The sequence below is a fragment of the Eubacterium sp. 3_1_31 genome (assembly GCF_964249515.1).
In the GTDB taxonomy this organism is placed as follows: Bacteria; Bacillota_I; Bacilli_A; order Erysipelotrichales; family Erysipelotrichaceae; genus Longicatena; species Longicatena caecimuris.
Genome location: NZ_CAXUBY010000002.1, coordinates 133,217 through 190,887 on the forward strand (window position 1 = coordinate 133,217; position 57,671 = coordinate 190,887).

The 57,671-nt window shown below is 38.9% G+C and carries 50 protein-coding genes (1 of these 50 cut by a window edge); 7 read left to right on the forward strand and 43 right to left on the reverse strand.

The annotated features are described in order from the left end of the window. Window positions 1–2,609: leucine-rich repeat protein (locus ACESSZ_RS01480; protein WP_499842673.1), on the reverse strand; the 2,609-nt coding region annotated here is incomplete at its 3' end. 170 nt (window positions 2,610–2,779) lie between these two features. After that, window positions 2,780–3,679: a peptidase U32 family protein gene (locus ACESSZ_RS01485; protein WP_008689302.1), complete on the reverse strand. Its 900-nt coding sequence runs from the start codon at window positions 3,677–3,679 to the stop codon at window positions 2,780–2,782. Window positions 3,680–3,852: 173 nt separating this feature from the next. On the opposite strand from ACESSZ_RS01485, the gene ACESSZ_RS01490 reads away from it, so the two are divergent. After that, on the forward strand, window positions 3,853–5,757 hold the full coding sequence (locus tag ACESSZ_RS01490; RefSeq protein WP_008689305.1) for a sensor domain-containing diguanylate cyclase: 1,905 nt from the start codon (window positions 3,853–3,855) through the stop codon (window positions 5,755–5,757). A 299-nt stretch (window positions 5,758–6,056) separates the two neighbouring features. Here the strand turns inward: ACESSZ_RS01490 and ACESSZ_RS01495 are convergent, their stop codons facing one another. From ACESSZ_RS01495 to ACESSZ_RS01525, 7 genes are all read right to left on the reverse strand, one after another. Further along, window positions 6,057–6,788: an ABC transporter permease gene (locus ACESSZ_RS01495; protein WP_008689307.1), complete on the reverse strand. Its 732-nt coding sequence runs from the start codon at window positions 6,786–6,788 to the stop codon at window positions 6,057–6,059. Beyond that, the gene (locus tag ACESSZ_RS01500; protein ID WP_008689309.1) at window positions 6,788–7,627 is read right to left on the reverse strand and encodes an ABC transporter ATP-binding protein; all 840 of its coding nucleotides are present in this window, start codon (window positions 7,625–7,627) and stop codon (window positions 6,788–6,790) included. Before ACESSZ_RS01500 ends, ACESSZ_RS01495 begins: the two co-directional genes overlap by 1 nt. A 140-nt stretch (window positions 7,628–7,767) precedes the next feature. Continuing rightward, the gene (locus tag ACESSZ_RS01505; RefSeq protein ID WP_008689312.1) at window positions 7,768–8,637 is read right to left on the reverse strand and encodes a YitT family protein; all 870 of its coding nucleotides are present in this window, start codon (window positions 8,635–8,637) and stop codon (window positions 7,768–7,770) included. Between the two features lie 368 nt (window positions 8,638–9,005). Continuing rightward, window positions 9,006–9,635: a polymer-forming cytoskeletal protein gene (locus tag ACESSZ_RS01510; protein WP_008689314.1), complete on the reverse strand. Its 630-nt coding sequence runs from the start codon at window positions 9,633–9,635 to the stop codon at window positions 9,006–9,008. Beyond that, window positions 9,613–9,957 carry a LiaF transmembrane domain-containing protein gene (locus ACESSZ_RS01515; RefSeq protein ID WP_008689315.1) on the reverse strand — a complete coding sequence of 115 codons (345 nt, stop codon included), beginning with the start codon at window positions 9,955–9,957 and terminating at the stop codon, window positions 9,613–9,615. The genes ACESSZ_RS01510 and ACESSZ_RS01515 overlap by 23 nt, the downstream gene beginning before the upstream one ends. Next, window positions 9,954–10,625: a DUF4004 family protein gene (locus ACESSZ_RS01520; protein ID WP_008689317.1), complete on the reverse strand. Its 672-nt coding sequence runs from the start codon at window positions 10,623–10,625 to the stop codon at window positions 9,954–9,956. Before ACESSZ_RS01520 ends, ACESSZ_RS01515 begins: the two co-directional genes overlap by 4 nt. Next, window positions 10,598–10,747, reverse strand: coding sequence for a hypothetical protein (locus ACESSZ_RS01525; RefSeq protein WP_008689319.1), 150 nt, complete (start codon window positions 10,745–10,747; stop codon window positions 10,598–10,600). Before ACESSZ_RS01525 ends, ACESSZ_RS01520 begins: the two co-directional genes overlap by 28 nt. Window positions 10,748–10,973: 226 nt before the next feature. Between ACESSZ_RS01525 and ACESSZ_RS01530 the strand changes: the two genes are divergently transcribed. From ACESSZ_RS01530 to ACESSZ_RS01540, 3 genes are read left to right on the forward strand one after another with little or no spacing between them, the layout of a single operon-like run. Continuing rightward, on the forward strand, window positions 10,974–11,543 hold the full coding sequence (locus tag ACESSZ_RS01530; protein WP_008689320.1) for a TetR/AcrR family transcriptional regulator: 570 nt from the start codon (window positions 10,974–10,976) through the stop codon (window positions 11,541–11,543). 11 nt (window positions 11,544–11,554) lie between these two features. Beyond that, window positions 11,555–14,485 carry an acyl-CoA dehydratase activase-related protein gene (locus tag ACESSZ_RS01535; RefSeq protein WP_008689321.1) on the forward strand — a complete coding sequence of 977 codons (2,931 nt, stop codon included), beginning with the start codon at window positions 11,555–11,557 and terminating at the stop codon, window positions 14,483–14,485. Between the two features lie 4 nt (window positions 14,486–14,489). Beyond that, window positions 14,490–15,788 carry a 2-hydroxyacyl-CoA dehydratase gene (locus ACESSZ_RS01540; protein ID WP_117547206.1) on the forward strand — a complete coding sequence of 433 codons (1,299 nt, stop codon included), beginning with the start codon at window positions 14,490–14,492 and terminating at the stop codon, window positions 15,786–15,788. 103 nt (window positions 15,789–15,891) lie between these two features. Here ACESSZ_RS01540 and ACESSZ_RS01545 read toward each other — a convergent pair whose 3' ends face one another. Then, window positions 15,892–16,788 carry a hypothetical protein gene (locus ACESSZ_RS01545; protein ID WP_331866789.1) on the reverse strand — a complete coding sequence of 299 codons (897 nt, stop codon included), beginning with the start codon at window positions 16,786–16,788 and terminating at the stop codon, window positions 15,892–15,894. Window positions 16,789–16,949: 161 nt separating this feature from the next. Between ACESSZ_RS01545 and ACESSZ_RS01550 the strand changes: the two genes are divergently transcribed. Then, window positions 16,950–17,618: a uracil-DNA glycosylase gene (locus ACESSZ_RS01550; RefSeq protein ID WP_331866790.1), complete on the forward strand. Its 669-nt coding sequence runs from the start codon at window positions 16,950–16,952 to the stop codon at window positions 17,616–17,618. 141 nt (window positions 17,619–17,759) lie between these two features. Continuing rightward, window positions 17,760–18,179 carry a C-GCAxxG-C-C family (seleno)protein gene (locus ACESSZ_RS01555; protein ID WP_119957472.1) on the forward strand — a complete coding sequence of 140 codons (420 nt, stop codon included), beginning with the start codon at window positions 17,760–17,762 and terminating at the stop codon, window positions 18,177–18,179. Window positions 18,180–18,541: 362 nt separating this feature from the next. Here ACESSZ_RS01555 and ACESSZ_RS01560 read toward each other — a convergent pair whose 3' ends face one another. The 24 genes from ACESSZ_RS01560 to ACESSZ_RS01675 form a co-directional block, all read right to left on the reverse strand. After that, the gene (locus ACESSZ_RS01560; protein WP_321195591.1) at window positions 18,542–18,889 is read right to left on the reverse strand and encodes a WCX domain-containing protein; all 348 of its coding nucleotides are present in this window, start codon (window positions 18,887–18,889) and stop codon (window positions 18,542–18,544) included. Continuing rightward, window positions 18,882–19,436 (reverse strand): helix-turn-helix transcriptional regulator, encoded by a 555-nt coding sequence (locus ACESSZ_RS01565; protein WP_321195590.1) that lies wholly within the window; start codon window positions 19,434–19,436, stop codon window positions 18,882–18,884. Before ACESSZ_RS01565 ends, ACESSZ_RS01560 begins: the two co-directional genes overlap by 8 nt. After that, the gene (locus ACESSZ_RS01570) at window positions 19,433–21,196 is read right to left on the reverse strand and encodes an ABC-F family ATP-binding cassette domain-containing protein (RefSeq protein WP_119957471.1); all 1,764 of its coding nucleotides are present in this window, start codon (window positions 21,194–21,196) and stop codon (window positions 19,433–19,435) included. Before ACESSZ_RS01570 ends, ACESSZ_RS01565 begins: the two co-directional genes overlap by 4 nt. A 57-nt stretch (window positions 21,197–21,253) precedes the next feature. Further along, complete coding sequence (locus tag ACESSZ_RS01575) at window positions 21,254–21,727, reverse strand: hypothetical protein (RefSeq protein ID WP_119957470.1); 474 nt, start codon at window positions 21,725–21,727, stop codon at window positions 21,254–21,256. Window positions 21,728–21,816: 89 nt separating this feature from the next. Beyond that, on the reverse strand, window positions 21,817–22,140 hold the full coding sequence (locus ACESSZ_RS01580) for a hypothetical protein (protein ID WP_321195589.1): 324 nt from the start codon (window positions 22,138–22,140) through the stop codon (window positions 21,817–21,819). A gap of 75 nt (window positions 22,141–22,215) precedes the next feature. Continuing rightward, entirely contained in the window at window positions 22,216–22,353 is a 138-nt protein-coding gene (locus ACESSZ_RS01585) for a hypothetical protein (protein WP_321195588.1), read from the reverse strand. Next, window positions 22,337–23,167: a class C sortase gene (locus tag ACESSZ_RS01590; protein ID WP_119957469.1), complete on the reverse strand. Its 831-nt coding sequence runs from the start codon at window positions 23,165–23,167 to the stop codon at window positions 22,337–22,339. Before ACESSZ_RS01590 ends, ACESSZ_RS01585 begins: the two co-directional genes overlap by 17 nt. 885 nt (window positions 23,168–24,052) lie before the next feature. After that, the gene (locus ACESSZ_RS01595; protein ID WP_321195587.1) at window positions 24,053–29,101 is read right to left on the reverse strand and encodes a leucine-rich repeat domain-containing protein; all 5,049 of its coding nucleotides are present in this window, start codon (window positions 29,099–29,101) and stop codon (window positions 24,053–24,055) included. Window positions 29,102–29,775: 674 nt separating this feature from the next. Further along, window positions 29,776–31,104 carry an RsmF rRNA methyltransferase first C-terminal domain-containing protein gene (locus ACESSZ_RS01600; protein ID WP_119957468.1) on the reverse strand — a complete coding sequence of 443 codons (1,329 nt, stop codon included), beginning with the start codon at window positions 31,102–31,104 and terminating at the stop codon, window positions 29,776–29,778. Window positions 31,105–31,133: 29 nt separating this feature from the next. Beyond that, complete coding sequence (locus ACESSZ_RS01605; RefSeq protein WP_499842674.1) at window positions 31,134–33,500, reverse strand: hypothetical protein; 2,367 nt, start codon at window positions 33,498–33,500, stop codon at window positions 31,134–31,136. 75 nt (window positions 33,501–33,575) lie between these two features. Then, a complete protein-coding gene (locus ACESSZ_RS01610; RefSeq protein ID WP_008979111.1) occupies window positions 33,576–34,673 on the reverse strand; it encodes an immunity protein Imm33 domain-containing protein in 1,098 nt (365 codons plus the stop codon). A 114-nt stretch (window positions 34,674–34,787) separates the two neighbouring features. Continuing rightward, window positions 34,788–35,549: a TMEM164 family acyltransferase gene (locus ACESSZ_RS01615; RefSeq protein WP_020990983.1), complete on the reverse strand. Its 762-nt coding sequence runs from the start codon at window positions 35,547–35,549 to the stop codon at window positions 34,788–34,790. A 120-nt stretch (window positions 35,550–35,669) separates the two neighbouring features. Beyond that, entirely contained in the window at window positions 35,670–36,596 is a 927-nt protein-coding gene (locus ACESSZ_RS01620; RefSeq protein ID WP_117547195.1) for a transketolase family protein, read from the reverse strand. Continuing rightward, on the reverse strand, window positions 36,590–37,414 hold the full coding sequence (locus ACESSZ_RS01625) for a transketolase (RefSeq protein WP_499842675.1): 825 nt from the start codon (window positions 37,412–37,414) through the stop codon (window positions 36,590–36,592). Before ACESSZ_RS01625 ends, ACESSZ_RS01620 begins: the two co-directional genes overlap by 7 nt. A gap of 71 nt (window positions 37,415–37,485) precedes the next feature. Next, window positions 37,486–38,259, reverse strand: a complete 774-nt coding sequence (locus tag ACESSZ_RS01630; protein WP_117547193.1) for an HAD-IIB family hydrolase — start codon at window positions 38,257–38,259, stop codon at window positions 37,486–37,488. Window positions 38,260–38,346: 87 nt separating this feature from the next. Beyond that, a complete protein-coding gene (gene dhaL / locus ACESSZ_RS01635) occupies window positions 38,347–38,994 on the reverse strand; it encodes a dihydroxyacetone kinase subunit DhaL (RefSeq protein WP_008689361.1) in 648 nt (215 codons plus the stop codon). Between the two features lie 3 nt (window positions 38,995–38,997). Continuing rightward, window positions 38,998–40,008, reverse strand: a complete 1,011-nt coding sequence (locus ACESSZ_RS01640) for a dihydroxyacetone kinase subunit DhaK (RefSeq protein WP_119983192.1) — start codon at window positions 40,006–40,008, stop codon at window positions 38,998–39,000. Window positions 40,009–40,019: 11 nt separating this feature from the next. Then, complete coding sequence (gene rpiB / locus ACESSZ_RS01645) at window positions 40,020–40,466, reverse strand: ribose 5-phosphate isomerase B (RefSeq protein WP_008689363.1); 447 nt, start codon at window positions 40,464–40,466, stop codon at window positions 40,020–40,022. Between the two features lie 137 nt (window positions 40,467–40,603). Continuing rightward, complete coding sequence (locus ACESSZ_RS01650) at window positions 40,604–41,518, reverse strand: cupin domain-containing protein (protein WP_008689364.1); 915 nt, start codon at window positions 41,516–41,518, stop codon at window positions 40,604–40,606. Between the two features lie 24 nt (window positions 41,519–41,542). After that, window positions 41,543–42,592 (reverse strand): PTS fructose transporter subunit IIC, encoded by a 1,050-nt coding sequence (locus tag ACESSZ_RS01655; protein ID WP_008689365.1) that lies wholly within the window; start codon window positions 42,590–42,592, stop codon window positions 41,543–41,545. Window positions 42,593–42,617: 25 nt separating this feature from the next. Continuing rightward, window positions 42,618–42,911: a PTS fructose transporter subunit IIB gene (locus ACESSZ_RS01660; RefSeq protein WP_008689367.1), complete on the reverse strand. Its 294-nt coding sequence runs from the start codon at window positions 42,909–42,911 to the stop codon at window positions 42,618–42,620. Window positions 42,912–42,931: 20 nt separating this feature from the next. Next, entirely contained in the window at window positions 42,932–43,402 is a 471-nt protein-coding gene (locus ACESSZ_RS01665) for a PTS sugar transporter subunit IIA (RefSeq protein WP_008689368.1), read from the reverse strand. 15 nt (window positions 43,403–43,417) lie between these two features. After that, window positions 43,418–44,302 (reverse strand): class II fructose-bisphosphate aldolase, encoded by an 885-nt coding sequence (locus ACESSZ_RS01670; protein WP_008689370.1) that lies wholly within the window; start codon window positions 44,300–44,302, stop codon window positions 43,418–43,420. Window positions 44,303–44,314: 12 nt separating this feature from the next. Continuing rightward, a complete protein-coding gene (locus ACESSZ_RS01675) occupies window positions 44,315–45,178 on the reverse strand; it encodes a sugar phosphate isomerase/epimerase family protein (protein WP_008689372.1) in 864 nt (287 codons plus the stop codon). 306 nt (window positions 45,179–45,484) lie between these two features. Here ACESSZ_RS01675 and ACESSZ_RS01680 point away from each other — a divergent pair, with 306 nt between their 5' ends. Further along, window positions 45,485–47,479, forward strand: a complete 1,995-nt coding sequence (locus ACESSZ_RS01680; protein ID WP_008979119.1) for a BglG family transcription antiterminator — start codon at window positions 45,485–45,487, stop codon at window positions 47,477–47,479. 264 nt (window positions 47,480–47,743) lie between these two features. On the opposite strand, the gene ACESSZ_RS01685 is transcribed toward ACESSZ_RS01680, so the two are convergent. The 9 genes from ACESSZ_RS01685 to ACESSZ_RS01725 form a co-directional block, all read right to left on the reverse strand. Next, window positions 47,744–48,292, reverse strand: a complete 549-nt coding sequence (locus ACESSZ_RS01685; RefSeq protein ID WP_008689374.1) for a DUF1836 domain-containing protein — start codon at window positions 48,290–48,292, stop codon at window positions 47,744–47,746. Between the two features lie 106 nt (window positions 48,293–48,398). Further along, a complete protein-coding gene (locus ACESSZ_RS01690; protein WP_119957462.1) occupies window positions 48,399–49,673 on the reverse strand; it encodes a hypothetical protein in 1,275 nt (424 codons plus the stop codon). Then, a complete protein-coding gene (locus ACESSZ_RS01695) occupies window positions 49,670–50,503 on the reverse strand; it encodes a hypothetical protein (RefSeq protein WP_412292946.1) in 834 nt (277 codons plus the stop codon). Before ACESSZ_RS01695 ends, ACESSZ_RS01690 begins: the two co-directional genes overlap by 4 nt. Then, window positions 50,487–51,218 (reverse strand): ATP-binding cassette domain-containing protein, encoded by a 732-nt coding sequence (locus tag ACESSZ_RS01700; RefSeq protein ID WP_331866795.1) that lies wholly within the window; start codon window positions 51,216–51,218, stop codon window positions 50,487–50,489. The genes ACESSZ_RS01695 and ACESSZ_RS01700 overlap by 17 nt, the downstream gene beginning before the upstream one ends. Window positions 51,219–51,481: 263 nt before the next feature. Beyond that, a complete protein-coding gene (locus ACESSZ_RS01705) occupies window positions 51,482–52,120 on the reverse strand; it encodes an ECF transporter S component (protein WP_008689378.1) in 639 nt (212 codons plus the stop codon). 396 nt (window positions 52,121–52,516) lie between these two features. After that, window positions 52,517–53,482: a P1 family peptidase gene (locus ACESSZ_RS01710; protein WP_331866796.1), complete on the reverse strand. Its 966-nt coding sequence runs from the start codon at window positions 53,480–53,482 to the stop codon at window positions 52,517–52,519. Between the two features lie 89 nt (window positions 53,483–53,571). Then, complete coding sequence (gene nagA / locus ACESSZ_RS01715; protein WP_331866797.1) at window positions 53,572–54,699, reverse strand: N-acetylglucosamine-6-phosphate deacetylase; 1,128 nt, start codon at window positions 54,697–54,699, stop codon at window positions 53,572–53,574. Between the two features lie 31 nt (window positions 54,700–54,730). Then, window positions 54,731–55,870 (reverse strand): ArsR/SmtB family transcription factor, encoded by a 1,140-nt coding sequence (locus ACESSZ_RS01720; RefSeq protein WP_270373374.1) that lies wholly within the window; start codon window positions 55,868–55,870, stop codon window positions 54,731–54,733. Between the two features lie 92 nt (window positions 55,871–55,962). After that, window positions 55,963–57,671, reverse strand: the 3' portion of a protein-coding gene (locus tag ACESSZ_RS01725; RefSeq protein WP_008689385.1) for an ABC transporter ATP-binding protein. The gene runs 118 nt beyond the window's last position; 1,709 of the gene's 1,827 nt are visible here — the last part of the coding sequence; its start codon lies beyond the right edge, outside the window; the stop codon is at window positions 55,963–55,965.

Here is a 57,671-nt window from a genome sequence, read left to right on the forward strand (position 1 = left end):
GTTGCAGATAAATAATATACATCTTTAGGTTTCATTGCCTTACTTGTCACATTTAATTTTACAGCACTTACCGGTGTTTTTACGGTAATCGTACATCGTGCTGCTTTCTTGGAACCATCTTTGGCGGTTGCGGTAATGATTGCTGTGCCATTTCCTCTTGCCGTTACTCTTCCACTTGCCGATACAGTGACCACTGCAGTATTACTGGAAGTCCATATTAGCTCCTTATTGGTAGCATTAGAAGGCGCAATGGTCGCAAAAAGATCATACGTTGTTCCCGAAATCATCGTCTTGTCCGTTGTATTTAGCTGAATGCTGTCTACAGGAATCGGCACATCATACACATGATGGGGAATTCCTTCACGAAGCAAGGAAGCTTCTGTGATCGTATTTGGCATTGCCCATAGTTCCACATCATCAAATGAAAAATAACTTATTTCATTGATATTGTCAGGTAAAACTACTTTTTCAAGACTATTACAATTGTGAAATGCATTTTCTCCAATTGCATTTAGATTCTTTGGTAATGTGATTGTTTGTAAATTGATGCAGTCCGTAAAAGCGGAAAGTTCTATTTCCGTGATTGATTCCGGCAATACGATACTTTCTAATGTAGCAAAACCGGAAAATAAGAAACCGGGAACTTTCGGCATACCTTCTTCTAATGTCACGGTTTTAATTCCTGAATCTTGAAAAGCATACACACCTGAAGAAACCAGTGTTTTAGGAATCGTGATATCCTTTAATGCTTCACAACCGGTAAATGTATGATTACCAAGTTCCTTTAAACCTTTCGGTAATCTCAATTCCTCCAATGCATAACAGCCTTCGAATACGCCGTCACCTGATGAATCTCCCAACACGGTTAATGATTCGGGAAGTGCAATATGGATAAGGCTGACACAATCTTTAAAAGCTCCCTGATGAATCGTCGTTAAGTTTGATGATAACGATATATCTGACAGCATTTCACAGCCTTCAAAAGCGGAAAGTTCTATTTCCGTAATTGATTCCGGCAATACGATACTTTCTAATGTAGCAAAACCGGAAAATAAGAAACCGGGAACTTTCGGCATACCTTCTTCTAATGTCACGGTTTTAATTCCTGAATCTTGAAAAGCATACACACCTGAAGAAACCAGTGTTTTAGGAATCGTGATATCCTTTAATGCTTCACAACCGGTAAATGTATGATTACCAAGTTCCTTTAAACCTTTCGGTAATCTCAATTCCTCCAATGCATAACAGCCTTCGAATACGCCGCCACCTGATGAATCTCCCAAAACGGTTAATGATTCGGGAAGTGCAATATGGATAAGGCTGACACAATCTTTAAAAGCTCCCTGATGAATCGTCGTTAAGTTTGATGATAACGATATATCTGACAGCATTTCACAGCCTTCAAAAGCGGAAAGTTCTATTTCCGTAATTGATTCCGGCAATACGATACTTTCTAATGTGGCAAAACCACAGAATAAGAAACCCGGGACTTTCGGCATACCTTCTTCCAATGTCACGGTTTGCACATCGGAATTTGTGAATATATAAGGATGAGCTTCTTCTAAAGTCTTAGGAATTACAATATCTGTAAGTGCCGTACAACCATAAAATGTTTTAGCACCTAAAACCTTTAAATTATCAGATAATGTAATATCTTCTAACGATATGCAATCTTCAAATACACCTGAATCCGCATTTGAACCTAATTCCACTAACGAATTTGGCAATGTTATTTTTTTCAAATTGCTACAGCCTCGAAAAGCACCTGCTTCAATTGTTCTTAACTTATTTGAAAACGTAATATCTGTTAAATTTTTACAATCTCGGAATGTTTCATAACCGATTTCAATTACTGTTTCAGGAATTTCAATACTTGTTAATGTATTACAATCATTAAATAACCAAGCGGGAATTTTTTTAATATTATCAGCAAAAATCACGTTTCTTAATCCCGAACCTTCAAAATTACTAACACCAACCGTTTCTATATCTTTCGGTACTTGAATTGTTGTTAAAGAGGTACATCCTTTAAAAGTATTTGCACCTAAAGTGTTTAGTTCTATTGGAAGATGTACTTCATGTAATGATGTACAACCTTCAAATACACCTGAATCCGCATTTGAACCTAAGTATCGAAGACAATCAGGCAAATCAACTTTCTTTAAGTTTACACACCCCATAAACGCCCCATAATCAATACTTCGTAATCTTGATGGGAAACTGATTTCTTGTAAGGTTATACAATCTTTAAAAGCTTCATATCCTATCTCTGTAACGTTTTCCGGTATGACCACCGCAGCAGCATTTCCCTGATATTTCACTAACGTACTTCCAGACATGATAAAGTCACCTGCTGTCTTGACCGACTGTAAAGGTTTGGTTGACAGGATGACTTGCTCATCCAAGCTTTCTTTTTCAACATAATCTGATACAACTTCCATGGCAGAAACAACTTTCTTGCTCATCTGTTTCATTGCCAATTGATGATCAGATGATAATCCGGTAGCCTTTTGCATTGCATTTGCAATCGTAAAATCGCTTAACACCGTTGTAATGGAACATGTACAACACAAAAGCCCGGCAACTACTTTCTTCATTTGTAATTTCATAAACATTCTCACCTTTCTTTATCATGAGAATTATATAAAAATAACAAATGAATAACAACAAACACAAAACTGAATGTAAAAAATGACCGTTTTTATGTCAAAATACACAAAAAAAGCATCTCAATAAACCAATGAATTGAGATGCCCTATATCTTATTCTTATGACGTTTTTAGCCCTCTTTGACCTTGCTCGTCTTGGTATAATAAAAACCGTGTGTCACATGGTCCTTCTCATACTTCTTTGCATAAGCAGCAAAAACCGCTGTTGCGTCTTTTTCCTTATTCAGAATGGCATGATAAAGATCCAATGCTTCTAACACATAAGCGATATCATGAAACATGCCGTCAATGCGAAAATGACGAATTCCACTATTTAACAGCTCCTGAATTTCTTCAAAGCTCGCAAGCGTAAAACCGGTGAATACATGCGTACCCGTTTCATCTTCCACAATGGGCATATGTTCCTCACGATTTTCTTCCATCAAATATAAGTCATAGTTATTGCGTACTTGCTCATTTTTTCCTATAAAAGACATATAACTGCTTAATAAATTACGTTTGCTATGCATCATATTCAAACGACCATGGAGAATAACCTCACATTCACCATCAGTAAGCCGACCAATTTCACACATTTCCTGCAAGGTAATTTCCTTAGAAATAGTAACCATCTGAATACCTTCATCTAAATAATATTGCACATCACTGTGATTTGTAATTAACGTATCCGGATTGTAAATAAGCTTTTTCTTTAAGTCAAAATGTTCTGCCTCTAACAATACACACTCATCGCCATAATAAATACCATCCACATCTAATTCTTTCAATAAATGTAAATGCTGACGTAACGCCGGTAATTCTTCTTCCACAAAAAAGCGATTTACGGCCACATACATGCGTAAGGAAAGCCGTTCACATTCTTTCTTTATTGCTTGTAATTCCTCCACTGCAAAAGCATATACGCAGCGAACAGAAAAAAATGGTGTACCAATCAAAACACTATCTGCGCCATGCGCTTTAACTTTTGCCAAATCCTCGAATGCAAAAGGTGTTACAATAAAATCAGGCATAGAATCCATCCTCTCTAACCAAGCTTTATTATAATATAAGTGCGCATTGAAAGAAAGGATAATGTTTTTCACCATAAGATAATCGTGAAAAATAAATTCAAAAAGATTTCGATATTTTTTAAAATGTAAAGAAAATGAGCGTATAATAATGAAAAAGAGTTAAGAGGGTTCTTATGAAAAAACATATACTTGCAAAAACAAATATATTTATCTGTATTATCATTATAATCGGTTACTTGATTACTTCCTTTGTCAGCTATAACAGTAATCATACCATGCTAAAAAAAGATATCGAACATATTTCGGATCTGAGTAGTGAAAGCATCTATCATAAAATAGATTCACTATTTACAAAACCTATCAACATCTCCTTAACCATGGCCAATGATACCTTTTTAATGCAGCATATGAAAAATGAAAATGCGCTTACAGATGATGCTAACTTTGTAAAAACAATCACAGATTATTTGCATGCCTATAAAGTGAAATACAATTTTGATTCCGTCTTTTTAGTATCTACCAAAACAAAACGCTATTATCATTTTGATGGCATTGATCGAATCCTTACAAAAGATAATCCGGAAAACACCTGGTATTATGAATTCCTTAACAGCAAAGATGATTACAGCATTAATATTGATAATGATGAAGCGAAGAAAAATGAGATTACCGTGTTTATCAATTGTAAGCTAAAAGATGTTAATAAGCATATAATTGGCGTTATAGGTGTTGGTTTTCGCATTGAACATCTGCAAGAGCTGTTGAAGCAATATGAGAAAAAATTTAATGTGAAAGCTTTTTTGATTGATGCAAACGGCACCATTCAACTCTCTACGAATATTTCCGGTTATCAAAAACAAAAGTTAGCACAAAACAAACGTTATGAAACCCTCTTACCAAAATTAATGAAGGAAAAGGAAGAGAGTGTTTCTTTCTGGTACAGCGAAAAACCTTACAGCGGTTATCTTATCCGGCAACCTTTGAATACTATACAATGGCAATTGCTGATTGATCGCGATACAGCACAATTAGAGCATTCCATGCATCAGCAGTTAGGCATTGGTTTTACTATCATTTTGATGGTTATTATTCTTGTCTTAGGAGTTATTACGTATATCGTACGCAAGTATAACAAGAAGTTGATTCATTTAACTCTGGAAACAGAAATGAAACATCAATCCATCTTCCAACAGCAAACCGAACAGATTTATGATACTATTTATGAAATTGATGTGACCCATAACTGTGCTGCCAGTGAAGCTACCGAAGACTATTTCTATAGCCAGGGCATTCCTCGAAAGACTCCTTATGATGAATCTTTAAAGATCATTGCTGAAAAACAAATCAAACCGGAATTTAGAGCTGGTTATTTGACAGTCTTTGATCCTGCGCATATCTTACAGCTATATGAGGAAGGCATTACGTCTACGCAATATGATTTTATGATCAATAATGGGAATGACAACAATTACTATTGGATGCGTATTACCGTTAAGATCTTTTATTGGGATGATGACCAGTCCATTCGTATGTTTGTTTATCGCCAAAATATTGATGAAGAAAAACGCAAAGAACTCTTCATGAAGAAGAAAATGGAAAGTGATTCTCTGACTTCCCTTTATAACAAAGCCGCTACTCGTTCTTATATCCAACAGAAACTGATGCAAAACACTGATCAATATTATGCTTTCTATATCTTAGATATTGATAATTTCAAAGATATCAATGATGCCTATGGTCATGCAGTTGGAGATGAAGTCATCGTAACTTTTGCTAATATCTTAAAAAATCAATTCCCAAAGGATGCAATCATCGGTCGTATCGGCGGTGATGAATTTGTCACTTTACAAGCAGTTGCGTCCAAGCAAGAAGCACAAGCCAAAGCAGAAGCACTTGTGAACATCTATCATAACGCAAAACGCCAAGGATTATGCCACTACACAATATCCGCCAGCATCGGCGTAGCTGTGACAATACACAATTTGGATAACTTCGATTCGCTGTATCACAATGCGGATAAAGCACTCTATGAGGCAAAAGAAAACGGTAAGAATCAGTATCGTATGTATGAAAAATGAATATTGCAGTAAAAGATAAACAAAAAGAAAAGGAAGATTGCTCGGTGAAATTAAAAGCGTAGGCAATCTTCTTTTGTTATCGAATACACATGCAATTTTTTAAGGCTTGTATACTACTTGATATGCACGAATATCTGATCCTCATTTTGAATAAAGCAGCTCTGTTCTGCTTTAACAGTAAAAGGCTTCTTCGTTTCCACTACGATTTTTTTCGCCTAGACCGATCCAAAGGCATCCTACATAGTGTTCATCCTTAAACAACCCGGTTAAGTTATGATTTTGTTAAAAGTTCACTTTCATTAGTTATCAAAACCTTTTTTACGATACATCATGGCAAATGTCACAACACCTAAGAGAATCCAGGCAAGAATAATTCCAAAATCCAGCAAATGTTCTTGACTTAAGATGCTCATACCATTCATCGCATCATTAATAATCGCCATCATTCTGGTTGTCGGTACGATACTGGCAATCTTATCAATCACTTCATTCATATTCTGAAACATCGGTGGTATCAAAAACAGAATCATCAATGGTGTTGATAAGGTACTGGTAGACATCTGATCCTTCGACAGCAATCCGACAACCGAACCAAACAACAGCATGGAAATGGAAGTCACTGTCGTTACCAGAAGAAACATTGGCAAATAAGAAAGCTGCGTTGCCGTGATAAAGAAGATCACGATTGTGATGAGTTCCATTAAGACAAGTACGGAAATAATCTTGCTAAAAATATATTCAAGCGCTGACACATCACTCAGCATCAAGACACGCAAGGTATTTTTTTCTTTTTCTTCTGCTACCATCATTGCCAAGCCGGTAAGTGGAATAGCGGAAAGATTCAATAATTCGCATAAAGTTAAAACAAAGTTACTCGGCATTCCTGCTTCTTTAACATCCCCAAATATGGTCTGATATAACACAGCAAAGCCAATCGGTAATAAGATCATGATCAGCATATTCTTATTCGTAAACATTAAACGAAAGTCTTTTTTGATTAGCACAGCTAATGTATGCATTCGCAGTTTCATTATAATTCCCTCCCTGTCACATCAAGAAAAATTGTTTTCAGATCAGGCTCTACCGAATTTATACGCAAAATATTGCCTTGTATTGCTGCCAATGTTTTCATCAGACTTGCTGTATCTTTTGTTGTATGGTATTTATTGCCTTTATCATCCAAAATGACAACTTCATTTTTGGCATATTTTAATTTTAATTCATCTGGACTTCCCATTTCTTTGATTTCCCCTTCATTTAAAAAAGCCACACGATGACATAACAAATCGGCTTCACTCATATTATGGGTCGTTAAGAAAATCGTCGTACCTTGGCGATTTAATTCAAAAATCATCTCATATACAGCCTCACTGCTGGCAGGGTCTAAAGCACTGGCAGGTTCATCTAAAAATAAGATCTTAGGTTTATGCAAAATAGCACGTGAAAATAATAAGCGTTGCTTCATCCCTTTTGACAAATGCTCAACCTTTTTCTTCTTTGCTTCATACAATCCTGTCTTCTGCAAAACCTCATCAATATACGATGTTGAAATTTTCTTCAGATCGGCGAAAATCTTTAGATTTTCATACACTGTTAATTTTTCATATAAACCACTATTATCGGATAAGACACCGATATTTTGATATAATTCATCCTGCAATTCATCCACTTGTTTCCCTAAGATCAAAAACGTTCCATGATTTGGCTTCAACTGATTTGTTAACAGCTTGATCGTTGTTGTTTTACCGGCTCCACTTGGACCCAGAAAACCGAAGATTTCTCCCTCTTTGATTGAGAAACTGACATCTTTTAAAGCTTTTGTCTCTTTAAAAGAAATTGCTCCATGACGTACTTCTACGATTGTATTCATATCACTCACTCCCTTGTGTGTATCTCTTTAAGTATACACGAAATAACCTCATCATTTCAATTTGATGCTTTGCAATAAAGCCGATAACTGTTTATCATCTATTGTATTTGTCATAACTTACTTACCTTCATAAAAGATGATTATAATCGCTTTTCAAAATTGCCACTCACCGTAGGACCCTCATTAAAAATCACAAAGGCATTTGGATCAAAAGAGGCAACAATGCGGCGAATCTGATGTTCTTCGTATTTATTTATCACTGTCACAAGGATGCGTGTCTGTGTTTTCGTATAAGCCCCGGCACCATCCCAATAGGTTACACCTCTTCCTGTTTCTTTCATGATGGCTTCTTGAATTTCCTGATTCTTAGTAAAAATCATTGCAGTCATATTAATATTTTGATAATGTGTGCGATCCAATACTAAAGAAAAACAGGTCATATATAAGATAGAATAGATCGCCGTAGGCACATCAAAAAGGAAAGCACATAACAGATAGACAAAAGCATTGACTATTATCGATAATTTCCCCACACTGAAATTGGCAAATTTTCGCGTAAAATAAACACCTAAGATATCCAGTCCTCCTCCACTGCCCCCACTACGCAATGCAATACCAATACCAAAGCCACAGATGATGCCCCCTATCAAACAGCTGGCAAGCACATCGTCTAGGATAGGTGTTTCCGGTATAAAGATAAGACTAAAAGCAAGTGTTTGTGCAATGACACACAAAAGCGTCTTCACAAAGAACTTTCGAGAAATGCTGCGATATGCCAAAATAAATAATGGCAGATTCATCAAGAAATTGATGATACCGGCAACATCAAAGTTGGCAGGCAATGAGATATGCGCATATTGTATTATAATCGTTCGAATGATCTGGGCAATACCGATCACTCCGCCACTATATAAATTTAAAGGTACGATGAATAAGTTAACACCCGCTGCGAAAATAAAGCCTCCTGCAATGACCATCAATATTTTATAAGTTTCATTTTCTATTTTCATATATAAAACCCTCACTCGTTATCATCAGCATTATAGCATAGAAGAGGTTTTTATGGGAATGTTTCCTGCTTCGATGCAGCAATTTTCCAAATCGTGCCTGCGTGCTTGCGATATGACATACATCCTAGGTAGCAAAGATGTCTTCTTTATCGCAACTGTTTTATCAAATGATCCTTTCACATCAACTGTAGTTTATAGCAATTTGCATCGATAAAGCGTTATTCTTTCATTTCTCTATCCTTACCGCAACTTGCTTAATGATAAAATAAAATCTTTGATAACGATTAAAGACTTTTTCAAACATCCTATAAAAAAGAAAAGAATCCTTTGTTTGACCAAACAATGGGATTCCTTTGCATGAAACGTGTTTACATACGTTTTTGTATACAATCGCCTTCGATTTTCTTAATACGGCAGGTTGCATCATAGCGCAATGTACCATTGCAATGCACATAATCAACTACGCAGCCTCCCTGTAGAACAATATCCGTTGCGGAAATAGAATTAGCTCGAATATTACTTGCTCGCAATGTTGTACATTCAATTGTATTCGCATGATTTGTTTTTCCCCAATTCTTGCCAAAGCCAAAGGCAAATACGCCTAAAATACCGCTGGCAAAATTAATGACCACTTCATCACCAAACAAATCATTCAACACGGCACAGCCATTGATAATGACCTTATCCGCATTCACTTCTCCGTTATTCTTTAACATGCCATCTACGCGTATATCATCTGCATAAACTTTACCATTTTCTGACTTTACCATGCCATCGATATCCAACTTATTCACTCTGATATCTTTGGCAACCTTCAGCATTCCATTCACATCCATTTGCTCCGCCGTAATACTGCCCTCTGCATTGCAAGTGCCATCTATATCAATCATATGACATTTGATATTGCCGTTTATCTTTCCCATACCATCAATTTTGATACGATCATATTCTCCTTCGGTAATTGTTCCAAAACCATCAATCCTTACATCCATACTCATACCATTTTGTCCTCCTTGCGAATAATAAATGTAACCCTGCACAGATACAGCCAACTGCTGCCACTAGGGGCACGCTTAAACGAAAATCAATCCAGTGATTCGCATCTGCCAGAAAATATACTCCTAAGCTTAATACCATCAGCATCATAAATTGAATACCGTATTTTAACAGACTGATGCAGGCAGGTAAGATCAGAAACAGACTCCACCAGCCGGGGAAAAATAAGGTAAACTTCCACAGTTCAAATAACTCTCCTAAATAGCCAGCACCTACTGCGATTAACAACAATCCCCAGATAATATTTTTTGCATGCTTGCTCATGAAACGACCTCCTCATCAAAGGTAAACGCAAACGTTTCCTTATACTTTACTTTCATTTGTGAACTCAATTCCTGTAATGATACACTTCGCAAGATTTTCATACGCTCATCAAGCCAATACCAGACATCCTGATTGGTGGATGCTGCAGGTTCTTGTAAAGCGAGCACGTAATGATCTTCTTGTACCTGCACAAGTAACATTCGCCATTCATGTGAGTGGATATGCGTTAACGCATGGGCACTGGATTGAATCAATGCCATCCGCGTGTTTTGGGAAAATGCATATTCCTGATTCCATTCACTGATGACCATCATCACCAAAATCTCATAGAAGGAAAAGCAATCCTTTTCCATTACATCCATAAACAGGGCGGCCACCTCAATATCAATCTCGCTGAATTCTTCCAGATCTTCTTCTGTAAACATGCGATTACTAACCTCAGGAGTCAGCATCTTCGCTAATTCTTCTAAAGAATATGTATCCTTCATCTGTTGAATTGCACGGATCCGATTTAATATACGTTCTTTCGGGAAATAGGTTTCCTGTCCTGTGGGACTAGGACGTTTCACAAACCAGCTTTCCGGTATCAGACCTTCGCGTTTCCAACGATATAGCTGTCCATAAGAAATACCGGTTTCTTTTAATAAATCTTTTTTTGAAATCTCCATAGTCGTTTCACCTTCTTCTCATTGTCATTTTGTAATACTCCAGATGATATTGCTCGTTCAATAAATGCAGCTTTTTGATCGATAGATTTTCGGCATACATCTGCTTGTTGCATTTCATACATATCAGCCACCTCTCTGCCGTTAGTGTAACATTGTTTTATTACACCTATATATTAACAAAACATTGTTACGTTGTAAAGAAAAAAAACATAAATTATTAAAATTTATGCGAAAACGTTTTCATAAACTTACCGATATCACTCTCAGGTAAAAATTAAATCAAATCTATTGACCGGTGGTCACTAAAGGGGTAAACTAGTTACATGTATGAAAAAAGGAAGTGAATATATGGAAGAGTTAAACAAACGCAGCCGTATTCAAAATGCTGCAGTTGCCTTATTCAGCGAACAAGGCGTAGAGGCAACCAGTGTCAATGATATCGTGCGGCGTGCGAATGTCGCAAAAGGCACCTTTTACATATATTATAAAGATAAAAAAGAACTGATCTCCCAGATCCTGACTGAAAAACATGGCAAAGCTTTGAATGATTTGATGAATGCATCATATGAGAAAAGCCGTCAGGGTATGATGGATTGGCGCCATGCATTTGCCAATGAGCTAATTTCCTTTTATCGCCATAATCCAAAGATCTTAAAGATGATCCAAAAAAACATCACCTCCATCTTTGACTGTGATAAGCATCGAGAACAAGTCTTAGCCCATATCGAAAAGTTGGATGCTTTCTTACAATGCTTTCATCAGGAAAAAGAGAGTCGAAAAGATGCCATGAATCGCTTTATGCTGATGATGGAGATGATTGGCGTCATTAGTTTTCACGCCATCTTTTATGAGCAGCCTGATACGATGGACAGCGTAGAACCGGTACTGCTGAAAATGATTGAGCGCATGTATTTGTAAGGAGGATTTCCATGACATATAAATTAGGAATTGATGTAGGATCTACTACATTAAAAGCCGTTCTATTAAATGAACAAGATGAAATCATCTATAAAAGCTATGAACGCCATAAATCGCGGGTACGCGAAATGAGCGTTGAGAAGATAGAAGAATTAAAACCGTTGTTGCTTGGTCATAAAATTGCCATAGCCATTACCGGAAGCGCCGGTCTTGGGGTGGCAAGTGGAGCTCAGCTTCCCTTTGTACAAGAGGTATTTGCGACAGCACAGGCGGTCAAGAAATATTATCCAACTACGGATGTAGTCGTTGAATTAGGTGGTGAGGATGCCAAGATCATCTTTCTAAAAGGCGCTTTAGAAGAACGAATGAACTCGACATGTGCCGGTGGTACCGGAGCGTTTATTGATCAAATGGCTTCCTTGTTAGATGTTGATTTGGAAACGATGGATCAACTATCGTTGCAATATACGACCCTATATCCAATTGCCTCACGTTGTGGTGTCTTTGCGAAAAGTGATGTTCAGCCTTTAATCAATCAAGGTGTTGAAAAAAGCAATTTAGCTGCCAGTATCTTTCAGGCAGTCGTTGATCAAAGTATTGCCGGATTGGCACAAGGCAGAAACATTGAAGGCAATGTTTTATTTCTGGGAGGGCCTCTGCATTTTCTAAAAGGATTACAAAAGCGTTTTAAAGAAACCTTGCACCTTAATGAAGATGAGGCAAACTTCCCCGCTTTAGCACCTTATTTTGTGGCATTAGGAAGTGCGGTATATGCGGATAATGAGACAGTGCTCTATACGTATGAAGAGCTATTGCATAAAATGAAAACGATGGCACAACAAAAAGTCAAAAATGACGGTCTGCCTCCTTTATTTGCCAGTGAACAAGACTATCAAGAATTTGTCCAACGTCATGCCAATGCCCATGTAGATCGAAAAGATATTCATAAGTATCAAGGAAAGGCATGGTTGGGGATCGATTCTGGAAGTACGACAACCAAACTTGTCCTCATTGATGAAGAAGATAACATTCTGTACGAAAGCTATGCCAATAACCAAGGCAACCCGGTCGATGTTATTCAAAAAGAATTATTGCAGATTTATGACTTGATGGAAGATCGCATTACCATAAGTCATGCTGCCGTTACCGGCTATGGTGAAGAATTGATGAAACATGCCTTCCATTTGGATATCGGTGTTGTGGAAACCATGGCCCATTATCAGGCAGCGAAGCATTTCAATCCCAACGTCGATTTTATCATCGACATCGGTGGTCAGGATATGAAATGTTTCCGTATTAAAGACAATTCCATTGACGATATCTTATTAAACGAAGCTTGCAGCAGTGGCTGCGGCAGTTTCATTGAAACCTTTGCGAAGAGTATGGGGTATGAAATCAAAGAATTTGCTCGGATGGGATTGCATGGAAAGCATCCGGTTGACTTAGGTACACGCTGCACCGTTTTCATGAATTCCAGTGTGAAACAAGCACAGAAAAATGGTGCCAGCATGGAAGACATTTCCGCCGGCTTATGTATCAGCGTCGTAAAAAATGCATTGTATAAAGTTATTCGTGCAAAAAGTGCCGAAGAAATCGGAAAAGAAATCGTTGTACAAGGTGGCACCTTCTTAAACGATACCGTATTGCGCAGCTTTGAATTAGAACTAGGCCGTCATGTCATTCGTCCAGGCATTGCCCATCTGATGGGGGCTTATGGAGCTGCCTTACTCGCGAAACAAAAACATGCTAATACCTCTTCCATACTCGATAAAACCGCACTAGAAAACTTTACACATACCTCACAAGCCAGCAACTGCGGTTTATGTACCAACCACTGTAATCTGACCATAAATACATTTGCGAATGGCACTCGTCATATTGCCGGTAATAAGTGTGAACGTCCGATCATTGGTCGTGCCAATAAAGAAAAACTTCCTAATCTCTATGATTTCAAATATGAAGAACTATTGAAATGCAAAGGAATCAGCGGTGTTCGTGGAAAAATCGGGATTCCGCTTGTGTTAAACATGTATGACAACCTTCCCTTCTGGCATTCCTTCTTCACCAATTTAGGATTTGAGGTGGTCTTAAGTGATCGTTCCAGCAAAGCCTTATATGCGAAAGGACAGCATACGATATCCTCTGATACCATCTGCTATCCAGCAAAGCTAGTGCATGGACACATTCAATCCTTGATTGATAAAGGTATTGATACGATTTTCTATCCCTGCATGAGTTACAATGTAGATGAGCAGATGAGCGATAACCATTTCAACTGTCCAGTAGTTGCCTATTACCCTGAAGTCATTGAAGGCAATATGGATTTAGAAGGCATCACCTTCCTTTATCCTTATGTTTACTTGGAAGATCGTCATACTTTTGAAACAAAAATCTTTGAATACTTCCGCTCACAGGATATGGATATCACTTATAAAGAAATTACGGCAGCTGCTTCTCATGCGTATGTTGCCTATGAAGAATTTAAACAAAAGATCCAACAGGAAGGTGCCAGAGCTTTAGCTTTTGCGCAGACGCATCATCGTAAGACGATCGTATTAGCGGGACGTCCTTATCATGTCGATCCGCAGATCAATCATGGCATTCATCGTTTATTAAGCAATTTGGGATTTGTTGTCGTTAGCGAAGACAGTATTCCAAAACAATCGCAACGCCCAAGTATCCATGTCTTAAATCAATGGACCTTCCATGCTCGCATGTATAATGCGGCACAGTTTGTAACGACGCAAAACGATATGGAACTCATTCAACTTGTCAGTTTTGGCTGTGGCATCGATGCGATTACCGCAGATGAAGTAAAAGATATCTTACGTCGTCACAATAAATTATATACACAGATCAAGATTGATGAAGTTGATAATCTTGGTGCCGTGAAGATTCGCTGCCGTTCCTTATTGGCGGCAATGGAAGAAAGGGAGGGATAAATTCATGAACCGTGTAGAATTTACCAAAGAAATGAAGAAGACACATAAAATCCTTGTGCCCATGATGCTGCCGATACATTTTCAATTTTTACAAAACATCTTTCGCCAAAACGGCTATCAGATGGAGTTGTTACAGACCAAAGGACAACAGATCATTGATGAAGGATTGAAAAATGTGCATAACGATACTTGCTATCCGGCATTGTTGGTCATCGGTCAAATGATCGATGCCTTAAAATCAGGAAACTACGATACCGATCACATTGCTTTGGCCATTACCCAAACCGGTGGCGGCTGTCGTGCCTCTAACTATATCCATTTGCTGCGAAAGGCACTAAAACAAGCTGGTTTTGGCCATGTACCTGTCATTTCCGTTAATTTTTCCAAGTTAGAAAAAAATAGTGGATTCAAATTGACAGGCAGTATGCTACTACGACTATTATATGGTTTTCTATATGGAGATATGCTTATGTGGATAAAAAATCAATGTAAACCATATGAACGGCATGCCGGTGCAAGTGATGCACTTGTCCAAAAATGGATCAACCGTATCAGTGAACAATTTAATTCTCTTTCCTTTTTAAAGCTTCATCACAATTATGTAATGATGTTAGAGGAATTTGCGGCTATTGAACGTGAGAATACACCGAAAATTCAAGTGGGTATTGTCGGAGAAATCTATATGAAATATGCCCCTCTAGGTAATAATGAATTAGAAGATTTCTTGATCAAGGAAGGCTGTGAACCAGTCGTATCCGGAGTTCTTGATTTCGGTTTATATTGCCTGGAAAATACGGTCATTGACCATGAATATTATAATCGCAGCCGCAAAAGCTATCGCTTTGTTGCCATGGCCAGTCGTTATATTCAGCATTTACAGATGAAAGCCATCAAAGCCATTCGTCAACAAGGTGTCTTCCGTGAACCCGATACCTTTCAAGAAGTTATGGAAAGCAGCGAAGGCATCATTAACCGTGGTACTAAGATGGGAGAAGGCTGGCTGTTAACAAGTGAGATGGTTGCCTTAATCAAAAGTAATGTTTCTAATATCGTTTGTTGTCAGCCATTTGGCTGTCTGCCAAATCATATTGTTGCCAAAGGCATGACACGTAAAATCAAAAATATCTATCCAAATGCCAATATCGTTGCCGTTGATTATGACCCAAGCGCGACACGTGTAAATCAGGAAAATCGTTTAAAGCTAATGTTAAGCAATGCGCGTCTAACGGCTCGCTTTGCCCAAGCCGAAGAAGAAAAAAGTGCAGCTGCCAAACAACAGGCATATGCATATGAGACACGATAAATACATTGTATTTTATAAGAATATGCACCTATAAAATAAAAAAGAAGTCAAAACCAGATCAAATCACAGGTGGTGACTTCTTTTTGTGTAGAAATGCATACTGTTATACTTTTTGTTTTTCCTTCTTTACAACTGTAATCTGAAAACTATGCATGAGTTCCTCATCATATGCTTGTCCCAAATTTTGAAACGTTGGCAAAAAAACATAATTCAAGCGTTGTTCATAAGGCAATCCATTGGCTTTACCAGATGCATAACAGATACCTTCGATATCGGTCTTCCTATTATAAACGGCAGCTGTTAACAGTTGTGATATGACATAATTACTCTTAAAGGCATGGTTTTCATTATCCTTTGCCCATATGGATAAGGCATATTTTAATGGCATGGTACATAAAAAGGCAAACAATTGTTCATGCGAATATCTTCTTTTTTCCATCTGTGGATAGGACACACTTACATCCAATAAAGAAAACGCTTTTAAAGGACGAAATTCACCATAGGATATATTGGTTTTTGCCAATTCCTTATACATACAAAGAAGACTGCCAGCCAGATATAAACAAGGTATCCCCGTGATAGAATAGCGCTGATTCTGAATCAAATAGCGTTTTGTAAAAGGGATATGATAGAATTCTTGACGATCAAGCAGTGGTTTTAAAGATACTCTTCCTCGATATAATACATTGGGAAGCTGCTGTATACGCTCAAACATCATCTCATATGTTTGATGATGAAAGGAACACTGCAACATATTTTGCATCTGAGAAGAAGCAGTATTCATCCTTCCCTTTAAATAATTACGCCAAATATCATTAATTTTATTACGTAACTTATATAAATATGTATATTCTTCCACAGTTAAGATATCGGCCTTTTTTATAAGATGTAAGAAACGTAATGTTTTTTGTAAATATGCACTACGTACCTCATGATCATGTTCAACCATCGTCTCAAGTGGCAGCTGTTCGGCCAGCTTTTGCAATAATAAAGTTTCCATCATAACCCCCTAAGCTTTTCGCAAGTTCTAGTTCATTATATAACAATTCATAACAAAATGAGTAGAAATTGCAACAGAATGTTGCTTTCCCTTATTTTCTTCTCGATAACGTTTACTTCATGATACACATAGAGTAAAATAAAGAGGAAAGAGGTGTTTTTATGGTACATATTGGCAATGATTGGGACGAAATATTAAAAGATGAATTTGCGAAAGAATATTACCAGAACATCCGCAAATTTTTAGTATATGAATATAATCATCATCCGGTATACCCCAGCATGTATGATATCTTTAACGCTTTAAAATATACACCGTATCACTGTGTTAAGGTTGTTATTTTAGGACAAGATCCATATCATGGCAAAGGACAGGCGCATGGCTTATGCTTCTCCGTTAAAAAAGGGGTTACTCCTCCTCCATCTTTACAAAATATCTTTCAAGAATTAAAAAACGATGTTGGCTGTAACATCCCTACTCATGGAGAATTAACGAAATGGGCAAAACAGGGCGTATTATTGTTAAATACTGTGTTAACCGTTCGCGGTGGACAGGCGAATTCTCATGCCAATCATGGTTGGGAACAATTAACCGATGCGATTATTCAAAAGTTAAATGAACGCGTAGAACCAATCGTCTTCCTTTTATGGGGACGCAATGCCAAAAATAAAATGGCACTTATCACCAACCCGGCACATCTTATTCTGTCATGTGCACATCCTAGCCCATTTAGTGCGGATTATGGTTTCTTTGGCTGTCGGCATTTCTCCAAAACCAATGACTTTCTAAAACAGCATGGACAAACACCTATTGATTGGCAAATCGAATAAGAAATATCTTGCGCTTTTTGCGTCAATTCGCTTATAAAACAAATAAAAACAAATGGTAATGCATGAATTTCACATCCCTTTCTTGACACGAAAAACAAGCATGCTAAAATTAATTCGTATGAAGAGAAAGGAAATTGGTTTATGTTAAAAGAAGTTGCTATAAAGTATTATCGTATGGGATATAACTGTGCAGAAAGTATCCTTCGTGCGGGAAATGAGGTCTATGATCTGGGGCTACATGACAAGGACATGAATATGACCGCCGCTTTTGGGGGAGGTTTTCAAATCGGGGATGTCTGCGGTGCCCTCAGCGGTGCAGCTTGTGTCATCAGCTCTCGCTATGTAGAAACCAAAGCACATGATTATGCAGATATGCGCCCATTGACGCAAAAGCTGGTCATCGCTTTTCAGAAACGCATGGGTTCTCGCCTATGTGCGCAAATCAAACCGGTATTTCATAATAAAGAAATAAAATGTGAGAATACAGTTGCTACTGCTGCTGAAGTATTAGAACAAGTTATCATGGAATGGGATGCAGAACACAACACTGTAGAGCAATAACATAAAGCTGCCCTATGACAAGAGCTATCTTCACACTTGTCATGAGCAGCTTTTTCTATTCTATTTTATCCACGTTTCCCCATTAAAATAAATTGTATCAGTTCTTCAACATCATCAAACACATCATAATCACCAAAAATACCTTCTCTATGATAAACAATCCCATTCTTTTCATTCGCTGCGAAACAATCTAAAAGTTTTTTCTCTTTTCTGAGTTCTTTTTAGTGAGCCCTTTTTTTATCACTTCCTTATTTTTCTTCTGATTTATTTCAAATTTCTTATTGACATATTACCAGAAGACTTGTATAGCTATATCATAACAAAAAAACTACGACAACAGTATGTCATAGTTCTTGATAAAGTTATATCCATCGTTTACTGTCTTCATAGATACGTTTTCTTAACGTTATTGGCTGTAACACTTCAATCCTATCGCCAAAGGCTAACAGATTCGCATACCAGAAATGCTCATCTTTAGGCACATACAAGCGATATAAGAAAGTTTTTTTATCTTCCCGCAAAATCTCACCCGGCAGATATTCCAAAATCGATAGTTTCTTTGCTTTATCACAACGCAAACGAATTTCTATCATCGGCTGTTGATGTTTCTCATCATGCATAGACGCGATAGTTTCACGTAATGCAGGATGCGGTTGCGCTTGCATATCCTTAACGAGTTCAATATCTTCCATACGCACTAACTTATACATACGATAGCCTTTTTTGCGTTTTGGCAATCATATACCAAGCATACCATTTATACATACATCCGGCGGCATCTGCCACTGTCTTTTTTCGTTCATTACGCGCATTTGTATACATAAAGCGTAAGCAACAATGTTTCTGCATGGCTGTTTTAATGATTTGCAAATGCTGATGTATGAACGGATGTTCCTGTAAAACGCTAAAATCTAACAGGATATGGGAATCATCTTTTGAGAGCTGTTCTATCTTTTCACATAAGTCAACTACCTGATTTTCTCCCATTGCGCTGGAATAACCTTGCAATGCAGTAGCCATCATAGAAAACTCTTCCTCATTCACCCATTGTTCATCCAAGCGATAACCTTCTTGTATTTCATAGCCGCCATCACTATCGGAATAAGCAATAATAGGAATTTTCGCCATGCTTAAGGCATCCATATCCCGCTGAATCGTGCGCACTGAAACTTCAAAATATTCTGCTAATGTTTTGGCACTGGTACGCCCATGATTTAACAAATATATCGTGATTCCATACAAACGATCGCGCTTCATCTGCTTTTTCCTTTTTTTAAATCTTCGATTGCCTGCTGTTTTTCACTAAGATACTCCCAGCGTTCCATTAATTCTTCCATCTTGGTTTCCAAGGCTTCCCGCTCTTCACTTAAAGATTGTAATTTCACAAAATCTTGTGTATCCATCTCCATTTGCTCGTCAATCGCTTCGATCTGTTTTTGCAGCTTTTCCATATGTTCATCCATCATTTCCAGTTCCTGTTTCTCTTTACTGGTTAGTCGCGGACTTACCTTTGGCTTCACTGCTTTTTCATTCTTATCTAAAACTGTATTCTTTTCCCCTAGTTCCATCAAGGCACTATAGCCACCCAAAAACTGCTGTATCGTTTTATCTGACTTAAATACAAACAGCTTATCACAAATACGATCAAGGAAATAACGGTCATGTGACACCGTAATAAGCGCCCCGTTAAATGTATCCAGATAATCTTCCAAAATCTGTAAGGTCTGAATATCTAAATCATTGGTTGGTTCATCCAAAAACAAGATATTCGGTGCCTGCATCAATACCTTTAATAAATATAACCGTCTGCGTTCACCACCGGATAAACGCCCAATTGGCATATATTGCGCTTTGGCATCAAACAAGAATCGTTCCAGCATTTGCGAAGCTGTATATGTTCCCTCTATGGTCGTAATGGCATTCGAGCTTTCCTGTATATAATCCAATACGCGCATAGACATGTCCATTTCTTCATATCCTTGCTTAAAGAAGCCTATTCTAACCGTATCTCCGTGTATCACTTCGCCACTATCTGGAGCCAATTCTTTTGCCAATAGTTTCAATAAGGTTGTCTTTCCACACCCATTCGCGCCCAAAATACCAATGCGGTCATTTCTTTGAAGATGATAAGAAAAATCATGAAACAAGAAGTGTTCCCCATACGCCTTAGATAAATTTTCACATTCGATAATTTTCTTACCTAAGCGAGAACTTATAGCATCTAATTTTATATTCGCTTGTTCATTCGGTTTCTCTATCGCATTAAGTTTATGAAACCGCTCAATACGTTCCTTGCTTTTTGTTCCTCTGGCTTGTACACCGGCGCGCATCCAGGCAAGTTCCGTACGTAAAATATTTTGTCGTTTGCGCTCATTCGCTTGCGCTATTTCTTCGCGTTGTGCTTTTAATTCCAGATATTGTGAATAATTAGCCTCATAGGTATATATGTTTGCCTGATCGATTTCTATCATTTTATCACAGATACGTTCTAAAAAATAACGATCATGTGTTACCATAAAGATAGCATGAGAATAACGCAATAAATACTTCTCTAGCCATTCGATCATATCATTATCCAAATGGTTTGTCGGCTCATCCAATAGTAAAAGATCACAAGGCTGTAACAAGGCTCTTGCTAAAGCAACACGTTTGCGCTGTCCACCACTGAGATGCTTCACAATGCGCGCAGTATCATAAATACCAAGTTTTCCTAAAATTGCCTTTGCCTCAAATTCCTTAATATCTTTATCCATACATAAAATTTGATGCAATATCGTATCCTCTTCATCAAACACAGGATCTTGGGGAAGATAAGAGATTCGTAAATTATTTTTACGTATCATATTACCCTCTTCATACGTTTCAAGACCTGCTATGATGCGTAACAAGGTCGTTTTACCAGTACCATTGACACCAATCAAGGCAATTTTATCATGATCTTCAATCGCAAAACTGACATCTTTTACAATTGGTTTTATATTCTGATGCTTTGTTAAATGTTCCACTGACAGTAACATGTATATCATCCTCTTTCGTTACCTGCTTATTTTACCATACGCAGATGAAAAAGGAAATCATCTCACAAGATGACTTCCTTTACCTATCCATATGTCTTTATAATTGTCATTGTAATATACGATACCTTTATGTTCATCATAAGCCTTTTGAAAAGATACTAAGAGCACTTTCTTTAGATTTTCCAGACATTTTAAATAATTACCACGATATTGCTGGTTAAGTAATGCTTGATACACCTGTGACATAGACAATTCTTTTAAATTTGTAATTAATTTTTGTATTTTTGCATTATCATCAATACACATCAGAAAGTAGTTTTCTTGTATATCATGAATCCGTCTGTGACAATAACTTCGAGGATGATAGTTTGTAATCATATTCCAAATATAGAAAAAATCACAACTGCGTACAGGTATGGAATAACTGGCATCAGAGAATAATTGTAAACATAAATTTTTCTCATCAAAGCCTCTGTTATCTTCACATATCACATCTAATTTCTGTATTTCAAAAACGTGTATCGTCTGCATAATTTACTGTTCCTTTCTTATGAATGAAACATATAAAGAAACAATATAAATTTACCAAAATTTATATCATTTCTAAATAATTTTAACAATTAAGAATTCAAATATCCTAACATAGCCGCATTCAACAAAGAATTACTACCATCAAAAATCCATTTTTTATTCTCTTTGCGATAGTTAACTAAAACAGTTTCTTCTTTTTGTTTTGCTTTTTTCATTTTCTTAGTAAACTCACTTTTCGTGAATTCATCATCTTTTTTTTGTTTCATGGTTTCATAGATAGCATCATTCATTGTATCTATATAATTAAAGTTTTTTACTTTAACACTGACTGTTGCTTTATCATCTTTGATTTTTTCTTCATTAACCTCATAGGTCATATTTGCATAAGTTAACTTCATAAGTTTTTTTTGCAAACCAGCACTCTTATCATAGCTTTTTTGATCAAATTCAGCACCGACGATATCACATGCTTCTTTATATTTTCCTTCTTACATCTTCTCCAAATAAACTTCTGTCAACCCTTTTGGTGAAGACTTATCCGTACGCTGGCATCCGGCAATTACCATTGCCATCACCATACAGCAGAATACTGCCATTATCTTTTTTAACTTAGCTGATTTTTTCATTTTTACGACTCCTTACTTTTTTAACTGTTTTATAACCTATCATTAATACTAAAGCTCCAGTTAGCACTAACAGTATAATTATTTCCTTTGACCACGTTTTCTTTGTTATCATTGCTTTATGCTTTGGTATGTACTTTGTTCGTATTCCTCTTACCAATAAGCGATGTGAATTGATTCCATATGGTGTACAGGTCAATAAAGTCACATGATCTTCATTGGCAATTGGTTTTAAATATTCTGTTTTATTAGGTTTCACTACGATGATCTTATCTACTTTATAAGCAAGAACTTGATTATAAATATGAATGTAAAATTCATCACCAATTTCCATTTTATCCAAATCTGTAAATAATTTTGCCTCAGGCAAACCGCGGTGGGTACTTAAAACCGTGTGATTCCCTTTCCCTCCAATAGGAAATGGTGTCTCACGTAAATGGCCAACACCTTTGCGGATAACTTTTTCTGCCACACCATGATAAATAGGCAAGTTTAAATCAATACAAGGAATCTCCAATGTGCCCATACTACCAGAGGCAACATTCATGATGTCATTATAGTTATCAGGAATAACCACACCACTTCCAGGTACAAAAGGGTCATGTACCTCAGTACCTAAGATGCTTTTGTTATATACCTTTGCCTTATCAATTTCCTTTTTTACCATTACTTTATCATAATGCAATGCCTTATCATTGTATTTCTTTACAGCTATGGTTTGATCATAATTAGACAATAAAACATTTACGTTTGGATAGGCCAGTAAAATAACACCACCTAGAAACAGCAAGGTTGTTATTAGCTTTCGTATTTTCATCTTGTTCGTATAAAGCAGAAAAGAGGGGAACTGAATCCCCTGATTTTCTACTTAACAGCTTTACGGCTGCCTTTTCTATTTAATACTACTGCTGCACCAATTAAAGCAATACCACCGATAACAAAGATAATAGTACCAATACCACCGTAAATAGAAGATCAGTATTTGTCAGTGCATTGTATACAGTTATTTTTTGATTATCTAAATGACTTGTAGCATTAACTGTTACTTTTAAAGGCTCACTCAATAAGCTATATGGTTCACCTTTATCACTAATAGGAGCTTTTGTCTCTACGATCCAATAATCCGTTGAACGATTATTGTTATCTTCAAATGACTCACCTAAAGTACCGTAAGCTAAACCAAAGATTTCTACGATACCTTGTTCATTTGATACAAAAGTATCTTTACCATTAATGCTGATTGGATTCTTTTTAGCTTTTGCATCCGCTTACGATGCAAAAACCTGGAATTCTGCACCCTTCAATACTTTTGCAGAATTTTCCTTATCAACCTTTATCATTTTAATACCGCCAGTATGTACTTCTGGTGTATCGCTATCTTTCTCATAATCCTGATCAGCAGCATTTGTAAAAGACAAATGAGCGGTGTTATCGATTTCTTCGCCTAAATCTGCCGTCTGATTTATTTTTGTATAGAACGTAGCATAAAAAAGATTATGCTGCCGTCACAACAAGGTTTTCTTCTTTTTTCTAAAAAAAAGAAACATCACTATGAAAATGACATTTCTTTTGCCTTATATTTTCCATAATTTATTAACTTTTCTTTGTCTTACCCTTTTTATGCATCACTTATTTGTCAAAATACCATGTGAAATCACATGGTATTTTGACATATTTTATACGATTATTGCTCTTATGCTGTTTATTGATCAAGCTCCCACACAATATTTAAAGCTTGCATAGCGTTTAATCCCCATGGTGCACCAGCAATTTGATCCTTACTCTTTCCTTTGATGAAGAAAGAGGTGATTCCTGTAAATCGAAATGCATTGTTAATGCTAGTAACCGTGCTAGGTATTTCAATACTTTTTAGTTTCGTGCACTGTACAAAAGCATCTGTACCAATTACTTCCAGTCCTTCAGCTAATGTTATACTTTCCAGTGCCAAGCACCAGCCAAAACCATTTTCCGGTATTTCTTTTAATTTTGCAGGGAGACTGATATGTGTAAGACTCGTACATTTATTAAATGTCGCATATCCAATCTTTTGCATCGAATCTGGTAAATTGATTTTCACAAGGCTGTTACATTCAGCAAAAGCTTGGGAACCAATTTCCGTTACCCCATCCGGTAGTACAACGCCTTCTAAATTAATACAATTCGTAAACAAATAATCATTGATAACCGTGATATTTTTAGGAATAACCAATGTTCCTTTCAAGGCATTGCATCCTCTAAAGGCACTTTGTTCCAGAATCTGAAGATTATCCGGCAGTTTAACACTTTCTAAACGCAAACAGCTTTGGAACGCACTGTATCGAATAGCAGTTACGGATTCCGGTATTGTAATGTGGAGCATATACTCGGCTCGCCAGAAGGTCTGCGGCATAATTTCTTTCAAATTGTTGGATAACTTAATATCACTCAGCCAGCAATCGTAGAATGCCGCATTACCGATGCTGGTGACACTGTCTGGCATGACTACACTTTTTACTTCATGTTTTGCGTTAAAAGCATTGCCTCCGATGCTAACGACAATACAAGGTATGTCATTCACGAGAATGACTTCCGGAATCACTACATCTCCTTGATTTAATATTACCTTTTCTTCTGAAACGGCATCAATGACTCCATTATTCACCATTTCACTTGTCAAAATCACAGTTCCTGCTGTTTGCAATGTTTTGGTTTCTTTTAAACCGCCATAAGCAAAGGTTAAATCAAAGGTTGTACTCGTCGGTACTTGATCCTTATCAATTACATATTCATCTTTCGCTAATGTTTTGATACTTCCATCGGAATACATTGCCCTTACGATAAAATCATCTTTATCAAGCAGTTCTTCTTTTAGAAAAAATTTCTTTTTCGCTTCTATGGACAACTGGGCCAAGATCACAGGTGCCTTAGCTTGTAGTAACATGGTATTTTCAGATAGTTTGCTTGTCTTATCTTTTGTCCCCGAGATTTCCTTTACGACATATGGTGTATTCTGTTTTTCACTCACTGTCCATACCGTGTCATCACAAACCTCTATTCTGGCAAATTGTTTCGCTTTTATCGTAATCTCGCCGGTAGCCTGCGTGGTGCGTTTGGCTACAATTTCATTTGTTTCACTATCATATACCGTATAGGCAAGATGAACACCTTTGCGCGTTTCCAAGATTTGTTTTATATCAGTGATGTTTTCTTGGCTAGCCCGCAGTACCTGACGTAACTCGAAAGTGAATTCCTGATCACTGTCATTTTCCATTTCTTTCGCAATTTCAATGACCGTCTTGCGATTACTATTTACAAACCCCACGGCATCCTGGCAATCAATACGACCATTATAGCAATCATCCAGTGCATCAACATATCCACTTAACTGTCCCCATTCAGCATCACTTTCCTCTATCAACTCCACGATTCGATAGGTGCCATCTTTGACGATGCTAGGCTGTATTTTTACATCTGCTTCGCTAAAATAGATGATTGGATATCCATTTGCACTCTTCTCGATGCTAATCTTACCATCACGTTGTGTTCTTTGGATGCGATTACTTGAAATGCCCTTTTCATCAGCGATAATATATGCTACATTTGCGGCTGGATTCCATACTTTTCCATCATATACATCTACACGATAAACTAGTCTGGCTCCTTTCATCACTTCATCGCTGCCCAAATGCATCCGTTTATAAATGGCAGACGTTTGATCTCTTCCACTAATCTGATTCTGTAAAATAGCCAGTGGCTGCTGTTGAATCACATTTGCCAATTCCCCTATCTTTGGTGTGATTTCAATAAAACCGCCATTCTGTTTATAGAGCTTATAACGATCTTTACTGCTCTCGCTTAACCGATAGCGCGTATCTTTCGGTAAAGTATTGATCATGATTCGTTTCCATGGTTCTATCTGGATTTCTTTACCGGCTTCCCATAGTAAGGTCGCTCGTGTCTGATGTATGGTATCCAATACTTGTACTTCTGTTGTTTCCTTAGGCCAAACAGCCCATTCCCCGTTATGCTCTTGGATTTCCAGTTTCAGATGCACCTTTTCCTTATCTCTAATTTCGGCATTTTGTCTGATATCTTCTAAATAAGCATTCCCCCTTCCGTTATCTTCTTCGCCGACCACATATTCTTTTCCGATCATGAAGGTATTGGCATCCCCATTTACAAAAGTGACCGTACTGTTTTCCGCTAATTTCCCTATAGCCGGTGTTTTATCAACCGGATAAATTTGTTCATAATCGGCATCCGGTGTTTCAATGATCGTATATTCCATTCCTTCAACGCCCACATCTTGAAAGACGACTGTTTGCTGATGCTGAATGCTGAAATAGCCATCGTTCGATGTTTTACCCTGACCAACCAGTATACCGTTTTTCATGATCTGATATTCCTTATCGGCATATGGTTTGCCTTCGATTAAAATTTGCATCGTAAATTCTCTTGTTTCGATAGCCTGTTGCTCACTTTCTGACACTTTGGATGGATCAAAACTGACAAGCTTTGTAATTTGGAGAGGACGTAATAGATAATCATTTACGATTGTTGCTTCGGCTTTCTTAGCATAGCATGGCATCATTCCTTCTGCAGTAGCGTTAATTGGTTCATAATAATCCCCATCCGTATAACCGGTATCATCGATTTCTTTTACCTTGTAGCTTTTTCCTGCGGTAAAGCCCTCGATCTTAATGATTTTTCCTGCACATGCTGCTGAAAATCTTCCGTTTTCATCAAGGATCCCTTCTACATCGCTTTCCAATCCATCTTCATTTAAGATGACCCAGCGTGCACCGGTTAACAAATGATCATCTGAAGAAACTTCGAATGTGAATTCCTTCTTGCATTCCTCTGCATTTTGATGCTTTACTTCCTTTGTTAAATACAGTTCTTTCCATTTATAGTGATTTGTGATCGTTGCAACATTTCCGAATGTTTCCATAATACCGCTGGCGCTGGTTTGTTCACAGAACCAATCTTTACCTGGATATATTTCGTTTACTTCATAGCGAATGCCTTCATCTCCGGGAAAGAGAGCTATGATTTCATTTGCTTTTATTTCAAATTGTCCATTCGCATCTGTTTTGCCCTCTTTCAATTTCATTGGTATGCCACCATCATTTCGTATACTGTCAACTACCCAATACTCTGCATTGGCTAGTGGCTGATCATCTGCCTTTATTTGAAAGTGAAAGGTTTCTTTTGTGATATCCATTTTATCGGAATGTCCTTGTACCTTTTTTTGCGCATAAAGCACTGGGCGATACGTATTTTGAAATGTCATCGTACGGGTATCTTCATGCTTTATATCTGTGATGTCAACCTTCCAAAAAGGATTTTCCTCTTCTTTGATTTCCATCAGCGATTGATCTAAAAGATGAAAAACAGCTTTTTCATCTGCATGCAGATAAAAGCTTCCATCTGCTTCTGTTGCATACACCCGATTCGTACCACATGCTGTCCAACCATCCCCTGTTTTCTTATACAATTGATATTCCTGTGTAGCAAATGGTTTCTGTGCATAGCTTGCCTGAAAGCGAAAGGACATATCTTTGCTTTTCTCAGGTATTTTTCCTTGCAAAGTTTTAATAACTTCCAATGTTTCCGGCTGATGCTGTTTCACACGTACTGCAATTCCATTCACCGTGCCTTCACTTTGATCTTCAACGACCTTAGAATAAAAACTGGCATCGTTATACGCATAGGTGGCAGGATGTTTTTTATCATGAGTATTCTCATGGTTGGCAGTATCCAATGATTCGTCCTCTTTTGGTGATTGCATATGAATCTGAAAGGATACCGCGCCCATTTCTTTAATGGTAAATGGATCTCCTTCCCTATCCTTTCTCATATCCACGGCAATTGCTTTCACCTCAGATAGCTCACGTTTCCAGTCTTCACTTCGTATCCAGCCATGTTCCACGGTTAAGACCTCATCTGGTGCCTCATCTTCAGTAGTGATTTTCGCATTGCGATTCGCATTGTTATAGACAATTGGAGCAGCACCTTTTTCTTTTCGTTCATTTACATTGATACCTGTAAAGCTGCCATACCACCAATTGTTTTCAAAATGGTTATCTGCTTGGTATAAAGGAGCATCTTCTAAGCGATCAAAAACAACAATATCGCTTAATGTCTTCGTTGCATTTTTAACGCTGATTTCATACGTATAACCATGATTACAAAGTACCGTAGCCTCGGTATCGAAGCTGCCAAAGCGATCATCATCTGAACGTACTAGTTTTTCCAATTTACTCATAGAGGCCATAACGATGTCCTCATTTACAGATGCGTTTGCATATAGCACTGTTTGTTCCTTTTGATTGCCATCACCGTCAATATCTTCACCAAATATCTGATAGCGTTGTTTATCTTCATCACTTGGGTAGGTACTTCCATCATCCGGCATAACTTCATTATCGGTTCCTAACAGTGCTTCATCATCTGTTTTGGCAGGCATAAAAGCCGCAATATTGGTCGCCGCATTGCTGATATCGGCATCTTTCCAATCATAATATGCTCCAAAGCTGACGCCCCAGCCTTCCATCCACATCTTATCATAGTAGCCGGAAGCATCCTCTCCTTCGTATTGGATATGGAAGGCGATTCTCGTTCTTCCACTTCCCCGATAGTTGGTATCAGCGACAGTTTGAGAATCCTCTGTTGTTTTCATCTCTTCTGCAAATAGGAAAGTCGGAAAGGTTAAAACGATCATCGTGATGACCAGTATCATAGAGACAAGTTTCTTACCATAATTTTTCATCTATACGTTCTCCCTTCCATTTCCACTTTTTGTAACATAAACATATTTGAACCATGAGCTACATCTATGCGAAACTAAGCCTTTTTCTTGTATACCATGATGGCATTCAACCAGAAAATACCTATAATCTTTCGACTAGGTTTTTTCATTCTATAAGGCAAAGCCCATGATCATCTTTTCACTAAGTTTCGGTTGCTTTTTCCCAGACATGTTGACCTTATCATAGCGTTTTTCATTTGCTTGTATCCATGATCATTTTCATAACGAAGGGCAATTTTTACCAGCATCTATCCATTGCCTTTTGTGTTTATAAAGCTGCTTCAGCAATACCAGCGCATTGACCTTGCATTAAGCATTTTTCATTATTTTCATAAAAGACATCTTATCTATAACAGTGTTCGTTATAGCTCTCATTGCCCATGTACAGGATCCTTTTTGCTTAACCCATGTACAGGATAATCAATAAGCGCGTGTGTCAATTCTTTGTCAATATCTTAGAAAAACATAACAAGATATTACTAAATTTTACATACGATTATAGAAATATCGTTATGAACGTACATACTTTCCCCTTGTGGCTATAGCATAAGGGCAATAAAAAAAGGAATCTCGATACAATCGGAAATTCCTGTCATTTATCCTTACCTATTTGGTCAAGTTATTTCTATTTTCGATCAGCGAATACGCATTCCTTTAGGGTATTTATTTTTTAACACCATGCCATCCCCTTTGGCAAAGCCGATGGGATGCTGATGCCACAATAAGGCCGTATACCCCTTATACGCACTGACGGATAGAGGATGACCTTGTAAAAAGAGGTGACATTCCTCATCACGCATATCATAGGTCTGTAAAAACTTATCCTGATGCAAACTTGCGCTATAAAAATGCTGATGTGGCTCTATGCGGTTTTTCATGATTTCCCCGGCTAAGATGCCCTGGCGCAGGATATGAATTTTCTTTATAAATAAAAAAGGCGTTTGTTTCAGATATAGCTTATCCTGCAATAGTAACGTATGCGCAGGCTGCTTTGCCAGCTGGCTTTTTAAAAAGGCTTGGGCAAACATTGGCAAGGCTGTATCCGCCACTTCTTTTTTTCGCGACATGACGGCTTGACCATGTTTCTTCATCTTAGCCACAAAATGTCCTTCCCCTTGATCCATCGGGAAAATTCTTCGCACCTTTGTCACATCCAGATCACGATATGAAAATCCGCTTCTGCCAAAGTTAACCTGGCAATCTAATAATTCCATATCTTCATGATGCTTTAAAAATGCATATATGACTTCTTCATTTTCTTCCATCGAATAGGTGCAGGTAGAATATACAAGAATGCCCTCTTCTTTTAAGGTTTCATAAGCACTTTCTAAAATAAGCTTTTGGCGCATTGCGCAGGAAGCCACATGTTCTACGCTCCAATCGTCCATTGCCTTGGCATGTTTTTTAAACATGCCTTCGCCACTGCAAGGAGCATCTACCAAGACCTTATCAAACCAGCCGCCCATTTCCTTGGCCAGTTCATCGGGACGTGCATTGGTAATCATACATTCACTAAAACCTAAACGTTCCATATTGCTCATCAATACGGCCGCCCGCTTTGCCTCTATTTCATTACTGACTAACAAACCACTGTGCTGCAATTTCGCGGCAATCTGCGTACTTTTGCCTCCCGGAGCTGCACACATATCCAACACCCAATCCCCCTCTTGTACATCCAAAACTTCTACGGCACTGGAAGCACTTGGCTCTTGCATATAAAACAGACCGGCAAGATGTGCAGGATGATTACCTAACCCTTTTTCCTGGTGTGGAATATAAAAGGTTTCAGGACAGATAGCAGAAGGCTTACACTCACAAACAGACAGCTGTAAAAAAGCCTCAACGCTTATCTTTGTCGTATTAACACGCAACCCACGATAAGCATCTTCCTCTAACGTTTTTACATAAGCCTCATAATCCTCTTGCAGATATTCCTTCATCCGCTGCAGAAATTGTTCTTTCATACACATCCCTCCAATACCTTCGTATTTTATCATACTTCTTCAGCATATGCATCCAGCAGCAGTGAAGAATGTTTCAGATACCATCGTGTTGCCAGCTGCATGCTGAAGTAAAGCAAACCACCCACACAAGCGGGCAATAACAAATACATCAATAGTGAGACATCCGCTGAAAGCTTTAACAAGATCAATATGATATAGCCCCACAATAAGATGGTCGTTATAAAGATAGCTACAAACAAATATTTTCGCCATCTTCTTAAGAAGGTTTTTTCATATAATTTACGCATTGCGTCCTTTCGCTCACCAAAAACATAATACACACTGCAAGCAAGTTGCTGATGCTGAATGGTTTTATGCAACAGCAGAAAATAAAGCAGTACACTGCCTCCTAGAAAGAAGATGCTGGCAATCGCAAAAAAGGTGAACAATTCCTTGAAATCAATGACTAGAACTTGCAGCAGCAAAGAATTTTTTAAGCTTATCTCATATAAATTACTAGTATTCAGATACTGCAATGCCTCTCTTACTTCCTCCACACTGTTTCCTTGATAAGTTACCTGTTTGATTTGGACATTTTTCACCAGGACATTCGATAAACCGGTTTCATCCATATACACGGTAGCATCCTTTACCTGCTCGTTTCCTTCCATCATGTCCATACTCGGTAATAAGAAACCGGCAATTTTCACATTCTTACGATACAACATACTGTTAATTGGTGTGGCTTCGATTGTATACGCCTGTACCTGTATTTGTTTACCGATCATCTCATCAGCAAAGCGAATATAGGCATACAATTTTTCCTGATAGCTCATTGTCTCATCGTTTGCATAGCGTTCATAAGGGAACCCCATTTCAATAGCGGTGGCTACATCAAGGACAATTTCATCCTGTGCAATTGGGGTGTAGTACACAATCTGTTTTCCATTATAAAAACGTGAAAAGACATCGATCGGCTGAATATCTTGAATGTTTACAAAATGATCTTGATATAATAAGCGTTTGTTACTGGAAGGAAAGCTTTTCATCTTCGATAAAGGATGTTGTTTCAGATAACCGCTTTTTACATACAAGGGATAGCCCAGATGCATTCCTAAAACGCCATTTGCAGTCTTATCCCCATCCTCATCCTCAAAAACCCCGGAAATCCGTAAAGGCAGGCCATACCAAGAAATTGTCATATGCAACAGTTTCTCTGCCGGTATCTCTTGATGAAAGAGCTGATGAGCCGTTTGCAACGAAAGACAAACTTCATCAAAGGTTGTAGGATAATGCCCCTGCAGTTTTTTGATACCGGCTTGCTTGGCAGTATTTGCCTCCACCACAGGCAAATAATTTTCTAAGGGTATGGCTTCTTTATCGTAAATACCTTCCAGATAGGCATTAGCAAAGGTTGCATTGACCGCTACATAACTACATAGCAGATTGCCCTTCATATGCTTCTGTAAGATTGAAACATCCTTTGATGATAGATTCGTTTTTAAAGCGGGATATAATGTCCCATCGTCCCCTTGGGCTATCTTATGGACGACAAATGAATTCGTCTTATCCTTTTGCAGCATGCCTAGCTCAATATTGACGATATCTAAGCTCGTTGTGCTCCATAAGATACAAACAAGGATCAATGACATCAATGTTAAAAATTTTAACGCATGATAAGGCCAGCGATAGCGACGATGTTGCTCCTCAAACATCGCATGCCATCCCTCTTTCTGCATGGTTACACCAGGTTGTTGAATATCCTGTATTTTTACTTCTTCATCTGCTTGATTATCACTGATTAAAATACCTTCACGAAATTCCAAGATGCGTTCACTATAGGCATGACAGGCAGGATCACCGACAACGATGACCAGTATGTGTTCACTATAAATTTTTAACAATTGATAAATGCTTTGCAGCTCCTCTTTTGAAAATGGTGTACTATCGGGATAAAAAATGATCGAACGATAGGTACGCAAAGCACTTCGGGCAAGCATCGTTTTCACTTTATCTTGAAAGCTGACTTCTTCAATGCTTTTTTCTGCTATGGAAGATAATTGCCAATCTTGCAGCACCTGTTTCACCTTTGTCTTTTCATATGCATATTGTAAAACAATATTTTCTTTCACACTTGCTGATGGTAAGAAAAGGAAATCGCCAAACCAGCTAGTCACACAGCTTGTGCGATATTGGCTTCTTTCCGTCACAGAGAAATTGGTTACCTTTGTTTCATCACACTGTAAAAATCCGGCATCCGCTTGTTTCATACCGGCCAAAAGATAACTGATGGCCTTTTCGGTTTCTTTTTCCTTAGCCGTAATGGCACAAAACCCATGTGCAGGTAATACAAAAGAGACATCTGTTAACAGATGCCGCTGTTTGTTTGTCATGGTGATATGGGATACTTTCAGCATGTTCAACACCTCTCTTTATAACTAGCATAATTTGCTTTAGAAAGTCAATGCCTGTAAGAGAATCGTAAGAACAAGCTAAGCTTCTTTCGAAGAAATCTTATGTAATAAATCATCTTCCTTGCGCGCATACGCACTGCCCACCTCATCTGTGAGGAAAGGTTGAATTTCCGGGTCATAATTACATAGTGTATTTAATTTATAAATGCCGCAATGATAAGGATCATCGAGATATTCCTGCGTTTCATCACCAGCCATAAAACGCCAGCCGCTATCCCATTCCTGCTGTGGTTCTTGTCGATACATATAACCGATTCGACAACCATCTACCAAAATGCGGTCACTGGCAATACAGCCATCTCCGCCTTCCCAATCATGGAGCAATTGTAATATTTCTTCCTTGGACTTCACAAATTTTTTGGGCATCGTCTGATACCAGCCATGTACGCCCCAAGCACCGCCTTCACTCAACAGCTGCTGCAACAATCGCATATGCAGCTGGAATAAGCCATCTGCCTCTTCATCCGTGCCACCATTACGCAAATTAAAATATAAGGCGCCACATAAAGAGCTTAAGGCAAATTCTTGCCAGTTCGCATACCAGGAAGACACCCTGCGGGCAATTGGCAAACAGCGTTTCCAAAAGGCTTCTTCATCAATCAAATGACAGGCATACGCTCTGCGATATAGACCAATGATCTCATTGGCATCCCAAGCATAAAAGCCTTTGTCTTGTGTGAATGGATAAAAAAGCTGTGCATAACTTTGAAAATGCTCAAACATGGTTTTTGCTTCCGGCTGCAGATCTTGAAGATCAAACATCGGCTGTTCTTTCCAAAATGATAAAAATTGAACATATTCGCGGTGTGTTGTAAACAGATGTTCACAGCAGGCCTCCAAGCTTGTCACATCCTTTATGCCATAAAGCTTATCCAGATGGTTTCGCACTTCTTGCGCCTGTTCATCATTACACACATACATCTGTTCATAGCCCATATGCTCTGGGATGCCTGGCGTCTTACGGCAGGCTGAAATACCGCTGAGCAGTAATGTAAATTTTTTTAAAGATATTTCGCCGCCTGAAAGAGCATTGCGACACATCGCAGTGTATGCCTCTTGTATCTGCGGCAATAATGCCTTTGTGTGGCTCCATGTTGTTTCCTTTTGTTTTGTCATATATAATCTCCTGTTTCTTTCTTCTTATTTTACTATAAGAATCGCTTTGTGCATAGTCAATACGGATGACTTTTCCTTAAACATGACAAAGATAAAGAAAACAGCATACTTCCTCTACGATGCTGCTTCTTCTTTGCTTGGATAGCCATATACTTTACGTAATAGATAGACAACAATGCATTGAATGACAAACAAAGCGGCTAAGACCGCCGGCAAAAATAAGAAAATACCGGTCAGCTGATATAAGCTAGCTACCAAAGCGATTTTCGGTGGAACACCGACAAACATATATTGGGTATCCAGCATCAGATTGACAATAAAGGCGATGGAAAACATACAGCAAATAATCAAATAGTTTTTCTTCATATAGCGATATTGTAAAAGCGTAGTATCACTTAATTGAATGAGCGAAAATAAGAGAAAGGCGCCATGTAAGATATAGAAATTGATTGTGCGATAAGATACGATTGGATATAAGCCGGCAATATTCGCAGGATAAATCATGGCTACCCCTCCAGCAACTAAGCCAACTACCCCACTAAAGAAACGCAAGCTATTTTTTTGTGTAAAGACACAGGCAGCATTCATATAAACACAGCAGCTGCAAAGTTCTAAAGGCAAGATCTGAATCCATACCTGTTCATGACAGTTAAGTAAGAGCCATAGCGTATATATGGCCTCTTCGATTAGAAAATATAAAGCCATATAGATCTGAAACTTTCGTTTGTTAGATGTGTTAAGCGTGGTGTAACGATGATACAACGCATAAATGATGATGCCCATGAGGCATAAAAAACACAAGTGCGCAATAGAAAAAGTCTGAAATGGTGCAGCCATTGACTTGATTTCGGTATAATATGTAAAAAAATCCTTCATGTAAATCACCCTGTTTTATTTTAGCATAATTTCTACTGAAAGTTCTTAGGATATCTTAATTAAAAAGAAAACATGTTCCTCGCTCATCATTCACAGAACATGTTTATGCAATTATCTTTGTTATTGAAAGGGTTGTGTTAAAATCGTGTTTACAATAGTTTTTGCATCAATGCCATATTTATGCAAGACATCTTGAGGGGTTCCACTTTCTCCATACACATCGAAAACACCTACCATGCGCAACGCACAGGCATGTGGCTGCTGCGCAAGAACTTCGGCAACGGCACTGCCTAAACCACCGATTATAGAATGCTCTTCTGCCGTTACGATCAGCTGATGATCCTTCGCCAGCGAACATAACAATGCTTTATCAATTGGTTTTATGGTATGCATATCGACAATCGTCGGCACAAATGGTAATTGTTTTGCTGCCTGTAAAGCTTCTTGGACCATGATCCCACTGGCTACGATGGCTACTTTTTCCCCTTTCTGTAGGACATTCCCTTTTCCTATCGTAAACGGCATATTTTCATCATAAACCGTATCAACAGCCATTCGACTTAAGCGAACATAACAAGGACCATCCATCCTCGCTATGGCCTTGATCATCTGGGTGGTCTGCTGTGCATCACAAGGCTGTAAGACACACATTCCGGGAATCGTGCGCATCAATGCCAGATCTTCATTACATTGATGAGTAGCACCATCTTCTCCAACGCTTAATCCGGCATGAGTTGCACATATCTTTACATTCAGATGTGGATACCCGATTGCATTGCGAATCTGTTCATAGGCTCTTCCTGCCGCAAACATCGCAAAGCTGCTGGCAAATGGGATCTTGCCACTGGCTGCCAAGCCGGCTGCCACGCCCATCATGTTACTTTCCGCGATGCCCATATCAAAATGACGCTGTGGACATACTTTTTTCGCTTCGCTTGTTTTCGTGCTTCCTGCTAAATCAGCATCTAAAACAACAATGTCAGGATTTTGTTTTACGAGTTGCGCTAACGCTTCCCCATACGCCTCACGCGTTGCCTTTTTTACCATTGTGCATCACCTCCTAAGTCCTTGATAGCTTGTTCAAATTGCGTTGCATTTGGTGCTTTGCCATGCCATCCTGCTTCATTTTCCATAAAGGATACCCCTTTCCCTTTAATTGTATCGGCAATGATCACCGTCGGTTTTCCTTTAATCTGACGAGCCTGTGCAAAGGCCGTTTTGATAGCATCCATATCATGCCCATTGATCTGCAGGGTATGACAGCCAAAGGCAATCGCTTTGTCATACAGCGAATCTACCTTCATGACATCATCCACCTTGCCATCAATTTGTAAACCATTGTGATCGATGATGACACATAAATTATCTAATTGATAATGGGCAGCACTCATCAATGCCTCCCATACTTCCCCTTCCTGACATTCCCCATCACCTAACAATGCATATATGCGATGGGTATTGCCATCTAAGCGATTTGCTAGTGCCATACCAACAGCTGCGGAAATCCCTTGTCCTAAAGATCCCGTAGACATATCTACCCCATCAATATAATTCATATTCAGATGTCCTTGTAAGCGGGTATTGATGCGGCGAAAAGTTGTTAAATCATCCTTTTCCAATAGTCCTTTCTCACACAATAACGCATAAAGCAGTGGTGCCGCATGACCCTTGCTAAAAACCAAACGATCACGTTTTTGACCTTGGGCATTTTCCTTTGTTATATCCATCTCATCAAAAAATAAGACTGTGCCAAGATCGGCAGCACTTAAAGAGCCGCCGGGATGACCGCTTTGTGCGCTAAAGATCTCCCACAGCACATCCTTACGCACTTGTCGTGCTATCTGCTGTAATTCTTCTTTTTTCATATCCCTTTATCCTAATCAGTAATCGTACAACATCCTGTAGCTCTTACCAATGATCCTTTCTTTCTATTTTGTTAAATCCAGTGAAAATGCTGACATGCCTTTTGAATACCATCCCTTACATTCGTATCCGTTACATAATCTGCTTTTTGTTTGATATCTTCACTGCCATTGCCCATCGCAATGCTACACCATCGTTTGTCAAACATGACAAGATCGTTGGTATCATCGCCAAAGACCACGACATCCTCGATACGACCATGGATACGTTCGATCATATGTTCAATGCCTTTATCCTTTTCATCATATTGAAACATTAAATAATTGCCCGCAAAGCGCAGATGTCCTAAGGTATTGCGCAGTGTTAAACGCTCTTCTTCTTCCTTTGGAATGGAAATATAAATCTTATAAATAGCACTTAGTGCATCATAATCTAACGTTTCATCAATGATGTATTCCGTTGGTTCTAAGCGTTCCCCCATTTGTTCACGAAAACGATTATCTTTGCTGTAGCAACGCAAGGAATCATCTAGCATTAAAAGAAGACCATAACCTAACGCATCTGCCTGTTTACAAATCGCTTTTGCTTTCGCCAAATCCAAAGGGCGATTTTCCACCAGTTCATGATCAATGACTAGGCCAACACCGCCATTACACACCATATTCGACAAGCCAATCTTTTCCATGAAGCCTCTTGCTTTATAATGAGCACGACCAGTAGCGATGCTGACAAAATGGCCTGCTGCTTCCAGCTTTTTCAACGTTGCTAACGCACTGGGAACAATTTCACCAGTTGCACGGTTCGTTAAGGTTCCATCTATATCAAAGAAAAAATATTTCTTGTGCATCTTTTTTCCTGGTAGTCATGTACATATCAAACATTTCTACCTTTTCCTTTCTAGAGAAAAGATGATTCTCAAAAGAAAATCATCTGTCTACTCTTGTGACTGCAGCTGCGCTAACATCGCATTTGCCATCGTTGTTAAAATGATCCAACAGGAGGTAGCTCCTGCATCCAGATGACCGCGGCTGCGTTCGCCTAAACGAGCAGCTCTGCCGATTTTCGCTACTAAATCCTTTGTGCTTTCTTTACCGGCTTCTGCCCCTTTCGCCATTTCTCTTAAGCACTGTGAAAACTCTGCATCTTGTTTGATAGCTGCTTGATAGGCCTGACAAGCCGGATAAATTGTATCTACTAATGTCTTATCGCCAACCTTAGCTCCAGCCAGATCCATCAAACCCTGTACCGCGTTTTCCAATGCTTCTAAAAAAGCTTCTTTCGTGATAGGCTCTGCCTTTTTTAAAACCCGGCTCAGCTTAGAAAACATGGTGCCGTAAATAGGTCCCATACTGCCGCCAATGTCCATGACTAAGGTACGTCCTAAGATTTTTAAAGCTTCCGCAAAAGAATCGCTTGGCTCAATGCGCTCCTTTGCCATCATAAAGCCTTTATTCATATTAATGCCGTGATCTCCATCTCCGGTTGCACCATCAATCTCACTCAAGTAAGATGCTTGTTCATGAATGGCATCGATGACTTGCAAAACGATACCGGCATTTCCTTGATTACGTAAGGTTTCCATAAGTTATCTCCTTGCCAACTGGGTCATACCCATGGTTTCTACTTCCATATCGACACATTCCTTTAATTCCTCATCCAATTCCATGATCGTTAAGGTTACACCATTCATTTCCAAGGACGTAAAGTAATTGCCGACATAAGATTTATAAATACAAATACCCTGTTCCTCTAAGAGCTTGGCGACTTCTTCAAAGAAGATATATTGTTCCATGACCGGTGTTGCCCCTAAACCAGATACCAACACAGCAACTTCACTGCCTGCTTTAAATGGTTTATCTTCAATGACCAAACGGGTCATTTCTTTCGCCATTTCTTTTGCCGTACCAAGTTTTTCAACTTTAATACCCGGTTCCCCATGATGACCGATACCAAATTCCATCGTTCCTTCTTCAATGGTGAAATTCGGTTTTCCATTCGCCGGTATCGTACATGGGCTTAACCCAACACCGACACTGCGTGTATGATCAATGGCCTTTTGGGCAGCAGCAATCACTTCATCCAAGCTAGCTCCCATCGCTGCCTTGGCACCGCCAACCTTCCACATGAAGATTTCTCCGGCAACACCGCGACGTTTCGTACGATCTGCTTTATCAGCACTGGCCACATCATCATTGGCAACGACTGTTTTTACGACGATATCATCATCTTCCGCTAATTCCATCGCCATCTTTACATTCATGTTATCACCGGCGTAATTGCCATACAAGCAGGCAACGCCCATGCCTTGATCAACCGCACAGAAAGCATCGTAAAATGATTTTGCCGTAGGAGAAGAGAAAATTTCACCAACGGCCACGGCATCGACCATATTCTTTCCGCAATAGCCGATAAACGCTGGTTTATGCCCACTGCCGCCTCCGGTAACGATACCAACCTTTCGCTTCTTAGTAGCTTCTTTTGAAATGACAACACGAGGATTATTTTCATCAACGCGTATCAGATCATGATGACAGCGCTCAAAACCTTTCAGCATATCTTCAACGACTTCATCACAATTGTTAATGATTCTTTGCATGTTGTTTCCTCCTATCTGTATTGACACTCGATTTCCCTGATCCTATCTACCTTTGCCTTACTTGCCCCACCGGCAAATTCACACTGCAGCCAGCGTTCCATCAACATCAATGCAGATTGGATGGCAATTACTCTGGCTCCCATGCAGAGAACTTGACAGTCATTGCTTTTACGGCTGCGTTCTACGGAAAAGACATCATGCCCTACGGCTGCGCGAATGCCTGGTATTTTATTGGCTGTGATCGCCATTCCGATACCGGTTCCACACATCAATATCCCTTTTTCGGCACGCCCTTCGACGATTTCTTTGCACAGCTTTTCTGCCGTGTCCGGGTACAAGGATGGGTTTTTATCATAGACTCCCACATCAATGACATCATACTGTAGTTCTTTTAATCGCTGATGAACTGCCTCTTTCATATCAAAAGCAGCTTCATCACATCCAATCACAATTTTCATTTTCTTCACCTTTTATATCATAATGATCAGATGAGTGGAGCAATTCCACTCATCTCATCGACGAATTCCTTTCGCAAGTCTGTAATACGAAGAACACGTTTTCCCTTTCTTGTTTTCTTCTCAGACAGTAGTTATTATTACAGCTCGGTAATCGCAAAGACTACTTTCACCGGTTTTGCTTCAAAGTTTACCAACTGATAGCTAACACCAGCTGGAATAAAGAAAGTATCTTCCGGTTCCATGACGAAGCTTTCTTCCAGCTCTACCAAATTCACCGTTACCGGTCCATCCACACAATACAAGGCGGCATCTCCTTTATGTGTATCAGGATCAGAGCAGCGAGGCCCATAACCACCGGCCGGCAAGATAAATTCACCAAAATGTCCATAGTCATTGCTGGTGATGAAACGCATTAGCATTGGATGACTGGTTCCATGCACATTGTTTAATTTTTCAAAGTCACGAACGGCATAAACGGCACCAGTTTCTCTAGCTTCTTTTGCATCCACTGGCCAATGTCCGATATCATCGGTACAGCCCTGACGGGAAATATCATGAATCTTATCGCGCATATTTGGTAATGCATCGTTGTTCGGTCCTTTGTAGAACTTTGTTTCTTCATCGGTTGGAATAACTGCCGGTGGAATCTGTTCGCTCCATGCCTTTGGTGTGATGAAGTACAGAATGCGCGCTTTGCGGTCTGAGAAATTATGACAGCAATGCCATGCGCCTTCCGGCATGAACAGACCTTCTCCGGTTTCTAAGTAAGCAAACTGGCCATTGCCGCTGCGCTGTACGACCGGTCCATCCAGGATGTAGTAAGATTCATCACCAGGATGGATATCCAATGGTGCAAATACACCACCAGGTCCTAATTCATAGATACCCAGCATGAAGGTATCGGTTGTAATCATCGTGAACGTATTATCACTGGTAAATGCGTTGTTTGGTGGATACAATGCTGTAGAATAATCCTGTTTACGAATTAGCATTGGTTTTTTATCCTCAGGTTTGAATGGGAAATTTCCCATGATATCAAATAATTTTGCCATAAACTTGTCTTTTCTCCTCTTTTCTTATTCAGCTTCAACTTCTTCGGCAGGAACATCCTTTTTTAATACGACTAATAAAGCAGCCGTAACAATTGCCCCAACTACCGCAGCAATGATGAAGTAGATTGGATTATTCATTGCAAAGGCTACAAACAAACCACCATGTGGAGCCTGAATGGTTAAGCCCAGCATATAAGATACGGTACAACCAACAGCAGAACCAGCCATCAAAGATGGAATTACTTTTACTGGATCACTGGCAGCAAATGGAATTGCAAATTCTGTAATCATACCAGCAGCACCTGCAAGTAAACCAGCTAAAGAGTTTCTTTCAGAGCTTGTAAATTTGCTTTTCTTAACAAGGATAGCGATTGCGATACCTAATGGAGGTGTGATGGAACCAACGAAGTTTGCACCCATGACCATATAGTTTCCAGTATCCATAGCAGCTAAAGCGAATGCATAAGCAACTTTATTACAAGGACCGCCCATATCAAATGCCAACATGCATCCTTGAATGATACCTAACAGCAATAAGTTTCCGGTTCCCAGAGAATTCAGCATATCAGTTAATGCATTGGTAACCGCAGCGATAGGACCACCGATGATGTATACCATGATAAGCCCCATAGCTGTAACGCCTAATAATGGAATGATCAAAGTAGGCAGCAAGCTGCGCAGCGTCATTGGCATAGGGATCTTCTTTAATAATAAGACTAAGTAACCAGCGATGATACCACCGATCAAACCGCCAAGGAAACCAGAAGCCTGATTTAAGCCCCAAGGATCGGTAGCCATCCAACCAGCGATCATACCTGGCGCAATACCTGGCTTATCGGCAATACTATAAGCCGTATAAGCACCCAGGATAGGTACCATCAAGCCAAAGGCTGCTTTTCCTAACCAGAACATTGTAGAAGCGAAGTTGCCCCCTTGCGCAACATCATTTGGAATATTATAGCCCCCCAACAGGAAACCGATGGCAATTAACAAACCGCCAGAAATAACGAATGGAAGCATGTAGGAAACGCCGGTAAGTAGGGCCTCCTGTATCTCTTTTAATTTATCTTTCATGTTTTCTATCTCCTTTTCATTAAGATTATTTCAAAATAATGCTTGGATCTTTGATGACATCATGGGGTGAGAACTTTTTGATCTTATCTTTATATTTATCAAAGCGTTCTGCCTTACTGATGCCGACATCGTTAGCGAATACGATCAAATCAGCAGCTTCAATTTCGTAAGGTTTCAGCTGATTTTCAATGCCCAATGCCCCTTGTGTTTCCACCTTACATTCATGATGGTTTTTCTTGCAGAATTTTTTTAATGCTTCAGCAGCCATGTAAGTATGCGCAATCCCCGTTGCACATGATGTGATAGCTACGATCTTCATCACAAACCCTCCTTTCTTTTTTATGAACAAGCCTTCATCAGTGCCAACATTTCATCATAGCTGTGCACCGAATCCAACTGATCGACAAATTCTTCTTTTGCCAACAAGCCGGCTAAAGTTGCCAATACGCGCATGTATTGATCTGCACTTTGATTCCCTGGAATCGCAAGCATAAAGACATATTTTACATCGCCCTCTTCTCCACAGCTCTGATATAGGAAGGGAGAGGAACAGCGACAAAACGCAATTCCGGATTTAACCACTTCATCACAGCGACCATGAGGAAGACCGATGAGATTTCCCATATACGTAGGTCCCATAGCTTCGCGCTCACGAAGTGCAGTAAGATACGCTTGCTGATTGGTTATAACACCGGCTTCGAAAAACTTTTCACTCAATAGCTGAAACATTTCTTCCTTACTGTTAAAGGGCGTATGATCTAAGATCATCGCTTCCTTTGTCAGCACATTTCCTAACTGAATATCCGCCATATGCGCTTACCCTTCCTATAACGTACAGGTTTTGCCGTTTTTAAATACAGCCAGCACTTCTTTTGCGTATTCCTTCATGAAACGATAAGCTTCTTCATCGGCTTCATGCCAGTATGCATTGCCATCTCTATCTTTCAGATATTCATACATGTGCTTGCTGCAAGCTTTTGCCATATAAGAGTAATAATTTACTTTGGATACCCCTTCATTGATAGCTGCACGTACCTGATCAGCATCAACTCCACTGCCACCATGCATGACCACACGACAATCTTTTGGCATAGCTTCCCGAATGGCTTTTACACGTTCGATATCCAATACTGGTGGTTCGGCATAAATACCATGTGCCGTACCAAAGCATACAGCTAATGCATCAACCCCGGTACGCTGTGCAAATTCAGCAGCCTGTGCAGGATCGGTAAAGGTTTTCTTGATAGTTTCATGTGTCCATCCTCCACCATCACCATGCGTATCATCTTCTGTGGAAGTCATTACTCCTAATTCTGCTTCCACGGTAACACCTAACTTGTGTGCCATTTCCGTAAATACTTTTAAGTTTTCCACGTTCTCTTCAAATGGCTTTGCACTCAAATCATACATGATTGAGCTGAATCCACAGCGCAATGCACGCATAACGAAATTATAATCACTGCCATGATCCAAATGTACACATACCGGAACACTTGCCTGTTTTGCATATTCCACCATTTTAGGTCCGATCAATTCAATAGGAATCAATGGATCATGCACCTGTGCATGGTCAATGATGATTGGTGTCTGCATTTCTTCAGCAGCATCGACAACTGCACGCAATGTTGTCATGTTTGGTGTGTTGATACATCCGATGGCATATCCTCCCGCTTCTGCATCCTTTAAAATTTTCTCTAAATTTACTAACATTTTCTTATCCTCCTAGTTAATTTCATCCGCAATCTTTTGCAGATTTGCCAGTCCCTTCACTGCCAGCTCTTCGCCGGTTTTCGCAAAGCTGCGCCAAATTGCACAATTCTTATTCAATTCTTCAAAGCTTGGATCAAAGCTTTCGATCGTGCATGGTTCACTGTAACCGATCTTTTTTAAGGCGGTAAAAAATTCCTTGAATGGTACCATGCCGGTTCCCGGAATCCCACGATCATTTTCATTTACATGGACATATCCCAGATATTCCTTGCCGCATGTTTCTACCGCTTTGGTAAAGCTTTTCTCCTCACGAATCATATGGAAACAATCCAAATGCACCTTGATGTTTCCGGTGCCAACATCTTTGCAATAGCGAACGCCATCTTCTGCGATGTTAATAAAATGGGTTTCAAAGCGATTCACCGCTTCGACACAAATATTAAGTTGTGGATGTACCTTTAACGCATATTCACCAACTTCTCGCATCGCTTCCACAGAATGCTTCCATTCTTCTTCGGTTCGCGGTTTTCCGCTTAAGCATCCCCAGCCGGCATAATTGACACCGCCAAGAATCGTGCTGCTTAATTCTTTATTGATATCAACCAATTGTTTCATCGCTTCAATACCGCATCTTCTGACTTTTTCATCTTCACTGATCAAGTTGGTAGAAGCATCCAAGGTCGTCGTTGTCACGGCTCTTAAGTGAGTTTTCGCAAGCTCTTCTTTGACCCGTTCCGTGGGGAAGGTTTCAGGATGGGCAATCGCAAAATCAATTACCTCAAATCCCAATTCTTCCGCTTTCTTGATGATCCAAAGATCTTTTTCAGAGAAGTTTTCTGTCCAGATGAAACTATCCACGCCAAATGTGATCTTCATGTTTCATCCTCCTTTCCTGTTTCCTTTGCTGCCTTCATGATACCGTATGGCAAGTACAGAAAGCAAATATCATAAAGCTTCCTTTTGCACGAATGCATGTGCAAAAAGATGCCCTTCTTTTCGCACCGATAAAGCTCCATCCGTGCAATGACTTTTATCCGAATTGCACCGCTTTCCGTGCAAAAAAAGTAAAAAAGAAACTTGCTTTTCTGAGCCATTTCCACTTACTGTGAATTTGTTTCTTTTTCTTTGAAAATGCTTTCTTTTACTCATAAAATTGCTATAATATGTACTGAGGTGATGTGAATGCTAGATATAACAACGGAGAAAATTATCCATATTCTTCTGGAAAAGGACGAACCGATAACATCAAAACAGATCGCCAAAGAGATCAATATGTCCTTAAGCACCGTGAAACACAATATGCGTTATGTCCGTGAATATATCGAATCCTGTGGTGCCGAATTACAGCTACTGCCGCGGAAAGGATTTTTGCTACAGGGGGAAGAAAAGCGTTTGCAGGAATTGGCCAATACAAGTAATGATCCTCGAAACAAAGCCTACTCCTTTGATTTTCGTAAACATTATATTTTAGATATTTTATTTCAGCGAAATTCAAATTATACCGTACAGATTTTTGCAGATGATTTAGCCGTAGGGCGAACGATCATCACAAAAGATCTGGAATTAATAAAAAACTGGTTATCGTATTTTGATTTAAAACTATCGATCATTAAGAATCGCGGGGTCTGTCTGCAGGGGAACGAATTTAATAAACGACAGGCCATTATTTTTGAAAATAATTCCTATTTCAATGAAGAAGAAACACAAACGCCGATGATGGACGGCATCGATTATCGCATTGATGCCCATTTTTATCATTACTTTCTGCACTGCTATCCCAACCAGGATCTAATGATGTTGCAGAAACTATTATTGGATGCTGAAACGACGCTGAAATTTACTTATGATGAAATTTCTTTCACACAACTCTGTGAATATATCGCGCTTAGTCTGATTCGCATCTCGACCGGTAATATCATCGAAGAGGCAAATATCTTAAACCGTGCTAAGATCAGCGATCTGCAATACGAAGCCTCACGCACGCTTATTAATACAGCATTGCCTTTTTACAATAAAGAAAACCTGACAATGGAATACCATTGTTTGGCGGCACAATTCGCTTTAAACGGCGCTTATGACAGGGCCTCCAGCACCATCAAAATGGATTATTATGAAGCCATTGCTGAGCAATTTATCCAAAAGCTGAAATCCATCATCGTCAATAAAAAAATCATCACCAACGATGGTCTGATCAGTGATTTGGGCATGCTGTTTCAAAAGAAGAAACTACAAAAAAGCTATCAGATGATGAATGGCACTTCCTTTATCCGCGATATCAAAAAAGATTTACCTTCCTTGTATGGAATTGTCTTAACAAACATTCAACCAATTGAACAAAAGTTACACATTAAATTCAGTGAAAATGATATTGCCTACATTACGATGCTGTTAAGCAATGCCTTAAAGGATGATTTATTTACCCTGCGTATCATCTTAGTGACGACAAAGGATGAAAACACCTCCCGTTATATCCGTCAAAAAGTATCAAAGAGTCTGTCCTTTCTTAACACAATCTCCACTTTGCATTATGAACAAATCAATCAGATTGATCAGGAATACGACCTCTTAGTCAGTCCTTTGCCGCTTACAGATAAAAGCGAAGAAGAGTATTTATTGATTAGTCCACGCTTCGATAATCAAGATATCTTATTGATTGATGAGCGTTTGAAACAGATCCAAAAGGAAAAACAATCCATTTTAGTATCAAATAATCTGTTCCATGAAAATCTAATTGCTTTACATTATCATGCGAAAACAAAAGATGAAGCCTTAGCATATGGTTCTTCCCTTTTGGAACAGCATCACTATGTAACACCGGAATTCATTACAAACATCAAGGTAAGAGAATCTATCTTACCTACCTCAATCGGGAATGGAGTCAGTATTCCTCATGAATATAAAAAACATGTCAATCAAGGTGCTATCTCTGTCTTAATCTTAGATCATCCAATTATCTGGGCAAAAGATGAAAAGGTTGACTTAGTCTTTACGATGGCTTTAGATTTTACAAAAAACAGTGAGATTGGATCCTTCTTCGCCCATTTTTATGAGTTGATTGAAAACGAAAGTCTGTTAGATCGCATCCGTCAATCCCAAGATGCTAGTGAGGTCATGGAAGTATTAAATGAGATAGGATTAACGGCAGGCCCACCGACTTTACCACAGGAAGAGAACTGAATTTATATCAAAGTTTTACAAACATCAAGCAAAAAAAGGAAGTCTAAACTCTGCCATACACAGAGGATGACTTCCTTTTTTCTGACTTTCCTTTCGCGTATCCATTTTTCTTCTTATGATGCTTCTTTCCTTCTTTGGGCAACTCATTTAGACTAAGAATAAATAACTTCTGATTCAATGATGCTTTTTCCTAAGTCACTTATGCCCTGCAAGTGTTACATACACGTTATCTATACCCAACAGCGTACCTTAGGCTTTCCCTTTTTAAAGTGTATTTTGATAATCATCTTGCAACAATAAAATCTTACGTGCGACTAATTTACCTGCTAACGACATTGCGGCCATCTTCATCGCCGTATTTTGTAAGGTGATACCTTCTAAACGCAGGCTTCCTTTTCCCTCTTGAATATGTTTAGCTACCGCCATCAATGCGAGTTCCAATTCTTCACAAAATAAATTATACGCTTCTTTTAAACCGGATAAATTTGCCTGATACTCAATTCCCCGCTTTACCTCACTGATGGTCAACACTTGTTTTAACACCGTAATTGCGATGAGATATGCAAGATGCATGCGACTATAACGTTTCTTTTCTGCTTTTGGTATTAATTTCAACTTCACATAATTATTGATCATGGCACTGGTTAAAATCGTTTCCTCTCGTACATCCCCTAACAAAGGGCGTAAATAGGTTTCCAATAAGGTAATCACCTGATCCATATATAAATCAAAGGCCGGTAACTCTTCCCAACGGGGAAGATGAAAGGTAAACAATGTCTCACTCCAGGCCATCAATTCTTTCCGTGTATCCATGTGGCATCACTTCTTTCTTATTTTAGTATACTGGTTTCTTTTCGACCGTCAATGTTTTTTACATAAAAATTCCCAAAGGGATAAAACCAACGAATCTTTGCAATGCTTAGTTATCTGCTATATATAATTTCACATCAAATTGCCACATGCCTGAAACATTCATACGCGTAGCAAGCTCTTCATAATTTTCTTTTTGATAAATTTGATCATACAAAGAGACGGCATCATTTTTCATTAGCAAATACCCTTCATACAACGTTTGTTGTGCATCATAAACCACAATTTTAAGACCATTGTTTCCGTTTTCTTCCATGGTATAAAGGATCTTGTCATGATAGATACAATGAATATTATCACTCAATTCCTGAATAAGTGGAATTTCATCAATCTGATGCAGCTGCTTATCATATACCTTTACAACCTCTCCACCATCGGTTTTTAAGAACGACACAAGCAATTCATCATTTGCCAACGTAATAAATCTTTGTACCATGGCTACCTCAGGCAATTCCACTTCTTTTAATTTCTTACCTGCAAAATCATAAGAAACAAGATAATCGTGATCGTTACGACGGATAAAGCAGGTGAGCTGATGTTCTTGAATGCTCATAAAATAAGGATCTTCTTCATCTATCTTCATCGCTGTAATACGTTTTACTTCCCCTTTTTCATCCACATGATAAATACCGCCGATATCTTCTTTACAGACATAGCCCTGCTTAGATAAATCGCTCATGAGATAGGCTTCACTGATGAAAAAATAGTAATCTTTCTTATTCGCCTGGCGAATTGGCTGATGTGCATAATTGAAAAATATATCGTAAGTGCCTTCGTCTCCCAGCTCATGGATGCTGTACTGATTTTCAGCATCTTTTACATACAGCACCGGTATTTTCTTCTTATCTTTTCGCATGATAGTTAAGGTTTGTTTCATATCATCAGGAAGCGCGATAACATTCATCGTATGCGCTTCATCAATATGATCGATCGTCAGACGATAACGGACTTCCTCTTCTTTTTTAGCAAAGTAACATCCGATTTGCTCCTGATTGCTGTCTGCATCACATAATGCCGCAATGTCTTGCATAGAGGCATCGTCTGCCATTGGTTCTGCCAGCACATAGATTTCATTAGGATCACTATTTTCCTTTTGCTTACCGAGATAGGTCGCCTTTGTTTGCTTGCCTTTCCCTTTGACAAGCCATTGTGCATAACCTTCCTGTATCTTAAATTCATAACCTAATGTATCTAAAACGGAACTGTCGCCATGATCCGTCTGAATGTAAAATTGCAAATCATCACGTTGTTGGGATATTCCAAGATACAGCACAAAGAAACAAAGCATGATCATCGGTAACAACAGCAAGGTATATTTTTTCATAGTCCCTTCTCCCTTCTTTTCTGCAGACGATGCTGTATTAGCCAATAGTTGAATATCGCAACACTTCCTGCAATCAACAAAATACCATCCAAAAGATAAGGAATTTGCATAAATTGCAGCACCTGCTCAATCGGTTCTTGCAGTGATGGATGCGTCTGGAGAAAGTCAATAATAGAAGTCGATAAATGACTAAAACGATACCAGCCAAATAGTAGGAAAATGACAGCAAACAGTATCAAAAAATAGATACCATGAGATAGGGGATGTTTCCATGCCTTCGCTATGGTAACACTAAAGAAAGCAAAGATAACACATAGTAAGAAAAGAAGCAGGAATTGTTCCCATGTTATAGGCAATATCGTATGAAGATAATATGCATGCAGAATGGAGCGAAACAACCCTGCCGAAGTCATTGTTTGTGTAAGTTGTCCTGCCATGATTTGATACATCGCAAGATAAAGCAGACCAATAATAAAACAATAGGAAAGCAAGAGAAAAACGATGGCAAAAAGTCTTCCGATCACACTGACATAGGAAGGCGCAGGCAGCAGCTCATAACGAAAAAGACGATGTTGCTTTTGCCGCCATAGCTGTGAAAAAAGCAGGTAACTTAATAAAAGCACTCCCGCCAGGATATCAAGCTTCCAAAAAAGAAATTGTTGATAATATACGACATGGAAGGGCAAGAGAGCACCATGATAGGTAAACGCCTGTACAAGATGAGCCAACACGACAAGCACGACTAGCGGAAATACAAAGACCGCATGATGCAGTAATTCTTCTTGCATGATATACGCACATTGGTGCAGCTGTTTACCAATATGTTTCATCGTCATCCCAGCCTTTCTCATCAAATAAGCGTCCGCTTGGTTCTTGTATATTTTTTTCTTGTATATCTTCATGCTTTGCCATTTCTTCTGTCATAGTTTCTTTTGCCAAAGGTTGGACTAGCAATTGCCCATCTTGCAGATAAAAAATGTTATCCGCCATTGCTTTAGCTTCATGCTCTTCTTTACATCCTAATAGTAAGGTCGGTACATGACCAAGGGTAAGACATTCTTGCCATAAAAATTGCCATTTCTTTAAGGACAAAGAAGATACCACATCATCTAAGATCATCAGCGGACATTGTGTGGCATAAGCGGCAATGATTTCCAGTATTGCTCTTTCATCTCTTTGTAAACGATATATACGTTTCGCAGCATCCAAATGACAAGTGTGCAATAGCTGTTGATAGATTGTTAAAGAAAACGCAGGATAAAATTGCGCCAGAAACTTCCCATATGCAAGTATCGTTTGTTCAATGAAAACACTGCCGTTTCCTGAGGCATAAGCAACATCCATCTTTTGTAACGGTTGCTCTTCCCACAGAATTTGACCACTTTGATACTCTTGTATACCTGCCAGACAAGCCAGCAGCTCTTTTACACCACTTGTGTCATCTCCACAAAAAAGGGTACATGAGGCCGGTGGTATTTCTACATTTAAATCATGGATGATGGTCTTATGATGTCGTTTTACCATCAAATGCGCAATTTTCAGCATAGGATCCCCTCATTTCTAATGTTTTTCATGCATTTATTATAACATGTCATATACGTTTATGTTACTTTATCATTGAAAGAAAAACCGCTAAGATTCCGGTTATATTTCTATTAATCAACGATGGATGAACCAGCGTGCTTATGAAAAGTGTCATATAACATCATGTATTCGCCATCCTCTCTTTATGTTTTAACAATGAAAAAAGAGCCTGGGACAAGGCTCTCATATATCTTTATATACTTCTTTAACTTTATTTAGATCTTTTATATGGAAGAATCCGCTAGTTTAAATTTGCGGGTTGCTGGGGCAACTGCTTTACAAACAACCAAACAGCAGATAGCACCAAGAATTGCTTCCGCAATGCCATTCGTTGTCACAACGCCAAACAAGACGCCAAGCAATGCCTGATAAGCCACACCTGCGACTTGTGCATATTGAGCACCAAAGAACAGATAAATACCACCAAGCACCAATACGGTATTCGTGATAGTACCAGTTAAAGCACCGGCAATGATGCTGACATTATTATTGACCTGCTTTTTCTGTAATTGTTCATATACCAGTCCTGCCAAATAACCTAATAATATTCTAGGCACAAAGGCAATTATCAAACTTGTCCAATTTCCGCTCATTCCTCCAAAGGTGATAAAAGGGGTAAAGACAAAGGATGTCGGTAATGGGCGAAAGGTTGCATTTAACATACTCGTTAAGCCAAAGACAAAGCCTAATTGTGCACCGGCTTTTTTGCCTAAGGTGATACCGGCAATGATGACCGGAATATGCATCGTCGTTGCGCTGATGATGCCCAGCTGGATATAACCCAGCGGTGTCAATACGAGGGCAATTTCAATGGCTAAAAACATTGCCATGAACGCCATGTACTGTGTCTTATGATTTTTCATGTTTTCCTCCTACTTTCGTTCCTTATGGATACGAGTGTTTTTCAGGTATTATCTGTTGTTGTCCCATTTTGTTGACGTCATTGGATCGTCATAAAACATCTTCTTTCAGCAGATAACAAAGATATTATAGGCGTAGTTGTTGTGATTTACAATGCTTATCTTCCAAATTTTGTCATGTAAGCGATTTCGTGAAGCGTGCATACACAATAATTTCTTTGATTCGTATACAGTTGCGGTAGAAATCATGGTAAGAATAGCTCTATCAAAAAAGCATAAAAGAAAAATCGTATCAATGACTTTTACATGGATGAGCAGTGCATTTGGATATTCTTATATGATGATCAATAAAAAAAACAGTTTGTATCCTTTGCTTCCATACAAACTGTTGCTTATCTTCTATTCTTTTACGATATCTTTGTGTGCCGGTAACCCATAGGCTCCTTCGGCATGCAAAACAGCATTGCGTATAGATATCGCAATTACCTCAGTTGCTAAGATGCCTACTACATCCGGCATGATTTCCACCTCATTTGTGCTAAGCACAAAAATCGTATCTCCATCACTCATCGTGTGGACTGGATGAATCGCGCGAGCATAACCATTATGCGCAATACCGGCAATTTTGGTACATTGTGCTTTATCCAACTTCGCATTTGTCACCACGCAGGCAATCGTCGTATTGCCATCTTGCAGCTTACGCAAATTCTCCATCTGCGCCAATGCTTCCTCATAGCTCATCATTTTCTGCAGCTCTTTTAGATACACACCGGCCAATTGTTCATTTGTCTGATAATCCACAACATTGCCACAAGCATTGACGGCAGTAACCGCTGCTACCTGCACATCCCCACTCTGGAGTCCATACATACCAATACCACTTTTCATCGCTTTATCAAAGCCTAAAAGCTTACCGACACTGGCACCGGTTCCGGCTCCATGATTTCCCTCTTGAAAAGGAAGCGATTCACTATTCACACACGCTTGATAGCCCATCTGTTTATCCGGTCTAACATGTGCATCTCCTACAGACAAATCAAATAAGGCTGCACCACATACTATAGGCACATGTGCCACCTGCATATCAAAGCCACAGCCTTGTTCCTCTAAATATTGCATAGCACCACTGGCGGCATCTAAGCCAAAAGCACTGCCTCCACTCAACATGACAGCATGAATCTGCTGTACCATATTGATGGGATTTAATAAGTCAGTTTCTCTGGTAGCCGGACCTCCTCCACGCACATCAACACCAGCTGTGGCACCTTCTTTGCATAGGATTACGGTACATCCGGTACCTGCTTTTTCATCCTCTGCCTGTCCAATCTGAATTCCTTTGATATCCGTCATACTGATTTCTTTCATATATGTTTCCTCCTTTTCAATAAGATGTTGGATAAAAAGTTTCGCTTATATTTTTTAATTGATGTTGAAACACTTACTAAAACAGACTATTATTGGATCTGAATTCCTTGGCGAAGCACTTGATGAATTTGAAATTGCTCATCCATGATCATGATATCCGCATCATAACCTACTTCTAAACGTCCCTTTTTCCAGCCATAAAGAGCTGCCGGATGAGCACTTGCCATGGCAATTGCCACTTCCTTTTGACAACCGCAATATGCGCACATATTACGCAGAGCATCACACAAACGTAAAGTACTTCCGGCAATGCGTCCACTTTCTTTCACAATGGCCTTATCTTTATCTACCAAAACATGTTTGCCGGAGAAAAGATATTCGCCTTTGGGAAGCTGCTTGCAAGGATTTGCGTCGCTTATTAAGACAATACGCTCAGCCCCAATCATCTTATAGGTTGCCTGTACGACATCCGGATGCACATGCACGCCATCTACAATCAGCTCACACATAAGCTTGGATAACACCGCTCCGGTGACCACACCGGGAGCACGATGCGCATGCTGACTCATTGCATTATATAAATGAGTAATGCCTTTTGCACCTGCTTTTTCAGCCGCTAGCACATCTTGGGCCGTACCACTGCTATGTCCCAACATCATGACAACACCATGGGCGGTACCATAGCGTATAAGTTCCATAGCATCAGGTAATTCCGGGGCAATTGTCATTGATTTAATTTTTGAAGAAATGCGCAAGTATTCTTTAAATTCCTCCAGCATGGGATCGCGCAGACATTCTTCCTTCATCACGGCTTTTTGCTGGCGATTTAGATAAGGACCTTCCAAGTGAATACCGAAAAAGCCATCCACTTCTTGTTTTTCATAATAGGTAAGTAACTGTTTCATATCCCCATGCGTTTCACAAACTAAGCTCGCTAGAAAGCCGGTAACCCCTTCTTCAGCTTCACATTTAGCAATTTCACTTAAAGACAACCCTTCCATATTATTAAAATCATAACCGCTGATGCCATGAGTATGAGTATCAATAAGTCCCGGACAAATATATTGACCTTTTGCATCCAGCATAATATCATAACTTGGTAAACTTTTGGTATCTGTCGTAATTGATTGTATGCGTCCATCTTCGATGATGAGGGCACCCGGTTGTGTTTTATGAATGCCATCCATGAGTATTCCATTATAAATACAGGTTTTCATCGTGTTCTCCTTTTTTATAAGTTATAGCTGCTTATTTACCCAGCAGTTCTTCTTCTATGCGGCTTAACATGTTGCGTATATAATCTTCATTCATCGTATAATATATTTTTTTCTTCTCTTCACGTATCGTGATAAAATTCGCCGAACTTAAAGCATTCATATGATGCGATACCGTCGCTTTTGACAGCTTTAATTTATCTGCTATTTCTTGTCCATACATTGTGTGCTTCCTTAACTCTTTCAATATCTCAAACTTGCTGTTATCCGATAATATTTTTAATCCCTGTAATAAATCTTCCTTAGCACTTAAATGTTTATCACGATGATATGAATCATCCATTAAAACTCCGATTATGTAAATGCTGCTATCAGCTTCAATCAAAGAACGTTTTAACCAGCCAATGGCATTTAATTCGGCAATGCTGGGAATGATCGTGATATCTTCTTGCCTTTGATCTTGCGTAAAATATGCATCATAACAAAATGTCTGTATCGCAATCGGATGTCCTAAGGCCTGTTCTTTCTTTACGGTAGTCTGCACATAGTCTTGAAATGCCGTAAGAATATCCTGATATTTCTCGATTTCATCCTGCAGGATGCGAATTCCCGGTTCCATAAGTTCCAGTAAATGCAGGAAATGATAACGTACATCTGCGGATACTTCAATCATTCTCCATTTATCATCACTGCTTAGATCTTGACGTTTTCGTAAATAGCCGATAAAATCAAAATCTTCTTCAAAAGCCTCTGGATTTTCCAAAGTAATATCATCGCTGCAACAAATCATCTGAAACGGCCGATGTCCATAGGCATCCATTAGGGATAATGCTTGTTCACGCAACATGGTAAGATCAGTTGTTTTATAATCAATATACGCATAACAGAGATCTTTCGCAATCGAGCATTCATAGCTTTCAAATTGAGAAAAATAAAAATCCTGTTCTTCCTGCGTTATTTTCACGGCCTTGATTACTTTCTTTTGTAATGCCATCGCCGCCTTTATTTTCTTGCGCAGCTGTTTTTCATCAAACAAATGTTTTTTCGAAAGGCTTTCATATAGCGCATCATAGGCTACTACGCCATAGACCTCTTCCTGTTTGCGATAGTTGCGTTCTAAAAAATTCATACATTCATATACCGGATGAAGAGAGGCAACTGTTACCGTAGTCATAATAAAATCATCTCCTGAAATATTTTCTTTTTTTTATTATCTCATAAAAGAAAGGAGAAGTACAAACTTCTCCGTAAACATTTTTCCTAATATTAAGATGCTTCTTGAAAATATGCTGCTTGTGCCGTCCATAATTGTTGATACAATCCATCTTGTTGTAAAAGTTGTGCATGACTTCCACGCTGAATAAGATTCCCATGTTCAAATACAAGGATATCATCACAAAATTGACAGCTGCTCATGCGATGGGAAATATAAATAGCCGATTTATTTTGAATTAATTCATTCAGATGTGTATATATTTCAATTTCGGAAAGCGGATCTAAAGCCGCCGTAGGTTCATCAAGGATGATCCAAGGCCGATCGGCATACAACGCTCTTGCAATGGCAACCTTTTGGGCTTCTCCTCCGGATAACTGAATGCCATTTTCCTGCACACCTAACATCGTATGAATATCGTCAGGTAAGGTTGCCAAACGTTTTGCAAAACCACTGCGATTCAATACATCGCGAATTGCCTCATCCTTCTCATTAGGAGTACAGGTGATATTTTCTTTTAATGTTCCCGCAAATAATGCAAAATCCTGAAAGACGACACCGAATTTATTCTGCAAAGCACTTAATTGTTTTGCTGTTACCGGCTTACCATCAATGCGAATCGTTCCCTCACTAGGCTCATATAAACCACACAACAACTTAATCAGTGTCGTTTTTCCCGCCCCATTCAAACCGACGATTGCCGTTTTTTTATGAGGTTCTAAAGTCAAGCTAACATCATGCAATGCCGGCTGATTACTGCCGGGGTATGCATAAGTCACATGATCAAACGTAATCACAGAATCTTCTTGTAAACTAATTTCATCACTGTCCTCTTTTTGATCTGCCAGCTGTAAGAAGGTATTATAATAAGACATATAATGGAACAACATCATTAAATCGGTATAAATAATAGGAAATGTCGAGATAGCATCATTCAATTTCGTTATTGTACCGGCATAAGTCACAAAATCACCAACTGGTATTGATTTTACATATACCTTTAAAATAACAAACATGTAGAAGAAACCATTCATCATATTTCCCAGGAAAACACTTTCGGAAAAAAGCATGGCAATGCGATGGTTGAAGATCGTAAAATATTTCAAAGAATTCTGTTGGCGCTGTGCCATTTCCTCTAATACGGTATCCTGCATCTGAAACAAGCGGACATCCTTCGCCATCTTCTGATTCAAAGCAACTTCGCTGCTATAATAATTGTTTTCTCGGCTTAACTTGGCATTTTGATCAAAGAACTTCATCCCTGCTTTGGAAAACTCCTTTGATAGATACTTACCAAACAAAGCATAGCCACATAATAACATCAGGAGAACAAGACCTGCCCAAAAAGTATCCATGAACCCTAGAATGCCCTCCTTGTTGGTACCATGGCAACTCAGCAAATAAAGCAATAAGCCAAAAGATATGACTATCGTACAACAAATTTCCAGCAAGGCAGAAAATTGAGCCATCATGACTTGGATACCACCATTCTGCATAAATCCGGCCTTTGCTTTTTCAATTAAATCCAAAGTATCTTTATCCTCTAATTTGTCATAAGAGAGATACATCGCCTTTTCACTGATATTCTTTTCTAACCCAAGCTCTAATTCCTTCACCGCGATATTTAAACGATATTCTAAAACATATTGACCGCCTTCACTTAAAAGCATACAGCATGCGAATAGCAGTACGCTTAGAAATAAAGATTGTGTATCCGTTTTTGCTAGGAAAAGATTGATGAGAATCGAAGTAAACCATAACG

What these genes read in the sequence shown, in the direction of transcription:
- ACESSZ_RS01495 (WP_008689307.1), bottom strand. Translation starts at nt 6,788, where the DNA reads ATGAAACTGCGAATGCATACATTAGCTGTGCTAATCAAAAAAGACTTT.
- ACESSZ_RS01515 (WP_008689315.1), bottom strand. Translation starts at nt 9,957, where the DNA reads ATGAGCAAGCATGCAAAAAATATTATCTGGGGATTGTTGTTAATCGCA.
- ACESSZ_RS01520 (WP_008689317.1), bottom strand. Translation starts at nt 10,625, where the DNA reads ATGGAGATTTCAAAAAAAGATTTATTAAAAGAAACCGGTATTTCTTAT.
- ACESSZ_RS01540 (WP_117547206.1), top strand. Translation starts at nt 14,490, where the DNA reads ATGAACCGTGTAGAATTTACCAAAGAAATGAAGAAGACACATAAAATC.
- ACESSZ_RS01685 (WP_008689374.1), bottom strand. Translation starts at nt 48,292, where the DNA reads ATGGATACACGGAAAGAATTGATGGCCTGGAGTGAGACATTGTTTACC.
- dhaL (WP_008689361.1), bottom strand. Translation starts at nt 38,994, where the DNA reads ATGGAAACCTTACGTAATCAAGGAAATGCCGGTATCGTTTTGCAAGTC.
- ACESSZ_RS01510 (WP_008689314.1), bottom strand. Translation starts at nt 9,635, where the DNA reads ATGAGTATGGATGTAAGGATTGATGGTTTTGGAACAATTACCGAAGGA.
- ACESSZ_RS01505 (WP_008689312.1), bottom strand. Translation starts at nt 8,637, where the DNA reads ATGAAAATAGAAAATGAAACTTATAAAATATTGATGGTCATTGCAGGA.
- ACESSZ_RS01525 (WP_008689319.1), bottom strand. Translation starts at nt 10,747, where the DNA reads ATGTATGAAATGCAACAAGCAGATGTATGCCGAAAATCTATCGATCAA.
- ACESSZ_RS01625 (WP_499842675.1), bottom strand. Translation starts at nt 37,414, where the DNA reads ATGAAAAAAGAAGAATTACAGCAGATAGCACGACAAGTGCGTAAGGAT.
- ACESSZ_RS01690 (WP_119957462.1), bottom strand. Translation starts at nt 49,673, where the DNA reads ATGAAAAAATATACCTTGCTGTTGTTACCGATGATCATGCTTTGTTTC.
- ACESSZ_RS01700 (WP_331866795.1), bottom strand. Translation starts at nt 51,218, where the DNA reads ATGCTGAAAATTGCGCATTTGATGGTAAAACGACATCATAAGACCATC.
- ACESSZ_RS01655 (WP_008689365.1), bottom strand. Translation starts at nt 42,592, where the DNA reads ATGAAAGATAAATTAAAAGAGATACAGGAGGCCCTACTTACCGGCGTT.
- ACESSZ_RS01665 (WP_008689368.1), bottom strand. Translation starts at nt 43,402, where the DNA reads ATGGCGGATATTCAGTTAGGAAATGTGCTGACAAAGGAAGCGATGATC.
- ACESSZ_RS01550 (WP_331866790.1), top strand. Translation starts at nt 16,950, where the DNA reads ATGGTACATATTGGCAATGATTGGGACGAAATATTAAAAGATGAATTT.
- ACESSZ_RS01485 (WP_008689302.1), bottom strand. Translation starts at nt 3,679, where the DNA reads ATGCCTGATTTTATTGTAACACCTTTTGCATTCGAGGATTTGGCAAAA.
- ACESSZ_RS01610 (WP_008979111.1), bottom strand. Translation starts at nt 34,673, where the DNA reads ATGACAAAACAAAAGGAAACAACATGGAGCCACACAAAGGCATTATTG.
- ACESSZ_RS01695 (WP_412292946.1), bottom strand. Translation starts at nt 50,503, where the DNA reads ATGAAACATATTGGTAAACAGCTGCACCAATGTGCGTATATCATGCAA.
- ACESSZ_RS01680 (WP_008979119.1), top strand. Translation starts at nt 45,485, where the DNA reads ATGCTAGATATAACAACGGAGAAAATTATCCATATTCTTCTGGAAAAG.
- ACESSZ_RS01600 (WP_119957468.1), bottom strand. Translation starts at nt 31,104, where the DNA reads ATGAAAGAACAATTTCTGCAGCGGATGAAGGAATATCTGCAAGAGGAT.
- ACESSZ_RS01565 (WP_321195590.1), bottom strand. Translation starts at nt 19,436, where the DNA reads ATGAAGCGCGATCGTTTGTATGGAATCACGATATATTTGTTAAATCAT.
- ACESSZ_RS01675 (WP_008689372.1), bottom strand. Translation starts at nt 45,178, where the DNA reads ATGAAGATCACATTTGGCGTGGATAGTTTCATCTGGACAGAAAACTTC.
- ACESSZ_RS01575 (WP_119957470.1), bottom strand. Translation starts at nt 21,727, where the DNA reads ATGCAGACGATACACGTTTTTGAAATACAGAAATTAGATGTGATATGT.
- ACESSZ_RS01545 (WP_331866789.1), bottom strand. Translation starts at nt 16,788, where the DNA reads ATGGAAACTTTATTATTGCAAAAGCTGGCCGAACAGCTGCCACTTGAG.
- ACESSZ_RS01705 (WP_008689378.1), bottom strand. Translation starts at nt 52,120, where the DNA reads ATGAAAAATCATAAGACACAGTACATGGCGTTCATGGCAATGTTTTTA.
- ACESSZ_RS01535 (WP_008689321.1), top strand. Translation starts at nt 11,555, where the DNA reads ATGACATATAAATTAGGAATTGATGTAGGATCTACTACATTAAAAGCC.
- ACESSZ_RS01640 (WP_119983192.1), bottom strand. Translation starts at nt 40,008, where the DNA reads ATGCAAAGAATCATTAACAATTGTGATGAAGTCGTTGAAGATATGCTG.
- ACESSZ_RS01620 (WP_117547195.1), bottom strand. Translation starts at nt 36,596, where the DNA reads ATGGTAAAAAAGGCAACGCGTGAGGCGTATGGGGAAGCGTTAGCGCAA.
- rpiB (WP_008689363.1), bottom strand. Translation starts at nt 40,466, where the DNA reads ATGAAAATTGTGATTGGATGTGATGAAGCTGCTTTTGATATGAAAGAG.
- ACESSZ_RS01615 (WP_020990983.1), bottom strand. Translation starts at nt 35,549, where the DNA reads ATGAAGGATTTTTTTACATATTATACCGAAATCAAGTCAATGGCTGCA.
- ACESSZ_RS01570 (WP_119957471.1), bottom strand. Translation starts at nt 21,196, where the DNA reads ATGTTACTGTCAGTGGAACATTTAACAAAGCATCAGAATATAAAACCA.
- ACESSZ_RS01585 (WP_321195588.1), bottom strand. Translation starts at nt 22,353, where the DNA reads ATGAAAAAATCAGCTAAGTTAAAAAAGATAATGGCAGTATTCTGCTGT.
- ACESSZ_RS01710 (WP_331866796.1), bottom strand. Translation starts at nt 53,482, where the DNA reads ATGAAAGAAATCAGTATGACGGATATCAAAGGAATTCAGATTGGACAG.
- nagA (WP_331866797.1), bottom strand. Translation starts at nt 54,699, where the DNA reads ATGAAAACCTGTATTTATAATGGAATACTCATGGATGGCATTCATAAA.
- ACESSZ_RS01590 (WP_119957469.1), bottom strand. Translation starts at nt 23,167, where the DNA reads ATGAAAATACGAAAGCTAATAACAACCTTGCTGTTTCTAGGTGGTGTT.
- ACESSZ_RS01650 (WP_008689364.1), bottom strand. Translation starts at nt 41,518, where the DNA reads ATGGCAAAATTATTTGATATCATGGGAAATTTCCCATTCAAACCTGAG.
- ACESSZ_RS01490 (WP_008689305.1), top strand. Translation starts at nt 3,853, where the DNA reads ATGAAAAAACATATACTTGCAAAAACAAATATATTTATCTGTATTATC.
- ACESSZ_RS01500 (WP_008689309.1), bottom strand. Translation starts at nt 7,627, where the DNA reads ATGAATACAATCGTAGAAGTACGTCATGGAGCAATTTCTTTTAAAGAG.
- ACESSZ_RS01605 (WP_499842674.1), bottom strand. Translation starts at nt 33,500, where the DNA reads ATGCTGAAAGTATCCCATATCACCATGACAAACAAACAGCGGCATCTG.
- ACESSZ_RS01555 (WP_119957472.1), top strand. Translation starts at nt 17,760, where the DNA reads ATGTTAAAAGAAGTTGCTATAAAGTATTATCGTATGGGATATAACTGT.
- ACESSZ_RS01670 (WP_008689370.1), bottom strand. Translation starts at nt 44,302, where the DNA reads ATGTTAGTAAATTTAGAGAAAATTTTAAAGGATGCAGAAGCGGGAGGA.
- ACESSZ_RS01660 (WP_008689367.1), bottom strand. Translation starts at nt 42,911, where the DNA reads ATGAAGATCGTAGCTATCACATCATGTGCAACGGGGATTGCGCATACT.
- ACESSZ_RS01595 (WP_321195587.1), bottom strand. Translation starts at nt 29,101, where the DNA reads ATGAAAAATTATGGTAAGAAACTTGTCTCTATGATACTGGTCATCACG.
- ACESSZ_RS01530 (WP_008689320.1), top strand. Translation starts at nt 10,974, where the DNA reads ATGGAAGAGTTAAACAAACGCAGCCGTATTCAAAATGCTGCAGTTGCC.
- ACESSZ_RS01720 (WP_270373374.1), bottom strand. Translation starts at nt 55,870, where the DNA reads ATGACTACGGTAACAGTTGCCTCTCTTCATCCGGTATATGAATGTATG.
- ACESSZ_RS01560 (WP_321195591.1), bottom strand. Translation starts at nt 18,889, where the DNA reads ATGTATAAGTTAGTGCGTATGGAAGATATTGAACTCGTTAAGGATATG.
- ACESSZ_RS01630 (WP_117547193.1), bottom strand. Translation starts at nt 38,259, where the DNA reads ATGCACAAGAAATATTTTTTCTTTGATATAGATGGAACCTTAACGAAC.